Annotated in this window: 33 protein-coding genes, 1 tRNA gene and 1 riboswitch; of the genes, 13 read left to right on the top strand and 21 right to left on the bottom strand. The window is 42.9% G+C overall.

The genetic code is table 11. The features are described 5' to 3' along the window. Window positions 1–83: 83 nt before the first annotated feature. Window positions 84–554 carry an Lrp/AsnC family transcriptional regulator gene (locus DW862_RS23250; RefSeq protein ID WP_004315247.1) on the bottom strand — a complete coding sequence of 157 codons (471 nt, stop codon included), beginning with the start codon at window positions 552–554 and terminating at the stop codon, window positions 84–86. Between the two features lie 177 nt (window positions 555–731). Between DW862_RS23250 and DW862_RS23245 the strand changes: the two genes are divergently transcribed. After that, window positions 732–2,018, top strand: coding sequence for an O-acetylhomoserine aminocarboxypropyltransferase/cysteine synthase family protein (locus DW862_RS23245; RefSeq protein ID WP_008640740.1), 1,287 nt, complete (start codon window positions 732–734; stop codon window positions 2,016–2,018). A 68-nt stretch (window positions 2,019–2,086) separates the two neighbouring features. Further along, on the top strand, window positions 2,087–2,326 hold the full coding sequence (locus DW862_RS23240; protein WP_004306417.1) for a hypothetical protein: 240 nt from the start codon (window positions 2,087–2,089) through the stop codon (window positions 2,324–2,326). A 106-nt stretch (window positions 2,327–2,432) separates the two neighbouring features. On the opposite strand, the gene DW862_RS23235 is transcribed toward DW862_RS23240, so the two are convergent. Next, on the bottom strand, window positions 2,433–3,338 hold the full coding sequence (locus DW862_RS23235) for a mechanosensitive ion channel family protein (RefSeq protein ID WP_117684874.1): 906 nt from the start codon (window positions 3,336–3,338) through the stop codon (window positions 2,433–2,435). 129 nt (window positions 3,339–3,467) lie between these two features. Then, a riboswitch (TPP riboswitch) is annotated at window positions 3,468–3,564 on the top strand. Between DW862_RS23235 and DW862_RS23230 the strand changes: the two genes are divergently transcribed. The 3 genes from DW862_RS23230 to DW862_RS23220 are packed head-to-tail and all read left to right on the top strand — an operon-like array spanning window position 3,565 to window position 7,058. After that, the gene (locus DW862_RS23230; RefSeq protein WP_120070765.1) at window positions 3,565–5,814 is read left to right on the top strand and encodes a TonB-dependent receptor; all 2,250 of its coding nucleotides are present in this window, start codon (window positions 3,565–3,567) and stop codon (window positions 5,812–5,814) included. Window positions 5,815–5,826: 12 nt separating this feature from the next. Next, window positions 5,827–6,435, top strand: a complete 609-nt coding sequence (pnuC, locus tag DW862_RS23225; RefSeq protein WP_120070762.1) for a nicotinamide riboside transporter PnuC — start codon at window positions 5,827–5,829, stop codon at window positions 6,433–6,435. Continuing rightward, window positions 6,432–7,058 (top strand): thiamine diphosphokinase, encoded by a 627-nt coding sequence (locus DW862_RS23220; protein WP_120070758.1) that lies wholly within the window; start codon window positions 6,432–6,434, stop codon window positions 7,056–7,058. Before pnuC ends, DW862_RS23220 begins: the two co-directional genes overlap by 4 nt. Window positions 7,059–7,230: 172 nt before the next feature. Here the strand turns inward: DW862_RS23220 and thrC are convergent, their stop codons facing one another. The 3 genes from thrC to thrA all read right to left on the bottom strand — a co-directional run bounded on the left by thrC (window position 7,231) and on the right by thrA (window position 12,405). Next, entirely contained in the window at window positions 7,231–8,532 is a 1,302-nt protein-coding gene (thrC, locus tag DW862_RS23215) for a threonine synthase (protein WP_120070755.1), read from the bottom strand. A 127-nt stretch (window positions 8,533–8,659) separates the two neighbouring features. Continuing rightward, a complete protein-coding gene (locus DW862_RS23210; RefSeq protein WP_004315262.1) occupies window positions 8,660–9,868 on the bottom strand; it encodes a cofactor-independent phosphoglycerate mutase in 1,209 nt (402 codons plus the stop codon). A gap of 101 nt (window positions 9,869–9,969) precedes the next feature. Next, window positions 9,970–12,405, bottom strand: coding sequence for a bifunctional aspartate kinase/homoserine dehydrogenase I (gene thrA, locus DW862_RS23205; protein ID WP_004315263.1), 2,436 nt, complete (start codon window positions 12,403–12,405; stop codon window positions 9,970–9,972). A gap of 401 nt (window positions 12,406–12,806) precedes the next feature. On the opposite strand from thrA, the gene DW862_RS23195 reads away from it, so the two are divergent. From DW862_RS23195 to DW862_RS23165, 6 genes are all read left to right on the top strand, one after another. Beyond that, window positions 12,807–13,844, top strand: a complete 1,038-nt coding sequence (locus DW862_RS23195; RefSeq protein WP_008025258.1) for an asparaginase — start codon at window positions 12,807–12,809, stop codon at window positions 13,842–13,844. A 103-nt stretch (window positions 13,845–13,947) separates the two neighbouring features. Then, window positions 13,948–15,147, top strand: a complete 1,200-nt coding sequence (locus tag DW862_RS23190; RefSeq protein WP_004315265.1) for an ATP-binding protein — start codon at window positions 13,948–13,950, stop codon at window positions 15,145–15,147. 11 nt (window positions 15,148–15,158) lie between these two features. Next, on the top strand, window positions 15,159–16,526 hold the full coding sequence (gene radA / locus DW862_RS23185) for a DNA repair protein RadA (protein ID WP_015531323.1): 1,368 nt from the start codon (window positions 15,159–15,161) through the stop codon (window positions 16,524–16,526). Between the two features lie 66 nt (window positions 16,527–16,592). Then, window positions 16,593–18,242 carry an NAD(P)/FAD-dependent oxidoreductase gene (locus DW862_RS23180; protein ID WP_120070752.1) on the top strand — a complete coding sequence of 550 codons (1,650 nt, stop codon included), beginning with the start codon at window positions 16,593–16,595 and terminating at the stop codon, window positions 18,240–18,242. Window positions 18,243–18,258: 16 nt separating this feature from the next. Continuing rightward, on the top strand, window positions 18,259–18,861 hold the full coding sequence (locus DW862_RS23175; RefSeq protein WP_008640722.1) for a response regulator transcription factor: 603 nt from the start codon (window positions 18,259–18,261) through the stop codon (window positions 18,859–18,861). Between the two features lie 265 nt (window positions 18,862–19,126). Beyond that, on the top strand, window positions 19,127–21,592 hold the full coding sequence (locus DW862_RS23165) for a TonB-dependent receptor (RefSeq protein WP_165861968.1): 2,466 nt from the start codon (window positions 19,127–19,129) through the stop codon (window positions 21,590–21,592). A gap of 530 nt (window positions 21,593–22,122) precedes the next feature. Here the strand turns inward: DW862_RS23165 and DW862_RS23160 are convergent. The 4 genes from DW862_RS23160 to metA are packed head-to-tail and all read right to left on the bottom strand — an operon-like array spanning window position 22,123 to window position 26,584. Continuing rightward, window positions 22,123–22,641, bottom strand: coding sequence for a GNAT family N-acetyltransferase (locus DW862_RS23160; RefSeq protein ID WP_004314570.1), 519 nt, complete (start codon window positions 22,639–22,641; stop codon window positions 22,123–22,125). Window positions 22,642–22,677: 36 nt separating this feature from the next. Further along, window positions 22,678–23,844, bottom strand: coding sequence for a zinc ribbon domain-containing protein (locus tag DW862_RS23155; RefSeq protein ID WP_207895182.1), 1,167 nt, complete (start codon window positions 23,842–23,844; stop codon window positions 22,678–22,680). Continuing rightward, window positions 23,841–25,670 carry a U32 family peptidase gene (locus tag DW862_RS23150; protein WP_008025286.1) on the bottom strand — a complete coding sequence of 610 codons (1,830 nt, stop codon included), beginning with the start codon at window positions 25,668–25,670 and terminating at the stop codon, window positions 23,841–23,843. The genes DW862_RS23155 and DW862_RS23150 overlap by 4 nt, the downstream gene beginning before the upstream one ends. Then, window positions 25,667–26,584, bottom strand: a complete 918-nt coding sequence (gene metA / locus DW862_RS23145; protein ID WP_004314573.1) for a homoserine O-succinyltransferase — start codon at window positions 26,582–26,584, stop codon at window positions 25,667–25,669. The genes DW862_RS23150 and metA overlap by 4 nt, the downstream gene beginning before the upstream one ends. 180 nt (window positions 26,585–26,764) lie before the next feature. On the opposite strand from metA, the gene DW862_RS23140 reads away from it, so the two are divergent. Further along, on the top strand, window positions 26,765–26,935 hold the full coding sequence (locus DW862_RS23140) for a DUF362 domain-containing protein (RefSeq protein ID WP_002559159.1): 171 nt from the start codon (window positions 26,765–26,767) through the stop codon (window positions 26,933–26,935). A 236-nt stretch (window positions 26,936–27,171) separates the two neighbouring features. Here the strand turns inward: DW862_RS23140 and DW862_RS23135 are convergent, their stop codons facing one another. From DW862_RS23135 to DW862_RS23120, 4 genes are all read right to left on the bottom strand, one after another. Next, window positions 27,172–28,365 (bottom strand): pyridoxal phosphate-dependent aminotransferase, encoded by a 1,194-nt coding sequence (locus DW862_RS23135; RefSeq protein ID WP_004306402.1) that lies wholly within the window; start codon window positions 28,363–28,365, stop codon window positions 27,172–27,174. An 82-nt stretch (window positions 28,366–28,447) separates the two neighbouring features. Beyond that, complete coding sequence (locus DW862_RS23130) at window positions 28,448–29,665, bottom strand: bifunctional 3,4-dihydroxy-2-butanone-4-phosphate synthase/GTP cyclohydrolase II (protein WP_004309056.1); 1,218 nt, start codon at window positions 29,663–29,665, stop codon at window positions 28,448–28,450. Between the two features lie 5 nt (window positions 29,666–29,670). Further along, complete coding sequence (locus DW862_RS23125; protein WP_087319085.1) at window positions 29,671–31,569, bottom strand: LptF/LptG family permease; 1,899 nt, start codon at window positions 31,567–31,569, stop codon at window positions 29,671–29,673. Window positions 31,570–31,645: 76 nt separating this feature from the next. Next, window positions 31,646–32,032, bottom strand: a complete 387-nt coding sequence (locus DW862_RS23120; protein WP_004299081.1) for an START-like domain-containing protein — start codon at window positions 32,030–32,032, stop codon at window positions 31,646–31,648. Between the two features lie 224 nt (window positions 32,033–32,256). Between DW862_RS23120 and DW862_RS23115 the strand changes: the two genes are divergently transcribed. Beyond that, a tRNA-Met gene (locus DW862_RS23115) sits at window positions 32,257–32,330 on the top strand. Window positions 32,331–32,566: 236 nt separating this feature from the next. Here DW862_RS23115 and guaA read toward each other — a convergent pair. From guaA to DW862_RS26800, 8 genes are all read right to left on the bottom strand, one after another. Beyond that, window positions 32,567–33,874, bottom strand: coding sequence for a glutamine-hydrolyzing GMP synthase (guaA, locus tag DW862_RS23110; protein WP_004314576.1), 1,308 nt, complete (start codon window positions 33,872–33,874; stop codon window positions 32,567–32,569). Window positions 33,875–34,100: 226 nt separating this feature from the next. Then, a complete protein-coding gene (locus DW862_RS23105; protein ID WP_004312964.1) occupies window positions 34,101–35,540 on the bottom strand; it encodes an ATP-binding protein in 1,440 nt (479 codons plus the stop codon). A 19-nt stretch (window positions 35,541–35,559) separates the two neighbouring features. Continuing rightward, window positions 35,560–36,690, bottom strand: a complete 1,131-nt coding sequence (locus tag DW862_RS23100) for a sensor protein KdpD (protein ID WP_120070748.1) — start codon at window positions 36,688–36,690, stop codon at window positions 35,560–35,562. 83 nt (window positions 36,691–36,773) lie between these two features. Then, window positions 36,774–37,538, bottom strand: a complete 765-nt coding sequence (locus tag DW862_RS23095) for a hypothetical protein (protein WP_074705922.1) — start codon at window positions 37,536–37,538, stop codon at window positions 36,774–36,776. Between the two features lie 121 nt (window positions 37,539–37,659). After that, entirely contained in the window at window positions 37,660–38,232 is a 573-nt protein-coding gene (locus DW862_RS23090) for a K(+)-transporting ATPase subunit C (protein ID WP_004312961.1), read from the bottom strand. Window positions 38,233–38,248: 16 nt separating this feature from the next. Beyond that, a complete protein-coding gene (gene kdpB, locus DW862_RS23085; RefSeq protein WP_120070744.1) occupies window positions 38,249–40,282 on the bottom strand; it encodes a potassium-transporting ATPase subunit KdpB in 2,034 nt (677 codons plus the stop codon). An 18-nt stretch (window positions 40,283–40,300) separates the two neighbouring features. Further along, the gene (gene kdpA, locus DW862_RS23080; RefSeq protein ID WP_008025316.1) at window positions 40,301–42,007 is read right to left on the bottom strand and encodes a potassium-transporting ATPase subunit KdpA; all 1,707 of its coding nucleotides are present in this window, start codon (window positions 42,005–42,007) and stop codon (window positions 40,301–40,303) included. Between the two features lie 31 nt (window positions 42,008–42,038). Continuing rightward, a complete protein-coding gene (locus tag DW862_RS26800; RefSeq protein WP_073343870.1) occupies window positions 42,039–42,119 on the bottom strand; it encodes a potassium-transporting ATPase subunit F in 81 nt (26 codons plus the stop codon). Window positions 42,120–42,558: the final 439 nt, after the last annotated feature.

The following is a 42,558-nucleotide window of genomic DNA, read 5'->3' as shown; positions in this document are numbered from 1 at the left end:
CGTTTCCACTCACAAAGATAGTCGCGGTCTTGCTTTTCATAGAGGAAATATACAAGATAAATTTCAGACTATCACACAAAGGACTAAATATGTATCCCATATTGATGCTTCACTTCTGCCATCACAAATGTACTTTCCAGTGATCCCAAACTATCAATTGTCCCCAACACATTCAGAATAAACTCCTGATAGTATTTCATGTTGGGAGCATGAATCTTCAACAGGTAATCATAACTTCCTGATATGTTATAACATTCGGTTACTTCAGGAATATCCTGTATGATCCGTGTAAACTCTGCCGCTATATCCCTATTCAGACGTCTAAGCTTCACACTGCAGAACACGACAAATCCCTGATTCAGTTTTTCCGCATCCAATACGGCAATATACTTTTTTATATAGCCTCCATTCTCCAACCGTTTAAGACGTTCAAAAACAGGAGTTGAAGAAAGACTCACCCGCGCGGCCAACTCTTTCGTTGTCAATCGGGCATTCTCTTGCAAAGTACGGAGTATTTGCAAATCTACTTTATCCAACTTATCAAAAGTATCCATAAGAAAAATATTCTTCTAAAAGGTGATTTTCAGGAACAACGCAGTTACATTATTCCATATAAAGGCACAAAAATAGCATTATTTTCTATATTTCATCTATATCTTGTTCGATATATCTACATCTCATAACTTTGCAAGAAAATAAAGAAAGAATATAAACTTAAAAAACATACGATTATGGCAACAAAGAAATTACACTTCGAGACTTTACAGATTCATGTAGGACAAGAACAAGCAGACCCGGCAACAGATGCCCGCGCAGTACCTATTTACCAGACCACCTCTTATGTATTTCACAACTCCGCCCATGCAGCCGCACGCTTCGGCCTGCAGGACCCGGGAAACATCTACGGCCGTCTGACCAACTCCACTCAAGGAGTCTTTGAACAACGCGTAGCCGCTCTTGAAGGAGGAGTAGCAGGGCTGGCAGTCGCTTCGGGTGCCGCTGCCATCACTTATGCTTTTGAGAATATCACTCGTGCAGGCGATCATATTGTAGCAGCCAAAACCATTTACGGAGGAAGTTATAACCTACTGGCACATACCTTGCCCAGCTATGGTATCACAACAACATTCGTTGACCCAAGCGATTTGTCGAACTTTGAAAAGGCTATTCAGGAAAATACAAAAGCCGTATTTATCGAAACCCTGGGAAATCCGAATTCAAATATCATTGATATAGAAGCAGTGGCAGAAATAGCCCATCGCCACAAAATACCTTTGATTATTGATAACACATTCGGAACTCCGTATTTAATCCGCCCCATCGAACACGGAGCAGATATCGTAGTACATTCCGCAACAAAGTTCATTGGCGGACACGGTTCCTCATTGGGAGGAGTCATTGTAGATTCAGGCAAATTCGACTGGGTAGCTTCCGGCAAATTCCCACAACTGACCGAACCCGATCCATGCTATCATGGCGTACGCTTCGTCGATGCAGCCGGTCCGGCTGCCTATGCAATCCGCATCCGTGCCATTTTGCTGCGCGACACAGGAGCTACCATCAGCCCATTCAACGCTTTTATCCTGCTGCAAGGCCTGGAAACTCTTTCCTTACGTGTAGAGCGTCATGTAGAAAATGCATTGAAGGTAGTGAATTTCTTAAACAATCATCCAAAAGTGAAGAAAGTGAATCACCCGTCATTATCCAACCATCCCGACCATGCACTGTATCAACGTTATTTCCCGAACGGTGCCGGTTCTATCTTTACTTTCGAGGTAAAAGGCGGACAAGAAGAGGCACACCGTTTCATCGACAGTCTGGAGATTTTCTCCCTGCTAGCCAATGTGGCTGACGTGAAATCATTGGTGATCCACCCGGCGAGCACTACCCATTCGCAGCTCAATGCACAGGAGCTAGCCGAACAGGAAATTTATCCGGGCACCGTACGTCTATCCATTGGAACAGAACATATCGATGACCTAATTGCTGATTTGGATCAGGCACTTGCCAAAATCTAACATTCAATCATTGAACTTTCCATGACTGCAAGATGTTATACCTATATAACATTAAAAACATTGCAGTCATGGAAAAATATTTAATACACAGCAACGAACTGCATCTGATAGACGCAGAGAAAATCCATCAAGCTGTAGAAAAGATGGTGGAATCACTCGATTTAGCCGCTGGCTCAACTACGAACTTCGATCTCTATCAGGTTGTGGAAAACTACTTTAAAGATCTTGAGAAAAGAAGGAAAATCAATCATGTACTGGGGATCAAAGAAGATAGATATGAACTAGCCGAAGATTTCGGCATTAAATAAAAGAAAGAAATTTATTCAATCACACCAGACAAGTTTATCCAAAAACGAGGGAGTTACACTCAATGTGAAACTCCCTCGTTTTTTTGGAATAATCAGCGTATAATGATTAATTTCCCTGATGTACTGTAAGTTGCGGGAAAGGGAAGTTGATACCTTTTTCATTGAAGGTTTCATAAATCGCTTTATTTATATCGAAATAAACACCCCAGTAATCTCCGCTATTTACCCATACACGTGCCACTACATTCACACTGCTGGCGTCCAGCGCATGAAGAGCCACAAAGGGAGCAGGTTCTTTCAGGATACGTTGATCAGCAGCAAGAATATCATAAACGATTTTCTGCACTTTCTCATAATCTTCTCCATAATCTACCCCAACAATCCATTCCACGCGACGAGTCACCTGATTACTATAGTTAGTTACCACTCCACTACTCATTGCACCATTCGGCACGTAAATCACTTTATTATCTGCAGTAGTCAAAATAGTATGAAAAATCTGTATTTCTTTCACTGTACCAGAAACTCCCTGACTTTCTATCCAATCTCCCACTTTATATGGCTTAAACAACAATACAATCAAACCTCCCGCAAAATTCTGTAAATTACCGGATAAAGCCATACCGACAGCAACACCGGCAGAAGCCAACAAAGCAGCAAACGAAGTTGTTTCAACTCCAAGAGCACCTACTACAGAAATGATTAACAGTACAGTCAACGTAATATTCACCAAGCTTTTTACAAAAGTCTTGATACTTATATCTACTTTTCTTTTATCCATCAAACGCCCGACAAACTTATTAAGCATAGAGATAAGGAAACGTCCGACGATAAAGACAATGACCGCAATCAGTATACGTTCTCCGGCACGAATACCAAAGTCTATCAGTTGTTGAGTAATCAACGAGAGTTTGTCCAATCCGTCAGCATTGGCAATCGCTTCTTTCATTAATTCATCTGCGGCCACTTGCACAGAATCCGCAGCTTGTGTTGCTTGTAATAATAGTAGCATAATTAAAATGTATATTAAATGAGTAAACAGTTATATTGCTATTTTAACAAAATACAAAGTTATATTGTTTTTAGTGAATCTAAAAGTTTTTTTTGCTTTCCTCCTGCAAAAGCAGTATTTTTGTAACCGATTCACTGGTAGGGGTGCCTTAACATGACGGGCTGAGAACATACCCATAGAATCTGATCCGGGTAATGCCGGCGTAGAGAACTAATTAGTAAGCAAGATGAAAAAAATTGTATGGATGGCCATCGCCTTATCGGGCGTAGGCATCACTGTTCATGCACAGACGAGTGTAAAGGATAGTATGAGAGTAGTAAACCTGCAAGAAGTGCAGGTAGTATCCACGCGTGCCACCGCCAAAACTCCCGTGGCATTCACCAATATAGGCAAAGCGGAATTGAAGAAGGTTAACTTCGGACAGGACATCCCTTATCTGTTAAGCATGACTCCTTCTACGCTGACTACATCGGATGCAGGAGCAGGTATCGGCTACACGACTCTTCGCGTGCGCGGAACCGACGGTACACGTATCAACATCACGGTAAACGGCATACCGATGAACGATGCTGAAAGCCATAATCTGTTCTGGGTAAATATGCCCGACTTTTCTTCCTCCGTAAAAGATATGCAAGTGCAACGAGGCGCAGGTACGTCTACCAATGGGGCAGGTGCCTTCGGAGCCAGCGTTAATATGCAGACTGAAGGTGCATCCATGAAGCCGTATGCCGAATTCAACGGTTCATACGGTTCATTCAACACGCACAAAGAAACGGTAAAAGTGGGAACCGGTTTGCTCAATAATCATTGGACGTTTGACGCCCGCCTTTCCAATATCGGTACAGACGGATACATAGACCGCGCTTCGGTAGACCTGAATTCTTACTACCTGCAAGGAGGCTACTTTGCAGAAAACACTTCTGTGAAGCTGATTGCATTTGCCGGGAAAGAAAAGACATATCACGCCTGGGGATACGCAACCAAAAAGGAAATGGAGGACTTCGGCAGACGCTACAACCCCTGTGGCGAGATGTACACCGATGCCAACGGCAACAAGCATTTTTATGACGACCAAACGGATAATTATCTGCAAAAGAATTATCAACTTCTCTTCAATCATACTTTCTCAACAGCCTGGAATCTGAATGTTGCCTTGCATTATACCAAAGGCGACGGCTATTACGAAGAGTACAAAGACGGAAGATCCCTTATAGAATATGGCCTGAAACCATTCACAATTGATGGAACCGAAATAACCAAAAGTGATTTAGTCCGTCAGAAGAAGATGGACAACAAATTCGGTGGCGGCGTTTTTTCTCTCAATTATACGGTCAACAGGCTGAATGCGTCTCTAGGAGGTGGTTTGAATCAATACCGGGGCAATAACTTCGGAAGAGTTCCCTGGGTGAAGAATTATGTGGGCACTCTATCTCCCGACCATGAATATTACCGCAATAAATCCCAAAAGACCGATGGCAATATTTATCTGAAAGCAAACTACGATCTTACTAGAGGATTAAGCGCGTATGCCGATCTTCAGTATCGACACATCGACTATACCATCGACGGCAACAATGATAAATATGACTGGAGCAAGAATGCCCTGCGTCCACTGGCAGTAGACAAGAAGTTTGATTTCTTTAACCCGAAAGTCGGATTAAACTGGAACATCACGTCCAACCATCGCGTTTATGCCTCTTTCTCGGTTGCTCAAAAGGAACCGACCAGAAACAATTATACGGATGGCGATCCGGATTCGTATCCCAAAGCAGAAAAATTACTCGACTATGAAGCGGGATATACTTTCGCCAACCAATGGCTGACAGCAGGTGCAAACTTCTACTACATGGATTATACCGACCAACTGGTTCTGACCGGAGCTTTAAATGACATCGGTGAAGCACTGACCGAAAACGTGCCGGACAGTTATCGTATGGGAGTCGAGCTAATACTGGGAATCAAACCGTGTAAATGGTTTCAATGGGATATAAACGCTACATGGAGCAAAAACCGCATCCAGGATTTTGTAGAAAGCCTGCCGGGCTACCATTATAATGAAGACGGCAGTTCTACTTCCCTCCCGACTGTTCAGATCAAGCATAAAGACACTCACATCGCTTTCTCACCCGACTTTCTATTTAATAACCGCTTCTCATTCATTTATAAGGGATTTGAAGCAGCTCTGCAATCGCAGTTCGTAAGCAAACAGTATATGACAAATGCGGAAGTAGAAGAATTGACTCTTGATAAATATTTTGTCAGTAACCTCAATCTGGCATACTCTTTCCGTCCCAAGAAAGTGTTGAAAGAAGTCACGGTAGGGTTCACTGTGTACAATCTGTTTAATGAAAAATATGAGAACAACGGCTGGGCATCGAGCGACTACACCGATACGGTGGAGAATCGGGGAAACTATGCCGGATATGCAGCGCAGGCAGGAACAAACGTTATGGGACATGTTTCTTTCCGCTTTTAATACCACAGGGCTATGGAATTGAATTTTCTGGAAATATTCGGTACGATTGTCGGGCTAGTCTACCTTTGGTTGGAGTACCGGGCAAGTATCTACCTTTGGATAGCAGGTATCGTGATGCCTGCCATCTATATCTTCGTATATTACAAAGCAGGACTGTATGCCGATTTCGGTATCAATATCTACTATCTGATAGCCGCCATCTACGGTTGGTTCTTTTGGATGTGGGGACACAGAAAGAAGAAAGGTCAACAGTCGGCAGATGCTTCAACCGGTGACAAACCCAAAGATCTTCCTATCGTGCATACTCCATGGAAATGTTACTTACCTCTTTTTCTGGTATTTATTGTTGCATTCATCGGCATTGCGTGGATACTAATCGAATATACGGACAGCAACGTGCCCTGGCTGGATAGTTTTACCACGGCATTGAGCATTGTCGGCATGTGGATGCTGGCGCGTAAATATGTCGAGCAATGGTTTGCCTGGATTCTTGTGGATATTGTCTGCTGCGGACTTTATATCTATAAAGACCTTTATTTTACTTCTGCTTTATACGGACTTTACTCCATTATAGCTATCTTTGGCTACTTTAAATGGAAAAAATTAATGAGCATACAATGATAAACGAACACTATACTCCCGAAGCCGTGGTACTTGCCAACGGTGAATATCCTACGCATACGCTTCCCCTGAAAATGCTGGAAGAAGCTAAATTCGTGATTTGCTGCGACGGAGCAGCAAACGAATACATCTTACGCGGACATACTCCCGATATTATTATTGGCGACGGAGACTCTCTTTCGCCAGAAAACAAAACACATTTCTCGGACATTATTCACCATATAGCCGATCAGGAAACAAACGACCAAACCAAGGCTGTCCATTTTCTACAAGAAAAAGGCTACCGGAAAATAGCCATCGTCGGTGCTACCGGAAAACGGGAAGACCACACATTAGGAAATATCAGTTTATTGCTGGACTATATGAAAAGCGGTATGGAAGTACGAACTGTTACGGATTACGGGGTATTTATTCCCGCAAATGGCACGCAGACTTTCGTTTCCCACGCCGGGCAACAAGTATCCATTATCAATTTCGGAGCGAAAGGATTGAAAGGGGAAGGATTGGTTTATCCGCTTAGCGACTTTACGAATTGGTGGCAAGGAACTCTTAATGAAGCTACAAGCAATCGTTTTACCATTCAATGCACGGGAGAGTATTTAGTGTTTCTAGCTTCTATGTAAACCGATATTAATTCTCAAACATTCTCATCACTATGAGAAAAAATTCTCACTGCGATGAGAAAAAATACTCATAGTAATGAGAACTTTTTCTCATTGCGGTGAGAATCTTTCTTTCATTTCAATAGACTGACAACGCTTCATAGACCACTGTGTTACAGTCTATTAAGACTGACTATAATGAAAGTAAATAGCTCTTGAAATCTACAAATTCTTTCGTCATTTGCAGACTTTTCTTTTCGCCTTTCATAAATTCCTGCAATTTGGCAGGTATCTCTACTGATTCACCGATAATGCTTTCCACTGTTTCAAGGAACTTGGCCGGATGAGCCGTTTCAAGAAATACACCCGTTTCGCCTTCTTTCAAGCCTTCTACCAATGCACGGTATCCACAAGCTCCGTGAGGATCGAGGAGATAATGATGTTCTTTCCAAGTTTCTTTCACCATTTCACGGATCTGTTCATCGGTATAAGTTGTTCCTGAAATTTCGGCAGAGATAGCAGCGTGCGAACCATTATACAAATCAAGTACACGGGCAAAGTTGCTAGGATCTCCCACGTCCATAGCGTTAGCAATTGTTGCAATAGACGGACGGGGATTGTATTTACCTGTTTGCAGATATTGATAGAAAATATCGTTGCGGTTGTTGGCAGCAATGAAACGCTTCACAGGCAATCCCATTTTCTTTCCGAATAATCCTGCGGTGATATTTCCGAAGTTTCCGCTAGGTACGCAGATGACGGCGTTATCTGCTTTTCCGGCACGCTTCAGTTGAGCATATGCATAGAAATAATAAAATGCTTGCGGCAGGAAACGGGCTACATTGATGGAATTGGCAGAAGTCAATGATAGATGTTCATTCAGTTCCTTATCCATGAAAGCAGCTTTTACCAATGCCTGGCAATCATCAAACGTTCCGTCCACTTCGAGCGCAGTGATGTTCTGTCCCAGTGTAGTGAATTGCTTTTCCTGTATTTCGCTGACTTTTCCTTTCGGATAGAGCACATATACATGAATACCGTCCACACCCAGAAAACCGTTAGCCACAGCACTTCCCGTATCACCGGAAGTGGCTACCAGTACATTTACATTCTTTTGTCCTTCCTTCTTAATGAAGTATCCCAGCAGACGCGCCATGAAACGACCGCCTACATCTTTGAAGGCTAGTGTCGGTCCGTGGAAAAGTTCGAGCGAGTAGATGTTATCCGCTACTTTCACCAAAGGTACATCAAAACTTAAGGTATCATATACAATCTGTTTCAGGGTGTCGGCAGGAATATCCTCACCGAAGAAAGCATCGGCTACACGATAAGCTATTTCCTGAAAAGACAACGTATCAATTGTATCGTAAAACTCTTGTGGAAGAGGCTTGATAGACATAGGCATAAACAACCCTTTATCGGCTGCAAGACCTTTTACAACTGCTTCCTGTAAAGAAGCCACCGGCGCTTGTTTATTCGTACTATAATATTTCATGGAATGATATTTTTAGTGCTCACCACAGATTATACAGATTTACACAGATATTTTCTCTATTATTACATAATACAAAAGTCTCTTATCACTTTAAATCTGTGCGAATCTGTGTAATCTGTGGTGAACATTATTTCATAAATTCTTTAATAAACTCGTCTTCTTTCAACACACCATAACTACCATTGCAGGCAGATACTTCGTCGTAAGTTTGCACCTCGTCCGGCTCAATTCCCGGATACCAGATAAGGAACGGGATAGGATCGGAAGTGTGCGTACGAAGTTCGCAGGGAGTAGGATGGTCAGGCAATACGGCTATTGCTACCGGTTCATCCCAATCTTTCACTGCTTCGTAGATAGGTCCTACGGCACGTTTATCCAGATTCTCGATAGTGAGAAGTTTCAAGTCGATGTCTCCTTCGTGTCCGGCCTCATCGCTGGCTTCGATATGAAGATAGACAAAGTCATCGGTTTTCAAGGCTTCCAATGCAGCAGCCACTTTATTTTCATAATTCGTATTATACAGGCCGGTTGCCCCTTCTACCACAATACGACGTAATCCGGCATAATAACCGATTCCATTTATCAGATCGACAGCCGAAATCACCGCACCTTTTTTCACTTGCGGGAAAGTTTCGGAAAAAGTAGTCATCTGCGGACGATAACCGGGGCTCCAGGGCCAAATACTATTGGCGGGGTCTTTGCCTTCAGCTATACGTTTCAGGTTCAACGGATGATTCTTCAACAGTTCCTGTGATTTTAGAATCAGGTCGTTAATCAGGTCTGCCGTTTCTTGTGCTTCCGGGGTCAATGGTTTCACCATCAATGGGCGGAAAGGTTTCAAAGGAACATCGTGCGGAGGAGTACAGTCCAATTCTTTATTTCCTCCCTTGATAACCAACAGATGACGGTACTGGACTCCTGTGTGGAACCGTACGCGGTCATTGCCTAGTTTCTCTTGCAGGTATTGAATCAATACATCCGCTTCTTCTGTAGATATGTGTCCGGAGGAGTGATTCTTCAGAATTTCTCCTTCCACACAAATCAAGTTACAACGCATTGCCATCTCGCCCGGTTTCAGATCCACGCCGATACTGGCAGCTTCCAGCGGTCCACGACCTTCGTACACTTTCGGAAGATTATATCCCAACACAGACATGTTGGCTACTTCACTACCCGGATGAAAACCTTCCGCCACAGTAATCAGGCGGCCGTTACGTCCCATTCGGGCTAACTGATCCATATATGGCGTCTTTGCATATTGCAGGAGCGTCTTGTCCCCTAATGACTTCACTGGCCAGTCGGCCATTCCGTCTCCCAATATAATGATATGCTTCATTTCTTTTGAAAATTAAGAATGAAGAATGATGAATGAAGAATTGGCTGCACCATTACGCTGCATAGTAATTCTTCATTCTTCATTTTTAGTTCTTCATTTAATTAAACGTTTGCGATGCTCATGATGTCGGCAAATACTCCGGCAGCCGTTACTCCGGCGCCGGCGCCGTATCCCTGAATCATCATCGGATATTCTTTATAGCGTTCTGTAGTAAGCAGGATAATGTTGTTGCTGCCTTCCAAGCCGTAGAACGGGTGGTTGGCGCCTACTTCCTGTAAGCCGACAGAGGCTTTTCCGTTCTCCAGTTTGGCAACGAAACGCCAGTGTTTATTTTCTTTCTCCAATACTTGGCGGCGGGCTTCAAAGTCTGCATCGAGACTTGGAACACGTTTCCAGAAATCTTCCAGAGAACCTTCGAAGAAGTCATTGGGGACAAAGAGGTTCTTTTCAACATCTTCCTGTTCCAGACGGTATCCGGCTTCACGTGCCAGAATCACCAGTTTACGGATGACGTCTTTTCCACTCAAGTCGATACGCGGGTCCGGTTCGGAGTAGCGTTCTTCCTGTGCCATTTTGATGGTACGGCTGAAAGGAATATCGGCGCTGATCTTATTAAAGATGTAGTTCAGTGTGCCTGAAAGCACTGCTTCAATCTTCAGAATCTTGTCGCCGCTATGAATCAGGTCGTTGATCGTATTAATAATCGGAAGACCTGCACCTACGTTTGTTTCGAACAGATATTTCACACCACGTTGGCGGGCAATCGTTTTCAGTTCGCGATAGTTTTCGTAAGCGGAAGAAGCAGCAATCTTGTTGGCTGCTACCACAGAGATATTGTGTTGCAAGAAATCTTTGTAAAGCGATGCGATATCGGCGCTGGCCGTACAGTCTACAAAGACGGAATTAAAGATGTTCATTCCGATAATCTCGTCGCGGATGGTTTGCAGACTACTGTCTTTACCCTTTTCCAACAGTTCCTGACGGAAATTAGAAAGGTCGAAACCTTCACGGCTGAACATTGCTTTGGCAGCATCAATGATACCTACCACATGGAGTTTCAATCCGTTTTCCATCATGAGTTTCTGCTGTTGGCAACGAATCTGTTCTACGAGGCTGCCGCCTACTGTACCGACACCGCAGATAAAGAGGTTCAGTACCTGATATTCGGAGAGGAAGAAAGAGTCGTGAATAACGTTCAGGGATTTACGCAGAGATTTGGAATCGACCACAAAAGAGATGTTTGTTTCCGAAGCTCCCTGTGCACAGGCAATTACGTTGATACCGTTGCGTCCCAGCGTACCGAAAAGTTTACCGGCGATACCCGGGGTATGTTTCATATTCTCGCCTACGATAGCAACAGTAGCTAAATCTCTTTCCGCAAGAATCGGAGAAATCTCGCCCATCTCTATTTCTTTCGCAAATTCCTCGTTCAGCACTTCACAAGCCAGGTCGGCATCGGCATTACGCACACCGATAGAAGTACTGTTTTCCGATGAAGCCTGCGACACGAGGAATACGCTGATTCCGTTCTTAGCCAATGCTTTAAAGATGCGGTAGTTTACACCGATCACCCCTACCATACCGAGTCCCTGAACAGTTATCAGGCTGGTGTCGTTGATAGAGGAAATACCTTTGATAGCCTTGCTCTGCGGGTTGGAAACTTCTTGTTTGATAACCGTTCCCACCCCGTCCGGATTGAAGGTATTCTTTATTATAATAGGAATATTCTTGTGACATACGGGATAGATAGTCGGCGGATAAACCACCTTTGCACCGAAGTTACAAAGTTCGGTCGCTTCTACATAACTCAATTCCGTAATGGTATAAGCAGTTGAAATGACACGCGGGTCAGCCGTCATAAACCCGTCTACATCCGTCCAGATTTCCAGACTTGCCGCATCCAGAGCCGCAGCAATAATGGCAGCCGTATAGTCCGATCCACCACGTCCGAGGTTCGTCACATCTCCTGTTGTTTTATCCGAAGAGATGAATCCCGGCACCAGTGACACTTTAGGGATAGACTGGAAAGCCTCTTTCACCAACTTATTAGTCAGGTCGGTATCCAACGTGTGTTTACTATGTTTTCTTTCGGTCTTGATAAAAGTGCGCGAATCGAACCATTTTGCTCCGTCAATCAGTTCGGTAACGATGATGGATGAAAGGCGTTCACCATAGCTGACGATTGTATCCGAAGTCTTCGCGGAGAGGTCTCTAATCAGATAAATTCCCTGAAAGATGTCCTTCAACTCGTTCAGCAGTTCGCCAATCTGACGTTGCAACGACACTTGCTTTTCTCCGGCAGGAATCACCTCCTTAATCATCTCCACATGACGGTAAACGATTTCGCGGAACTCGCCCTCGTATGCTGAATCTCCTGCTGCCGCCATCTTTGATGTATTTATCAATTTGTCAGTGATGCCTCCCAATGCGGAAACAACTACAATTACCGGCTCACTTGCCGACTCTACAATTCTCTTTACGCTTAAAATGCTGTTCACGGAACCTACGGACGTCCCGCCGAATTTCATTACTTTCATGAAGATACTTATTTAAATGCAATGTCCTGCTGTTTACTTTTTACAGAACGATTGGTTGTTTACGAATAAAATTGAAATTGAATTTTGCCTGCTTATACAAGCGTGAATCACGTAGATACACAAAAACTATCCATTAACCCCTAAGGGTCATGGTACACATGGATGTGACTGTATGTGGATAGTACTTCATCATAGTCCTTGTTTCTACTCTTGTTTTTGATAAGTGTCGCAAAAGTAATAATAAAAACGTTCAATCTATCACTTTTTTCGGTTTTTTTCTGATAAAAAGAATCTTCCGTCTTCTATTCGTCCTGTCATCCGCCTTTACTTTTATGACATTTTGCTACTTATATATCAAATATATTATTATATTTGCGAAAACAATCGCACAAAATCAGCTTATGAATCCATTAAATACTTCCGTATTGCTAATATACACCGGTGGAACAATTGGCATGATCGAGAATGCCGCGACAGGTGCTCTGGAGAACTTTAACTTCGAGCAACTGCAAAAGTATATCCCCGAACTGCAAAAGTTCAACTTCCCGATTGACACCTATCAGTTTGATCCTCCAATGGATTCGTCGGACATGGAACCGGATATGTGGCGGAAGCTGGTACGCATCATTCATGAAAATTACGACCGCTACCACGGCTTCGTCATCCTGCACGGAACGGATACAATGGCTTACACTGCTTCCGCATTAAGTTTTATGCTCGAAGGACTCGATAAACCTGTTATCCTCACAGGTTCACAACTTCCCATAGGTGTACTCCGCACGGACGGAAAGGAAAATCTGATGACCAGCATCGAGATTGCCGTTGCACAAAACAAGGAAGGGAGGGCGCTCGTACCGGAAGTGTGCATCTTCTTTGAAAATCATCTGATGCGGGGAAACCGCACGACCAAGATGAATGCGGAAAACTTCAACGCGTTCCGTTCTTTCAATTACCCGGTATTGGCGGAAGCCGGAATCCATATCAAATATAATAATGTGCAGATTCACGTAAATGGTGAAGAGCGGGAATTGAAGCCTCATTATCTGCTAGATACCAATGTTGTGGTACTGAAACTCTTCCCGGGCATCCAGGAAAATGTGATTGCCGCCATTCTGGGGATTGACGGATTGAAGGCTGTCGTGCTCGAAACATACGGTTCGGGAAATGCTCCCCGGAAGGAATGGTTCATACGTCGGCTTTGTCAGGCCAGCGAACGTGGAATTGTGATTGTCAACGTAACACAATGCAGCGCAGGAATGGTAGAAATGGAACGTTACGAAACGGGATACCAGTTATTGCAGGCAGGCGTTGTCTCCGGATATGACAGTACGACGGAATCTGCTGTGACGAAATTAATGTTCTTACTGGGACATGGATATACAGCGGACGAGGTGCGCGACCGGATGAACCGTTCGATGGCAGGAGAGATAACTCTGTAAATTCCCTGTTTGTTTTACGCATTGAACAGATTTTATCTGAATTTGTTTTGCGCGTTGAACAAATTATGCCTATTTTTGTATTCCATAGAAAACAAATAAAGATATGGATACACTAATCAGAAGATACAAAAGGTTATTAACAGCTACTTCCACAACCTATATCAGAAGCCTGATGAATACAATCAATTGGGATAACCGTCTGATTGCTATTCGGGGAGCTCGCGGAGTTGGGAAAACAACTTTAATGCTTCAATACTTAAAACTTCATTATGCCAATGATAGCCAAAGTGCCTTATATACAAGTTTAGATAGTCTGTATTTCACACAGCATTCTCTTAGCGAACTCGCCGAACAGTTTTACCTGAAAGGAGGTAAATGCCTGTTTTTGGATGAAGTGCACAAATATCCGTCATGGAGCAAGGAAATTAAAAATATATATGATGAGTTTCCTGAACTGAAAATAGTATTCACCGGGTCATCCTTACTCCAACTGCTGAATGCAGAGGCCGACTTGTCTCGTCGATGCATATCATATAATATGCAAGGGCTATCCTACCGTGAATATCTGAATTTATACCATCAGATTGACATCCGCCCTTACACGCTGGAAGAGATATTGGACAAAAGTGATGGAATTTGTAATGAAGTGAATTCCCAATGCCGTCCCCTCGCCTATTTTGAAGACTATTTGAAACATGGATACTATCCTTTTTATTTGGAAGGAAATGCGGAATACTACACACGTATCGAAAATATAGCCAACCTGATACTCGAAATCGAACTTCCCCAGCAATGCGGAGTGGACATCAGTAACGTGCGAAAACTAAAAAGTCTGCTGGGAATCCTCTCCTCCGAAGTGCCTTTTATGGTGGACATCACTAAACTCTCTGCTATGGCAGAACTTTCACGTACTACTATTTTGGCCTATTTACAGTATCTGGACAGAGCTAAATTAATCCACCTTCTTTATTCGGATAATGACTCTATCAAAAAGTTACAAAAACCGGATAAGATTTATATGGAAAATACTAACCTGCTTTATGCATTGACCTTTAAAGATGTAAACAAAGGAACATTGAGAGAGGTGTTCATGGTAAACCAACTCGCCTATCAACATCGTGTGGAATATTGCACGCGTAGCGCAGACTATACGATAGACAGTAAATATACGATAGAAGTTGGCGGGAAAAGCAAAGACGGGAAACAGATAGCTAACAGTAAACAAGCATTTATTGCCGCAGATGATATTGAATATTCGGCCGGAAATAAGATTCCACTCTGGGCATTCGGATTTTTATATTAAAGAAAGAGAATATGGCAAAAGAGAAAACCGTATATGTATGCAGTAATTGCGGACAGGATTCACCAAAATGGGTGGGTAAATGTCCGTCGTGTGGAGAATGGAATACGTATGTTGAGGAAATCGTACGGAAAGAACCTACCAACCGCCGTCCGGTGTCGGGCATTGAGACACAGAAACCCAAACCACTGGCACTTAGCGATATTGAAGCGGACGACGAGCCACGCATCAATATGCACGATGATGAATTGAATCGCGTATTGGGTGGCGGACTTGTGCCGGGTTCTCTCGTCCTGATAGGCGGTGAGCCGGGAATCGGTAAATCCACGCTCGTCATGCAGACCGTACTGCACATGCCGGAAAAGAAAATCCTTTATGTGTCCGGTGAAGAAAGTGCACGACAGCTTAAACTCCGTGCCGACCGTCTCTCTGATACTTCCAGCGATTGCCTGATTGTTTGTGAGACTTCGCTCGAACAAATTTATGTGCATATCAAGAATACGAATCCTGATTTAGTGATTATTGACTCTATACAGACTATTTCCACCGAGAGTATCGAATCATCTCCTGGAAGTATTGCGCAAGTCAGAGAGTGTTCGGCATCTATTCTTCGTTTCGCGAAAGAAACGCATACTCCTGTGTTGCTGATCGGTCATATCAATAAGGAAGGAAGTATTGCAGGACCTAAAGTGCTGGAACATATCGTAGATACTGTTCTTCAATTTGAAGGCGACCAGCATTATATGTATCGTATTCTGCGCAGTATCAAGAATCGTTTCGGCAGTACGGCAGAGTTAGGGATTTATGAAATGCGTCAGGATGGGTTGCGCCAGGTGAATAATCCTTCCGAGCTTTTGCTTAGTCAGGATCATGAGGGAATGAGTGGAGTAGCTATTGCTTCCGCTATCGAAGGAATCCGCCCGTTCTTGATCGAGACACAGGCTTTAGTCAGCTCTGCTGTTTATGGAAATCCTCAACGTTCGGCAACCGGTTTCGATTTAAGAAGAATGAATATGCTGCTGGCTGTTCTCGAAAAGCGTGTCGGATTTAAGCTGGCACAGAAAGATGTGTTCCTGAATATTGCCGGAGGACTGAAGGTGAATGACCCGGCTATCGACTTGCCGGTTATCAGTGCCATCCTTTCGTCCAATATGGACGCAGCCATTGAGCCGGAAGTTTGCATGGCGGGAGAAATCGGATTGTCGGGAGAGATACGTCCTGTGAATCGAATTGAGCAACGTATCGGTGAAGCCGAGAAATTAGGTTTTAAACGGTTCTTGTTGCCAAAATACAATCTGCAAGGGATTGACACTACGAAACTGAAGATCGAATTAGTGCCGGTAAGAAAGGTGGAGGAAGCATTCAGGGCTCTATTCGGATAGGGCACTGATGCATACATTATCCGCTTTATCTATTTTATAATCGAAAACAATATCAATAATAACTAAATGACACAAGAATTCCAACTCCGCATACTTCCCGAAATCGCAGCAAACGAACAGAAGTTGAAAGAATATCTCTTCAAAGAAAAAGGCCTCAACCTGCGTGACATCACCGCTACCCGAATCTTGAAACGAAGCATCGATGCACGGCAGCGGACTATCTTCGTCAATCTGAAGGTACGAGCTTATATCCGTGAAATGCCTAAGGATGACGAATACGAACATACTATATATAATAAGGTAGAAGGAAAGCCGCAAGTAGTTGTCGTGGGCGCAGGTCCCGGCGGACTATTTGCAGCCCTGCGTCTCATCGAACTGGGGTTACGTCCCGTTGTTATCGAACGCGGAAAAGACGTGCGTGAGCGGAAAAAAGATTTAGCACAAATCAGTAGGGAACACACGGTTGACCCGGAATCGAATTACAGTTTTGGCGAAGGCGGTGCAGGAGCTTATTCGGATGGAAAACTCTATACCCGGAGCAAAAAGAGAGGGAATACAGAGAAGATATTGAATGTATTCTGCCAGCATGGGGCTTCTACGGCGATATTAGTAGACGCGCATCCGCATATCGGGACAGACAAGTTGCCACGTGTCATTGAAAATATGCGGAATACCATCATCGAGTGTGGCGGAGAAGTACATTTCCAGACACGAATGGAGGCACTGATTATCGAGAATGACGAAGTAAAGGGTATCGAAACAAATACAGGAAAGACTTTTCTCGGACCTGTGATACTGGCAACCGGACATTCGGCGAGAGATGTATATCGTTGGCTGGCTGCAAATCATGTGGCGATTGAAGCGAAAGGCATTGCAGTCGGTGTCCGTTTGGAGCATCCGGCAATGTTGATCGATCAGATACAATATCATAATAAGGAGGGGCGAGGCAAGTATCTGCCTGCCGCAGAATATAGCTTCGTCACACAGGTTGAAGGCAGAGGAGTGTATAGCTTCTGTATGTGCCCCGGCGGTTTCATTGTTCCTGCTGCCAGCGGACCGGAGCAAGTGGTAGTGAACGGAATGTCTCCTTCTAATCGTGGCTCGCGATGGAGCAATTCGGGCATGGTGGTGGAAGTGCAACCGGAAGATTTAATAAGTGGAGAGTGGAGAGTGGAGAATGGAGAGTTAGCTGCGCAACGAAATGAACAGCTACTGGCTCTTAACCCATCTCTAAACAACTCTCAACTCTCAACTCTCAATTCTCAACTTCTTCCCCTTTACTTTCAGGAAGAACAGGAACGTCAATGCTGGTTGCAAGGAGGCAGAAGGCAGACAGCACCGGCACAGCGTATGCTGGACTTTACCCGCAAGAAGTTGAGTTACGACTTACCCGAATCTTCTTACAGCCCGGGATTGATCTCTTCTCCGCTTCATTTCTGGATGCCGGAGTTTATCAGCAAAAGATTATCTCTCGGTTTTCAGCAATTCGGACGTTACAGTCATGGCTTCCTCACTAATGAAGCGGTGATGATCGGCGTAGAGACACGTACTTCTTCGCCTGTCCGCATCGTACGCGATAAAGAGACATTGCAACATACAACCGTTCGCGGATTATTCCCTTGCGGAGAAGGTGCAGGCTATGCCGGAGGGATTGTTTCTGCCGGAGTGGATGGAGAACGGTGTGCGGAAGCAGTAGCCAATTATTTCAATCGTTAACTAAAACTACATGAAAATGAATCATCAACCCGAAATAGCCATTGTAGAAGCAAACACCCTGACCAGTCTCGGCCTGAAAGGAATCCTGGAGGAAATGATTCCTATGGCAACCATACGTACCTTCCATCAATTCAGTGAACTGATGGACGATACGCCGGATATGTATGCCCATTATTTCATTTCCGCACAGATTTATGTGGAGCACAATGCTTTCTTTCTCCCCCGGAAACGAAAAACAATTGTATTGGCAAGCGACAGTCCGCAATTCCAACTGTCCGGCGTGCCTGTACTCAACATCCATGAATCCGAGGAAGAGTTGGTGAAAAACATATTGAAACTCCACCAACACGCCCACCACAACGGTTATCCGGTGAAAGACATGCCATCCATGCCTCCGGCGCAGCCTCATCAGGAGATTCTATCTTCCCGTGAAATAGAAGTGCTCGTACTGATAACCAAAGGATTAATCAACAAAGAGATAGCAGATAAACTGAATATCAGCCTGACCACCGTTATCACTCACCGGAAAAATATCACAGAGAAATTAGGCATCAAGTCCGTCTCCGGACTGACTATTTATGCGGTAATGAACGGGTATATAGAAGCGGACCGAATCTGATTCACCACAGAGGACGCAGAGGACACAGAGGATAAAAAGGATAAAGAAGGTAAAGAGAAAAACTTTCCACACTTTTTCCCAAAAACACTCAAACAGTCTGTATCAGAGAATGAGTGAAGATGTTACCTTCACTATACCCTCTGTGTCCTCTGCGTCCTCTGTGGTGAAAATTGTGATGAAAACTGTGGTGAAATAAATCCTAATAAATGAGGATTGACCATTGTCTATATTTGCCGTTACTTTGCAGCAGACAAATTAACAGCAGATGAAGACAAAGAATATTATGATTGCCCTTATGCTCCTGACGACAGGGACAGCATGGGCGGAAGATTTCCCGAAAGACTCACTAAAAATAGTAGACATCGAAGAAGTGGTAGTGATTGCCACTCCGAAAGAGAATCGTAAGTTGCGTGAATTACCGGTGGCAGCCACTGTTTTATCACAAGATAATATGCGTGCCAATCAGGTGAACTCTGTGAAAAACCTGACAGGCATCGTCCCTAATCTGTTTATCCCCGATTATGGTTCCAAACTGACCACTTCCATTTATATCCGTGGAATCGGCTCACGTATCAACACTCCGTCCGTAGGACTTTACGTAGACAACATCCCTTATATCGACAAATCCGCTTTCGACTTCAACTATGCTGATATCGAACGTATTGACATTCTCCGAGGACCACAAGGTACTCTCTACGGACGTAATACGATGGGAGGACTTATCAAAGTGCACACAAAATCGCCTTTCACTTATCAAGGTACTGATATCCGCATGGGAGCAGCGACCTACAATAATTATAATGTGTCACTCACCCACTATCACCGGACATCCGACCGCTTCGCCTTTTCTACCGGAGGTTTCTACGAACACACAGGTGGCTTCTTTGAAAATTCGGCAAGAAACAACGAAAAGGTAGACAAGAGCAATGCCGGTGGCGGACGTTTCCGTGGTATTTACCTGCCTACTTCGAACCTGAAAATAGATATGGCCCTTAGCTATGAATATAGCGATCAGGGCGGATATCCGTATTACTATACCGGGATTACCCCCAGTGCGATAGCTAAAGCGAAAGAAAATGGTAAGGAAATGACAGAAGACCGGGCAGATTATATCGGTAAGATTTCATATAACGACCGCAGCAGTTACCGCCGTGGATTGCTCAACTCCGGTGTTAACATCGAATATCAAGCCAACAACTTTATATTAAGTGCCGTGACAGGTTATCAGAACCTGAACGACCGCATGTTTCTCGATCAGGATTTCACAGAAAGAGATATTTTCAATATTGAGCAAAAGCAACGTGCAAACACCATTTCCGAAGAGATTGTGTTGAAAGCCAAACCCGGAAAAAGATGGCAGTGGGCTACGGGAGCTTTCGGATTCTATCAATGGCTGCATACTACAGGTCCTGTTCTGTTTAAAGAAGAAGGAGTGAAGTCGGTCATTGAAAACAACGCCAATGCAGCTTTTGAAGAAGTATCTGCCAAACCCGGAGCTCCCACCATGGGAATGACCGTACATAACCCGTCATTAAGCGTAGGAGGAACTTTCGATACCCCGACTCTTAGCGGTGCACTTTATCATCAGTCTACTTTCAACAACTTGTTCATAGAAGGACTGTCCGTTACAGCCGGCCTCCGGCTCGATTACGAGAAAATCAGTATGAAGTATAATTCTCTTAGCACTCCTATCGACTTTGGTTTTGATTTTCACTTAGCTATGGGACCCAACCAAATAAACTTGTCTGATCAGAATATGAAAGCCCCTGCCTCTTTCGTTGGCAAGCTCTCTACTGATTATGTACAGCTCCTACCCAAATTTGCTATTCAATATGAATGGAAGAATCAAAATAACGTTTATGCCACCGTCACCCGGGGATATCGTTCGGGAGGATATAACATCCAAATGTTCTCTGACTTATCACAAACAGAATTGAAAAATTCGATGATGAATGCCATCAAAGAAAGTCCGACAATAGGGCAAGATGCCACCTGGGGAAAAACCATCATTAATATGATGAACCAAATGGTACCTACAAAAGAGATTGATGTAAAAGCGTCCACCACTTACAAACCCGAATATTCGTGGAACTACGAAGTAGGTAGTCACCTTACTTTATGGGAAGGCAGACTTTGGGCTGACGTCGCAGCATTCTATATGGATACCCGCGACCAACAACTCTCCCAATTTGCAGAAAGTGGTCTGGGACGTATCACGATCAATGCAGGAAAAAGCCGTAGCTATGGTGCAGAAGCAGCCCTTCGTGCCAGTGTGACAAAAGAACTTAGCCTGAATGTCAGTTACGGATATACGTATGCCACCTTTACGGATTATGTAATCACCGAAGAGCAAAAAGACGGCACTTTTAAAGTAACCGCAGATTATAATGGCAAATATGTTCCCTTTGTCCCCAAACATACCTTAAATATCGGAGGAGAATACGCCATCACCTGCAGTCCGCGCTCTATCTTCGACCGGGTTGTATTCCAAGCTAATTATAACGCTGCCGGACGTATCTACTGGACTGAACAAAACGATGTCAGCCAATCTTTCTATGGCACACTCAACTGGAGAACGAATCTGGAAATCGGTGACGCAATGATTAGTTTCTGGGCACGCAACTTCTTGAATAAAGAATATGCCGCCTTCTATTTCGAAACAATGAACAAAGGTTTTATGCAAAAAGGACGCCCAATGCAATTTGGAGTAGATCTCCGCTGCCGGTTCTAATCATTTTCACTCATAGAGATATTATTTAGTCATTTTATTGTCAGCTAAAGATTTTATCCATATAAAACAATGATTATCAATCCATTGACACCTGACAATAAGTGCTGACAATAACCCAAAAACAGGCTGACAATAAAAGTCGGACTTTTATTGTCAGCCTGTCTCTTATAGATTGATGGCATGGAATACGTGATAGAAGAACGTATGCCTCTATGAAGTATGCATTATAAAGTCGTTATACTTAATTAATCCAATAGGCATTGTTCTCTTAACCCTACGCTATCTTTACCTTTCCATGGCTGTGGTAGCTTCTCTTCACGGCCGTGGAGAGATCTCGTCACGGCTGTGAGAAGAAGTCACCACGGCCGTGGGAAGGTAAAGATAGCGGTACCTTCACACAACTATACCGGCATCTTAACGGAACTATACCGGTGTCCTGGCATTACTTTACCTACAGTTTCCTATTGGTTTGCTTATATCTAAGATTATCTTGTCTACATCTAATACACTTCAACTACACTCCACCACGATTAAGCAAGTTTCTCTGTTCCATCAGACACACGCGTCATTTGATAAGCGATACGCTCTGTACCGTTCTTTACATAAATGATACCACAACGTTGAAAGCCATACTTCGTCAATATATGCTGCATGACTTTATTGTCCCGATGAGTATCTACCCGGAGATTGGGCCAACGTTCGAAACACCAGTTCAAGCAGGTTTCCGATACCCCCTTCTGTTTTCCGTTCGTTGCCAGCCGATGAATCACTCCATAAGGTTCATTATTGAGCCATGTTCCTTCATAAATCTGTTGATAAGTAGGGTCGTCTCCCAAGATAAAACAAAAAGTCCCCAAAATTTCTCCCTGTTCATCTATGCAGACAAAGCTATGTCCATCTTCAATTTCCTGACGAATCAATACTTCAGAAGGATAACCGTCAATCCATTGAGTAGTATTTCCGGTTGCACGCATAAAGGCACGGGCATAGTCATAAATCTCCATCACTAAAGGGAGATCTTTTATTTCGGTAGATCTGATTTCCATCATTTGAAAAGTTATTCAAGAATAAAACAGATAATAAAATTACTCATTGATAGCTCCACAATGGGGGCATACACCTTTTTGCTTCAACTTTTCCCCACAACGCCCACAACGATACTTATACCCAATGTTCCGATGGACTTTCTTCGCAAAAACCAGCATAAAAAAGGCAAGGAACAGATAACCGATATAAATATGTGTCATCAGGATAAAGAAGAAATAGCAGAAAATACAACAAGACATCAACCCCAGCAGATAAAAGATAGCTGCAGCGGGAGTCAACTGTCGGAACAAATCATCCAGCACCGCCAAAGCGACTATCAAAAACAGCCAAATACTCAACAAGAAGACAGAGAGAATAAAAGGAACTTTGAACGGCGACAAAGTAGGATTGAAATAAAAATGCTCCCACGTTTCCGGCACAAAGACCTGCATCGATTCGTAAATCGTTGCACTGAAAGCCATCAACAAACAGAGAAATAACGGATAAACACTATCTATATCATTAAAATAGACCATCTGCAACTGCTTTCGACGAAAAGCGCGAAACAGATATACACCGACGAATAAAGCGAAGATGATAATGAAATAAGAAGCATGCGTATCACTGAAAAGATGAATGGCCTGCGAAATACTATCAGTCGGCACAAATGACTTCTTGAGTTCTTTTTCACGTATCCAGCCCTGTTCATCCTGTGTGTGAGCCAGCTTCACCCAAACACTGTCTACACTATCGGCAGGGTGAACCGCAAACTCTGCCACCACTACCCTATCCCCTTTATTCAACTGAATAAAAGTATCTTTTATCGGAAGACATTCCAAAGAGATGGAATCATCGACTACTTCCAAGTTTGTATTCCATGTATAATGCCGTTCGTACAAGTAAGTCAACGAGTCTTTCGTCTTCTTCGACAGTTCTTCCGAATCCAAAGCCGGTGCTTTATAATAACAAGATGAGAGCAAAAGTAAACATAGTAGGAGGTTCATCACTGTTTTCATCACTATTTTCACCACAGAGGACGCAGAGGACACAGAGGATAAAAAGGATAAAGAGGGTAAAGAGAAAAACTTTCTACACTTTTTCCCAAAAACACTCAAACAGTCTGTATCAGAAGAATGAGTGAAGATGTCACCTCCACTATATCCTCTGTGTCCTCTGCGTCCTCTGTGGTGAAAACTGTGGTGAAAATTGTGAATAATGATTCTCATTGAGCCGCTTTTACTTTCATTTGACAATTCTTACAATCAAATTCCAGACGAAAACGTTTGCCGTCATTTGACACCAGGTAATAGGGTTCTTTATAAGGTGAACGTACCCGTTGATGGATGGGACACCATCCCATACTGTAACGTAAACAATGTTTGCAGAACATCAGTACCGCATCTTCCACCGCTTCTTTTTCGTAAGCCGCTGCTACCTGTTGAACCCCATGCTCCTGATAGAAAGAAGCTGCACGAGTATTCATGACATTCCCCAAATAGGTTAGCGTCGTTTGTGGAAAAGCATGATTGGTTGACTTCCATACCGACAATTCTTGACGGTAATTGATTCGACGGGCAGTTATTAACCGGTCGATTGCCTGCCGGCGGAAATCGGCTAATACCGAAGCCGGCAGAAACCAGTTGTCGGTAAAAGAGATTTCTATTTCTTTTGCTTCGAAAGGCGTATTCCCCAATTTAGACAGTTGCGTTTTCAGGTTGTCCGTCTGCGGAGTCCGGGCCGGCTCTTTTTCACGTGGAAGGGTGATTGTGACTCTATTATCATCTTCGTCAGTCAATGTCAAAGAGAAACCGGAATGATGGTCGGCAAGCAACATTCGCACTGCGATTTTCCTTTCGGCAGACTTACGGGAAAGCACTCGTTCAAATTCCTGGTCGAAATTACGATATAATGTGGTACGAGGCTTGATGCGAGGCATTTCCTGTGGATATAGTTTGTTGCTGTCCACCCGGTTGATGCGGAATCCCTGTAAACGTCCCTGTTCGTCGATATAACAAACACCGTCTCCATTGTTAAAGGATTTAAGTCCCGCAACCGTCAGATAATTGCCGCGAATCTCCTTCACAGTCCCCATCTCCTCGCCCAACGACTTGGGAGTGTCGAAAGAGAAAATCTCTTTGTCACGTCCATGCAGGAAATAATGTGTGAATCCACGGCTGAAACTCTTATCCAGTTGCGGCTTAAACTCGAAATTGCACGTACCCGAAGAAGCCCTTACATATTCCGGACGACGGGCAAAGATGGCATCCAGCTTTTGACGATAAGCGGCCGTTACATTCTTCACGTAAGAAACGTCTTTCAGCCGCCCTTCTATCTTGAACGAGGAAGCTCCGGCATCCAGCAATTGCTCCAGTTCGTCACTTTGATTCATATCTTTCAGGGAAAGCAGATGTTTGTCTTTGACAATCACTTTCCCGTCCGCGTCTACCAGACTAAAAGGTAACCGGCAGAATTGCGCACATTCTCCCCGGTTGGCACTACGACCGAAACAGGCTTGGCTGACATAGCACTGCCCGCTATAGCTGACACAAAGTGCCCCATGTACGAATACCTCTAAAGGCACTTCCGGACAATTTTCGTGTATCTTTTTTATTTCACGCAACGATAGTTCCCGCGCCAGGACTACTTGCCGGAAACCCGCCTTCCAAAGGAATTTTACTTTTTCCGGTGTACGGTTGTCCATTTGTGTACTGGCATGAAGCGGTATCGGAGGAAGATTCAACTTCGTGATCCCCATGTCCTGCACAATCAGCGCGTCTACGCCAATCCGATAAAGTGCATGAATCATCTCCTCTGTCTCTTTCAACTCTTCTTCTTTCAGAATCGTATTGACCGTGACATAAATACGTGCATGATACAAATGGGCATGCTGCACCAATGCTTCAATATCTTCCAATGAGTTCACAGCTGCCGCACGGGCACCGAACTTCGGAGCACCGATATATACTGCATCTGCCCCATGATTGATAGCTTCAATGCCACATTCCAGGTTTTTCGCCGGAGCGAGAAGTTCTATTTTACGCTGCTTTATCATTGAATATCGTTGATGTTGTAAGGTGTTTCCTGATAAACGAAGTAGTTCAGCCAATTGGAGAACAACAAATTAGCATGAGCACGCCAACGTACCAACGGGCCTTTTTCAGGATCATTGTCTATATAATAATTGCGGGGCATCTCTATCGGCAAGCCTTTATCGAGATCGCGACGGTATTCCGTGTCCAGTGTCAGCGGAGAATATTCGGAGTGTCCCGTGACAAAGAATTCACGACCGCCCCGTGCCATTGCCATATAGACACCGGCATCTTCCGATTCGGAAAGCAACGTCAATTCCGGAACTTTCAGAATGTCTTCCCTGCGTACTTCTGTATGACGGCTATGCGGCACATAGAAACAATCATCAAAACCACGGAAGATGGAGTGGAAAGGTTCCAATACCCGATGTTCAAAGATACCGAACATCTTCTCTTTCAACGGATATTTAGGAACTCCATAATGATGATACAATCCGGCCTGCGCAGCCCAGCATATATATAAGGTAGAAGTGACATGCGTACGTGCCCAATCAAAGATTTCCGTAATCTCATCCCAATAGGTCACCTCCTCGAAGTCCATCTGTTCTACAGGAGCTCCGGTGATAATCATACCATCATACTTCTCGTGACGCATCTGGTCGAAATCCGTATAGAACGTTTTCATGTGTTCTATCGGCGTATTCTTTGACGTGTGGCTCTTGATCTTCATAAATGAAATCTCCACCTGAAGAGGTGTATTGGAGAGTAAGCGCACCAAGTCTGTTTCCGTTGTAATTTTCAGCGGCATCAGATTCAGAATCACAATCCGTAGCGGACGAATATCCTGTTGCGTAGCGCGGGAAGTGTCGATCACAAAAATATTCTCTTCCTTCAAAAGCTCTATCGCAGGTAGTTTATCGGGTAAATTTAAAGGCATAATCGCTATATATTAGTAATTTGAGTGCAAAAATACGAAAAATATAGCAGATTATAGGGAGGTAGCTTATTTAGAAGACGTACAAATTAAGTCAATTTAAACATAGAAGCATAACAACCAATCAATAAAAGCCTTATTTTTGCCGGAGAAATTAGTACTAATAATTTAAATCTTAGAAAAATGGCATACGTAATTAGTGACGATTGTATTGCTTGCGGAACTTGCATTGACGAGTGTCCGGTAGAAGCTATCTCTGAAGGTGATATCTATTCTATCAACCCAGATGTATGTACTGACTGTGGTACTTGTGCAGACGTTTGTCCGTCTGAAGCAATTCACCCGGCTGAATAATACAAGTTACAAAAAGAGTATAGGCTGCTTTCTACGGAAGGCAGCCTTTTTTTATTGCTCTTTCTTCACCACAGATTACACAGATTAATTCACAATCAAACGGATAGAAAAATACAAAGAAGTTCCTTAAACAAAAAAATCACCCTTACTGCATACTGTAGTAAGGATGATTTTATTAATCTAATATTTTTCAGACAGACAATCTCTTTTCAATCTGTGTAATCTGTGGTGAACTCTTATTTCAACTTAGCCAATGCTTCTTTGATACGACGGATAGCCTCTACGATATTTTCATCGCTTGTAGCATAACTCATACGGATACATTCAGGAGCACCGAAAGAGGCACCACCTACACAAGCCACGTGAGCTTCTTCAAGCAAGTACATTGCCAAATCATCTGAATCTGCAATCTTACGTTCGCCATTGCTCTTTCCAAAGAAAGCATCGCATTTCGGGAACAGATAGAAAGCACCTTGCGGAACGTTTACCTCAAATCCCGGAACTTCCTTAGCCAACTTCACAATCAGGTCACGACGGCGTTGGAATGCTTTCTGCATTTCTTTTACCGGTTCTTGTGTTCCTGTATATGCCACTTCAGCAGCTTTTTGAGAAACAGAGCAAGGACCTGAAGTGTACTGACCTTGCAACTTGTTGCAAGCTTTTACAATCCATTCCGGACCGGCAATGAAACCGATTCTCCATCCTGTCATAGCGTAAGCCTTGGATACACCGTTTACAATCACTGTACGTTCCTTCATTTCTGGGAATTGAGCGATACTCTGATGCGCACCGATATAATTGATATGTTCGTAAATCTCGTCAGCGATTACTATCACCTGCGGATGTTTAGCCAATACTGCTGACAATCCGGCCAATTCTTCTTTTGTATATACAGAACCTGTCGGATTAGACGGAGAACAAAGAATCAATGCTTTCGTCTTCGGAGTGATGGCTGCTTCCAGCTGTTCCGGAGTAATCTTGAAATCTTGTTCGATACCTGCCGAAACAATTACGGGAGTACCTTCTGCCATTTTCACCATTTCCGGGTAGCTTACCCAGTAAGGAGCCGGCACAATGACTTCGTCACCCGGATTTACCAATACAAGGATGGTATTACAAACAGATTGTTTGGCACCATTGGCACACGAAATTTGAGCGGCTGTATATTCCAGACCGTTTTCTTTTTTCAGTTTCTCAACAATAGCATTGCGCAAAGCCGGATAACCCGGTACCGGAGAGTAACGAGAAAAGTTATCATCTATGGCTTTTTTCGCAGCTTCTTTGATGTGGTCAGGAGTATTAAAATCCGGTTCTCCTACACTTAAGTTAATAACATCAACACCCTGTGCCTTGAGCTCGTTGCTCTTTTGCGACATGGCAAGCGTCGCCGATGGCGACAAGCTGTTCAAACGATCTGATAATTGATTCATTTTGTATCTATTTTATTGTTGTTGAGTGAAAATCGTTGCAAAATAAGCGATAATATTTGATATATGAAAACAAATTGGCAATTTACTTATTAAAATGTAAAGTATGCCCCATTCTTTCTTTCTTTGTTCTCAAGTATCGTTCATTATACGGATTAGGAACTGTTTCAACAGGTACATTTTCTACTATCTCCAATCCGTATGCTTCCAAACCAACACGTTTCACCGGATTATTTGTCAAAAGTCTCATTTTGTGTACTCCCAGTTCACGAAGGATTTGTGCGCCTACTCCGTAATCACGCTCATCGGCAAGGTGTCCCAAACAAATATTCGCGTCAACGGTATCCATACCGTCTTCCTGCAACTTATATGCTTTCATCTTTTCCATCAGACCGATGCCACGTCCTTCCTGATTGAGGTAAACCACCACGCCTTTTCCTTCTTTTTCGATCATTTCCATCGCTTTATGCAGTTGCTCGCCACAGTCACAACGTTGTGAGCCAAGGATATCTCCAGTAGCGCAAGAGGAATGGACGCGTACCAAGATCGGTTCGTCTTCACTCCATGTTCCTTTAAATATAGCCATGTGCTCCAATCCGTTTGATTTCTGGCGGAAAGGAATCAGACGGAACTTTCCGTGTTCGGTAGGCATATTTACTTCTACTCCTTTTTCTACAATGGATTCCTGTTTCAGGCGATAAACGATCAGGTCATGGATAGAAATCAGCTTCAGTCCGTGTTCGTCTGCCATCTGACGGAGTTCGGGCAAACGTGCCATTGTTCCGTCTTCACTCATGATTTCCATCAAGGCACCTGCGGGGTAAAGTCCTGCCAGACGAGCCATATCAATCGTAGCTTCTGTATGTCCGGCACGGCGAAGTACTCCTTTTTCTTGCGCGTACAACGGATTGATGTGTCCGGGACGCCCGAAAGTAGCCGGTGTAGAAGTCGGATCGGCCAACGCCTGAATAGTAGCGGCACGGTCGGAAGCGGAAACACCTGTTGTACAGCCTTCCAATTTGTCAATAGTAACCGTAAAAGGAGTTCCCAACACGGAAGTATTATCACTTACCTGATGCGGTAAATCCAACTCCTTGCAACGAGACACTGTGACAGGTGCACAAAGTACGCCACGTGCATGTTTCAACATGAAATTTACTTTTTCGGGAGTTATCTTTTCAGCTGCAATAATCAAGTCGCCTTCGTTTTCGCGGTCTTCATCATCCACTACTATGACAAACTTGCCTTCTTTAAAGTCGGCAATCGCATCTTCTATTCTATCCATTTTAATAGTCTCTTTCATAACACTTATTTATTGATTTTCTGTATGATGAATTGAATTTGTTCATTGTTCTTTATAATCCGTTCCATATCCTTAGCCAGACGAACGCGGAACGCCCAGATGCGGAAATAGAAAAATAAACCGATAGGGAAAATGACTCCGGCCACCAGATTCAACCAATATATATGGAACGGGCGCACATGAGCAGAAACGGAAATAACCGGATAATTGTTTAATGCACCGATCAAAGTGGCAGATTTCGTATTGGACATTTCTTCAACCAACGCTTCCAGCTTTTCATTGATTGCCATCACCTCGTTATCATCCTCACTCGCCATCCACAACTTAAAGTAATTCGGTGCTTTTTCCAATCGTTTCCTGGCGGCATACGCTTTACACTCTGCCGAAAGTTGTTCCAAATCACCCGTCAGACGTGCGTAATCAGGATCATGAATAATCACTTCTTTCTTAAATATATGACGTACACTACGAATTCCCACAATCTTTTTAAACCAGTTGATATAAGCATCTGCATTAAGCACCACAGAGTCTTTATTCGATTTATAAGTAAGGAAGACTCCTAACGGGGCAAGGACTGCGCTACTTGTCCACATCCCCATCCAAACAATCCACTTACCGTCGCGGGCCATTTTATATCCTGTATTATCAATGATATAATAAATGATAAACACCAACACTGATACGATGACCGGCATTCCCAGACCTCCTTTGCGGATAATACCGCCCAACGGAGCTCCGATAAAGAAGAACAGCAGACAAGAAAGTGAAATTGTTATCTTCTTATGCCATTCCGTCTTATGTTTTCGAATACTATAATCATTGTTCTCCATCGTGAATTTCTTGAACCCAAGATCGTTAGCCACGTTCTCCGCACGACTGACAGCAGAAGAAATCACCTTCTGTTTCTGCGTTAAAGAGGCTACTTCGTAAAGACTATCTACATTATATTCATAAATATCCGCCTTTTCTATTTTGATCGTATCTTCTTTTGTCAATCCATAAGAAGGACGGAAATTTCCTTCTGCCACTTCCCTGTAATACTGTCGTCCGATACTATCTCCCACAACCGTCATCGAGTCAATGGAACTCTGCAACTGTGCCATGTCCTTAGCACTGGACTGCTTACCCATAATCTCACCATCAACCATATTGAAATCGGAATTAAACTCAATAATGGTATGTTTTTCCCTGAATTCCTCGCGTCGATAAGGTACATTCTCCGATTTCATACTTTGAGCTTTCAGATTCTCAAATAAATCTCCGCTATACAAATGCAGCCAAAGATGCTGTTTATCCGCGGTCATCTCCAAACGCCCGGAATCAGCATATATAATACGTGCTTTCTCAAAGCCATCTTTCATACTATAAATCAGCACATCATATAGCATACCGGTCTTCCGGTTCTTCTTAGCTACCTTTAAATTATAGTCCTTGATTTCAGAATAGAATACTCCTTCCGGAATGTCCAACTCCGGAGATTTTTGTTTCATCGAAAGGATCAGGGTTCCCAATTTAGCCTGGGCGATAGGACCTACTACATTTTGGAAATAGAATGAGACACCGACAAGTCCGCAAACGAAGAAAGCAAGCGGACGCATGATTTTAAGGAGAGAAATACCTGCGGCTTTCATCGCAAGCAATTCATAACGCTCGCCAAAGTTACCGAAAGTAATCAAAGAAGCCAGTAGCACTGCCAATGGCAACGATACCGGCACTAATGTTAACGCGGAATAAAAGAAGAATTGAGCCATTACGCTCATCTCCAATCCCTTTCCGACCAATTCGTCTACATATCTCCACAGGAACTGCATCATGAATATGAACAGACAGATGAAGAATGTACCAATAAAGAGCATCAAAAAACTCTTTACGATGAATATATCTAATTTCTTTATGCGTAGCATCTTAATAGGTTCGTGCAATTAGGATGCAAAATTAGCACAAAAAAAGGAGCATCGAAAATTTTTAGTTGAAAGTTAACTAAAAACCACAAGTTCTTCTTAATTTAGCTACTTGTGACTCCCACAATTCTTTCATATCATCCACTTCATCCGGCTCTGCGAAATCAGTAATTTCCAGCACATAATCACTAGTCAGCTCATTATAAGTCATCTTGATTTCAAAATAATCGCGTTCGTTTTCATCATCCTGCCAACGGAAGCGGATAAAAGAGAAAGAGCGAATGGCAATAATCTCTGCTTTCCTCTGTTCTGTCTTCCCCCAATGAAACTCTACTATTTTATCGTCAGAAATAACTTTGTCGGCAAACCAGTCCTCCAACCCGGTCGGTGTACTAATAGCTCCCCAAAGAATATTTTTAGACGTTGCATTCAACAAATACTCCAAATGAATCTTTTCCTTTTTCATAGCAATTTCGAATTGTTTTTACGTGTGCCAAGATAAATACTTTTTTCTAAATACATCGCATAAATCAGACACTTTATTTAATTATTCTTTCATTATCGGACCTCAAACTCCCTGTTTATAGGGAAAATCAAAACCCTTCTTAAAGAAAAAACACAAAAAAGTTATGAATTGTTTTGGAGATTATAAAAAATCATCTATCTTTGCACCCGCAATCGAGAAACGATGGCGGGATAGCTCAGCTGGTTAGAGCGCATGATTCATAATCATGAGGTCCCCGGTTCAATCCCGGGTCCCGCTACTTGATAAGAATAAGGCATTTGAGAGGCTTCCACTCTTGGGTGCCTTTTTCTTTTATACATCAATTGGTGCCGGTTTACACGGCTCAGTTTACACTATGGTTTACACCAACGCAAATCATATATCAATCAGATTAAACATCTGTCAAATTCAATGTGGCAAGGTTCAACATATTAAAAAAAATAGCCTCAACTTACAAAAAATTGAGGCTATCGAAATATCACTTAAAAAGTCTCTCTATTCCCATTCTATAGTCGCATTAGGTTTCGGAGACATATCATAACAAACGCGATTTACATTCTTCACTTCTTTCAGTATACGGTCTGTTATCTTCATCAGGATAGGCCATTCTATCGGTTCGATAGTAGCCGTCATAGCATCTACCGTGTTGACAGCGCGAATAATCACCGGCCAATCAAAAGAACGGGCATTATCACGTACACCAACAGATTTAAAATCGGGTACTACTGTAAAGTATTGCCATACCTTTTTATCCAATCCGGCAATCTGAAACTCTTCACGCAAAATAGCATCGGACTCACGTACAGCCTCCAAACGGTCACGCGTTATAGCACCTAAACAACGTACGCCCAAACCTGGACCAGGGAAAGGTTGACGGTAAACCATCTCATAAGGCAATCCCAACTCCAAGCCACAAGCACGAACTTCATCTTTAAATAATTGGCGCAACGGCTCCACAAGCTCGAACTTAAGGTCTTCAGGCAGCCCACCTACATTATGGTGAGACTTCACCATTTTAGCAGTTTTCGTTCCACTTTCCACAATATCCGGATAAATAGTCCCTTGCCCCAAGAAGTCAATACCATTCAGCTTACGTGCTTCTTCTTCGAACACACGAATAAACTCACCACCAATAATTTTACGTTTCTGTTCCGGATCTTCCACACCTGCCAGTTTATTCAAGAAACGATCGGTTACATCTACATAAATAAGATTTGCTTTCAACTGGTTGCTGAATACCTCAACCACATCTTCAGACTCTCCCTTACGCATCAAACCATGATTAACATGTACGCAAACCAGATTGTTACCAATTGCCTTCAGAAGTAAAGCTGCTACCACAGAGCTATCAACTCCACCCGACAGAGCCAACAATACTTTCTTATCGCCCACCTGACGCTTAATCAACTCTATCTGATCATTGACAAAGTTCTTCATGTTCCAGTTAGCTTCAGCTTTACAAACATCGAAAACAAATGATTTCACTGCCGCCTTTATAGCCTCAATATCATCCGCAAATTCTGCCAACTTCACTTCACAAGTTGCTTTATCGTGACCTGCAGCCATGACGGGAATCCCCAAAGTATAGATAGCTGGATTTACATCAATAGCAACGCCATCAATTACATTATTCGGTCCACCATTAATTATAATACCCTTTACATTGGGCAATGCTTTCAGTTCTTCCACTGTGATATCGTGAGGATAAATCTCACTATAAACTCCTAATGCACGGATGGCGCGAGCCAACACCGTATTCTCATGACTACCCAAGTCAAGGATAACAATCATATCCTGCTTCATCTGATTTTGGTTGTTTTTTAAGTTATTGTATTGTTTATTATTCACTATCGTTTCCAAACGGTCTGCAAATATAAAGATTTTTAGAGAGACTATAATACATTGATTCTCTAAAGTTTCAGAACAGAGTCGCGTTTTTTTGCTGTTATAGTATTCAATTCAACAAAGAATTAAAACAACATAGGAAGTAGATAGCAATAACCCAATTCTTTCATAGACTCCTTCAAAACTACGCCTTCAACCGCATCACAAACCGACTCCCCTTACCCAATTCGCTCTCTACCGTCAGCGTACCGCCATGAGCTTCCACAAAATCCTTGGAAATAGATAATCCCAAACCACTACCTTGCACTTTCGTTCCGGGTACACGGAAATAGCGGTCAAAGATACTTTTGTGATAACGCGGGTCAATGCCTTTGCCAAAGTCTTGGACATACAATTCAATCCAGTTTTCATCCTGTTTGGCACCAATAACCACATGCCCGTTTTCTTTTGAATAACGAATAGCGTTACTTAACAGATTCGTCAATACCCAAGCAATCTTCTCGCTGTCGACAAACAGTTTACCGATTTTCTCCTCCGGATACTCCACTTCTATCTGAATATTAAACTTATCCGCTTGCACCTGATTAGCTTTGATCGCATACTCAATCAATTCAATCGGTTTGGTGATCTTCGGCATCAACTGTAATTTACCAGCTTCCACCTGCGTCATGTTAAGCAATTCTCCGGTGATACTTAACAAACGTTCGCTATTCTCCTTGATACTCTTTGAAAGCTGTTCCTGCTCATCATTCAGCGCACCGACACGCTTATCCTCAAGCAGTTGTAGACTCATCATAATAGCAGCAATCGGAGTTTTCAATTCATGAGAGATCGTTGAAATAAATGTAGTCTTGGCAGAATCCAGTTCTTTGAATTCCGTGATATTCTTAAGTAAAATGACATCACCCAGTTTGCGAGGTTCCCCTTTTTCAGCCTCCGTATTAATGATCGGGACATAAGAGACCTTAAAATAACTTTCCTTATTATCCGCATAAATTTTTAAAGCCTCTTTCTGATCGCTTGGCGTCACCAACTCACGAATTAGTCGACGGAGCAGGTCATTCTTCAAAGAAAGTTCCTCTGCCGATTTACGAATCACATTCTCCCGTTTCATATTCAGAATACTTAAGGCTTCATCATTGATAAACAAAACCTCACGTTCTGTATTCAGACCGATAATCGGGTCGTTAATACTGTTAACAATAGCTTCTATAAACTTTTTAGCAGAAAGAATATCCGACAAAGTACTGGCACGATATTCAGTCAAACGCTCCGCCATCCGGTTGAAACTGTCAGCCACTTCACGGAACTCTTCATTGTCACTCATGTCGAGACGCTTCTCATAGTTATGATTGGCTATTTCAAGAATTCCTTCTTTCAGCTCCTTAATCGGCTTGCTGATAGAACGAGGCAACCAATAAAGCAATATCAGTCCGGTCAAGATACAGATTCCCCCTGTTATGGAGATCCATAGCAATGCACGTTCCAAGGCAGGCATAGCAGCAGGACTATCAGGCTCTGTCGCAGTCAGAGTTTGAAGATTCACTACTGAAAGTGTTACCAACAAAATAATCATTCCTGCCAACATCCCAATGCCAAGAATCAGTTTCGTTTTAATATTCATAACGTTCATACGATTAATATTATGCAAGTATAATCAAATCTACATTAGCTTGCGACAAATTATTTAAAAACTTTCTATATTCCAGTATAGAACAAATAGCGTACGGTAGCCTCAAATTAGGAGTTCCCATACACACTGTCGATATCTGTTTCTCTTTACAAACCTTGACGATGCTCCCCAAAATGTCTTTCGACTGCACCTGGACAACTTCTCCCCCAAGTTCCGCCACCAGTTTAAAATGATTCAACAAATACCGTTGACTGGCCAAATCAATTCGATCCATACTCTCTCTCGGAGTCTGAACATACAAAGCTATAAAAGTTGTATTATACCGGGTTGCCAACTTTGCCGCCTTTCTGATAATTCGCCGGGGTGTTTTCTCGTGACTACTGATACAAGCCATAAACTTCTCATGCCGAAGTCCGACGGCTACTCCCATCATCACTTCATTCTCCACCTTTTTTTCTACCCGCAACGCCACTTCCTTTAGAGCCAACTCACGCAATTGAAGAATATTCTCGGTTCTAAAGAAATTATCCAATGCTGTCTGAATCTTTTCCGGACGATAGATCTTTCCCGCTTTCAAACGGGCAATCAGTTCTTCTGCCGTCAAGTCAATATTCACCACCTCATCCGCTTCCTGAAGCACACTGTCGGGCACTCGTTCTTTCACTTCAATCCCCGTAATCTCCTGCACTTCTTCATTCACGCTTTCGATGTGCTGAATATTGATTGCCGAAATCACATTGATTCCTTCATCCAACAATGTCATTACATCTTGCCAACGTTTCTCATTCAGACTTCCTTCCACATTGGTATGTGCCAATTCATCCACTATCACAATTTCGGGATGAAGGCGAATAATAGAATCTAAATCCATTTCTTCCAATTCCTTTCCCTTATAGAAGATTTTACGTCGCGGAATGACAGGAAGTCCTTCTAGCATCCCTTCCGTCCCGACACGTCCATGAGTCTCGATATAGCCGATTTTCACGTCCACACCATTTTCCAACAGTTCATGTGCCTCCTGAAGCATACGATATGACTTTCCCACACCGGCTATCATACCGATATAGACCTTAAACTTACCTCGCTGAGATCTCTTTATCAGATCCAGAAAATGCTGTACACTTTGTTCTCTATCATCCATTATGTTGCTCTGTTATTTTAAACATCCTAACCCGTAGCAATCATCACGATCACCACGGGTTCACAAAAATTCATGAGTTTATTTTATGGCCTTAAAGTTACGCCAAATACTAGATGGGCATCCTCCAAACGCGGATTCCATATAGCTTGCACAAATATAGGCAATGAAAACTTATCATTAAAATTGATAGCTTTCGTTGCTTTCAAAGCAAGGTTCGTCACTGCAAAACCATTCACATTATACTGCGGAGTTTCATAAGGAACCACTCCACAGGTAGCATTCAAGTCTACCCCTTTTACGCTGAACGGATAATTCAGTTCTACGTAAGAAGAATATGCCTGTTTTTCTTCCCCCTTGTCAGTCATCTTTCTGTCAGCACCGGCAAACATGGTATACCATGCAATAGACAACGGGAATTTTTCAACAGGAAGCGTATAAGCTAATCCTGCTTCAAAATGATGTCCGGTGTCGCCACTCTTAAAATGGAAATAATCATTTGTTAGTTCTCCATTGGCTACATCAGCTTGTCCGTTCCACCAAAGACTGGCTACTGAAAGTGTCGGTCCTGCTTCACCAAACTTATAAGCTGCAGTGAGGTCAATTTCTTTATTACTCTCACTCAAACTGGTTGATCCCCATGCAGTAAGTGAGAAATTACCTACGCTAAATCCCAAAGTCGGTTGAAAAGAAGCGGCACCCCCCTGATAAATACCACGCCATACATACGAACTTACCAAATCACCTTGTATAGTAAACTCTTGTGCTTGTGCATTGCCAGTTCCCAACATACATACGGCCGCTACAGCCATTGTTCCTAAAATACTCTTTTTACTAAAAAAACTTTTCATACTTCTTATCTAATTCTATTTTATGTTCCTGTAAAAAAGCAGCGCCCCATCCCCCCCTGTTTATTTGAACCGCTGGTATCACCCAAACGATTCGGACAGGAACGCTGCTCCTGATCTTCATCTACTTATTACTTTCTTCAAGAGCTATATTCAATTTCAGCACATTCACCTTTTCTGTTCCCAACAATCCCAGGAACGGTTTTTCGATGCTTTTATCAACAATCGCTCTTACTTGTTCTTCTGTTAATCCGCGTGCTTGTGCCACTCTCTTCACTTGTACGTATGCACATTGGGGAGTAATATCAGGATCCAGCCCCGAAGCACTGGCTGTAACCATTTCGGCAGGCACATCCGCACGGTCTAAATAAGGATGATGTACAAGGAAAGTATCAATACGCGCTTTCACTTCATCCAGATATTCCTGATTCGTAGGACCTTTATTACTACCTGCAGAACTCGTAGCATCATATCCGTCACCGGCAGAAGACGGGCGTCCCCAGAAATAAATATCTTTTGTAAACATCTGACCCACATTGGCTGCCCCCACTACTTTTCCATCCAGCGTAGCTACCTCGGCATTTCCCTTATTAGGACCTGCAACCTGCGCAAACAACCACAAGATAAGGATATAGAACACGGAGAAAAAGACACAAAAAGCAAGTGTTATTTTTAATGACTTCAATAAAGTTTTCATTGCTATTGTTTTTTAATTAAAAGAATAAACCTACCAATAAATCTATCAACTTGATTCCCACAAAAGGAACAATCACACCACCCAAACCATAGATCAACAGATTACGGCGAAGTAAAGCACTCGCACCTATCGGTTTGTATTGCACGCCACGCAAAGCCAGCGGAATCAGAATCGGAATAATAATCGCATTAAAAATGACCGCTGAAAGAATGGCGCTTTCAGGACTATGCAGATGCATGATATTCAGAGCTGCCAATTCGGGAATAGCGACCATAAACAAGGCAGGAACAATTGCGAAATATTTTGCAACGTCATTGGCGATAGAGAAAGTGGTCAGTGTACCGCGTGTCATCAGCAATTGTTTACCGATTTCCACAATCTCGATCAGTTTCGTCGGATCGTTATCCAGATCGACCATATTACCGGCTTCCTTCGCAGCCTGTGTACCACTATTCATGGCTACACCTACATTAGCTTGTGCCAGAGCAGGAGCATCGTTCGTTCCGTCTCCCATCATTGCAACCAATTTACCAGCCTGCTGTTCCTTCTTGATATATTCCATCTTATCTTCCGGTTTAGCTTCAGCGATAAAATCATCCACACCGGCTTTTTCGGCAATATATTTTGCAGTTAACGGGTTATCTCCTGTCACCATGACCGTCTTCACTCCCATCTTACGCAGACGTTCGAAACGTTCCTGAATACCTGGTTTGATAATATCCTGTAACTCAATGACACCGGTCACTTTCTTGTTTACACATACTACCAACGGCGTACCACCATTACTGGAGATAGAAGAGATGACCTCTTCCACTTCTTTCGGGAATTCATTTCCTGCACCTTCCACCATCTTACGGATAGCGTCGAAAGCACCTTTACGAATTTGCGTTCCATCTGCCAGGTCTACTCCCGAACATTTGGTTTCAGCCGTAAATTTAATCATACGCGCTCCTGTTGTATTCAGGTTACGCATACGGATGCCCGACTCGCGTCCCAGTTCTACGATAGATTTACCTTCCGGCGTTTCATCGGACAAGGAAGACAACAGACAAGTCTCTACAAAATCGTGCAAATTGACACCCGGAGCCGTATGGAAATGAGTTGCTTTACGGTTACCGATGGTGATAGTACCTGTTTTATCCAGCAACAACGTATCAATATCACCGGCAGTCTCTACCGCTTTACCAGATTTAGTAATCACGTTGGCACGGAGCGCGCGGTCCATACCGGCAATACCGATAGCAGAAAGAAGTCCACCGATAGTTGTCGGAATCAGACACACAAACAAAGAAATAAGCGAAGCAATAGTGATGACCGTATTACTATAGTCGGCAAACGGTTTCAAGGTAACACACACAATGACAAAAACAAGCGTAAAACCTGCCAACAGAATAGTCAACGCAATCTCGTTCGGGGTTTTCTGACGGGAAGCACCTTCCACCAATGCAATCATCTTATCAAGAAAACTTTCTCCCGGTTGAGTAGTCACCATTACTTTTATATGATCGGACAATACCTTCGTGCCACCCGTTACGGAACTCTTGTCGCCACCTGCCTCACGAATAACCGGAGCAGACTCGCCGGTGATAGCACTTTCATCAATAGAAGCCAAGCCTTCAATAATCTCACCATCGGAAGGAATCACGTCTCCCGCCTCACAAACAAACACATCTCCTTTCTTCAACTGCGAAGAACTGACGGTAACAATTTTATTGCCTTCCACTTTCTTTGCCGGTGTCTCTTCACGAGTCTTACGCAAGCTGTCGGCCTGTGCTTTACCACGTGCTTCGGCAATAGCTTCGGCAAAATTGGCAAACAACAAGGTTACAAACAGAATGATAAACACGGCAATATTGTAAGCAAACGAACCTTGTGAAGAATTTACAATAGAGTAGAGCGTTACGAGTAGCATGACCACTGTAGCCACTTCTACTGTAAACATAATCGGGTTCTTTATCATCATCCGCGGGTTCAGTTTCACGAATGACTGTTTCAAACTTTCTATAACTTGCTCCTTTGGAAACAAAGAAGCTGATTTATTATCTTTCATATCTTCTCTAATTCAGTATTACAAACTTAAATGTTCAGCAATTGTACTCAATGCATGTACCGGGAAGAACGACAGCGCAGCAATAATGAAGATAACCACAAATGTCATGACTCCGAAAGTCAATGTATCGGTCTTCAATGTGCCGGCACTTTCCGGAATGAATTTCTTCTGTGCCAGTAATCCGGCAATGGCAACCTGCCCGATGATAGGAATAAAACGGCTCAAAATCAGAACAATACCACACGTATAATTCCAGAAATAAGTATTATCTCCCAAACCTTCAAAACCGGAACCGTTATTGGCGGCACAAGAAGTGTACTCATAAAGTTGCTCACTTAAACCGTGGAATCCCAAGTTGTTCAACCATCCACCTTCACTTTCCACAAAATCAGGATGGTACACATAAATATAACTTGAGAGTGCTGTAAATACCAAAATGACAAACGGATGAAGCAGAGCTACAATCGTAGCGATTTTCATTTCGCGGGCTTCCACTTTCTTGCCGAGAAATTCCGGCGTACGTCCTACCATCAAACCGCTGATAAACACTGTAATGATAATAAATGTATAGTAATTCATCCATCCTACACCTACACCGCCAAACCAAGTGTTAATCTGCATATTCAGCATCTCCATCATTCCGGACAGCGGCATAGTAGAATCATGCATACCATTCACAGAACCATTAGAGGTTACAGTAGTTACAATACTCCATAATGCTGTTGCTCCGGCTCCCAAACGAACCTCTTTACCTTCCATCGCACCATTATCCTGCGCAATTCCCAATTCATCAATGCGTGGATTACCGCCCATTTCCTGACTGACATTAATACATACGCCTACTAGAAAAGCGAAAAGCATTACTCCGAATATACTGTAAGCCAACTTCTTTCTGCGAGTATAGAAACCCAGCGCAAGTACCATCGCCATCGGGATAATCAGGATAGACCAACATTCTACCATATTAGTAAGATAAGTCGGGTTTTCCAACGGATGAGAAGAGTTTACACCAAAGTAACCACCACCATTTGTACCCAATTGTTTGATAGGAACAATCGCAGCCGTAGGACCTTGAGAAACCATTTGTTCCTGGCCTTCCATCGTAGTTACCTTCATCTTACCGTCAAATCCCATCGGAGTTCCCTGGAGAATCAGGATAAAACCTACAATCAGAGAAAGAGGCAATAAAATACGTGTACAGCTTATTACCAGAAATTGCCAGAAGTTACCAATTGTTTTGGTTGTTTTTGCAGCAATACTCTTCATAATACCTGCCATAGCAGCCATACCTGTTGCTGCGGTAATAAACTGGAAAAGCATGATGACGAACAGTTGAGTAAAATAAGTCAGTCCGCTTTCACCGCTATAGTGCTGCAAGTTACAGTTCACCATAAAACTGATACAGGTATTGAATGCCTGATCCGGAGTCTGCGGTCCGTTGCCGTCCGGATTTAAGGGCAACCATCCTTGTGAAACCAAGAGTACCATTCCCCAGAAAAACCAGAAAGCATTCAAAATCAACAATGCTTTCAGGAATTGTTTCCAGTTCATTTCTTCATTGGGGTCGATTCCACAAACTTTATAAATGACTCTTTCGATAGGAGCCATAAAATCAGACCAGGTCTTTTCTCCTCTGTAGACCTTGGCAATGTATTTTCCCAGTGGATAAGCCAGAATCACCATCAAGGCTATCTGAACAACCACGCCTAAAATTTCTATATTCATATACTTTTTACCTTAAACTGTGTGTGTTACTTTAAAACTTTTCGGGTTTGACGAGCACGTACATCAAATAACCGAAGATCGCAATACCTAATACGAATAATGCTGTGTACATAATCAATTCTCCTTTTTCTTTAAATATTCTCAAACCAGTCTACACATTTCCAAAATAGCCAGAAACAAGCGAAACCGCTTAACAAGCAGAAAATAAATGATAGTGTTATTCCCATGTTTTTACCTTTTAAATGATTAATAATCCTAATTATTTGCCATAAGTAATGCTAAAGGTATGCCAGAAAAAGAGAAAAGTAAGTAAGCTATTGATTTTCAAAACAATAAAAAAGAACTAAAAAGAATAACAAACGGAAAACACCCTACCATTTTGAAATGGATTATGCTATTATGAAAAACAATATAATAGAGAGGTGAAAATAAAAAAGAGTAGTAAAAGAGGAAATACAAGTATACCAAAATACCATTGATAAATCAAAAAAACAGAAATTTTGCAAAGTACCAAACAACAGAAAGCCCCTTGATTCGTTGCTGAATCAAGG

Source organism: Bacteroides sp. AM37-9, assembly GCF_003603455.1.
Lineage (GTDB): Bacteria > Bacteroidota > Bacteroidia > Bacteroidales > Bacteroidaceae > Bacteroides > Bacteroides xylanisolvens.
Note: the sequence above shows the minus strand (reverse complement) of the source record. Positions and strands in the feature narration are given on the sequence as shown.

Excerpts from the sequence above, each read along its gene's own strand:
- DW862_RS23250 (WP_004315247.1), bottom strand. The coding sequence starts at position 554 with ATGGATACTTTTGATAAGTTGGATAAAGTAGATTTGCAAATACTCCGT.
- DW862_RS23245 (WP_008640740.1), top strand. The coding sequence starts at position 732 with ATGGCAACAAAGAAATTACACTTCGAGACTTTACAGATTCATGTAGGA.
- DW862_RS23240 (WP_004306417.1), top strand. The coding sequence starts at position 2,087 with ATGGAAAAATATTTAATACACAGCAACGAACTGCATCTGATAGACGCA.
- DW862_RS23235 (WP_117684874.1), bottom strand. The coding sequence starts at position 3,338 with ATGCTACTATTATTACAAGCAACACAAGCTGCGGATTCTGTGCAAGTG.
- DW862_RS23230 (WP_120070765.1), top strand. The coding sequence starts at position 3,565 with ATGAAAAAAATTGTATGGATGGCCATCGCCTTATCGGGCGTAGGCATC.
- pnuC (WP_120070762.1), top strand. The coding sequence starts at position 5,827 with ATGGAATTGAATTTTCTGGAAATATTCGGTACGATTGTCGGGCTAGTC.
- DW862_RS23220 (WP_120070758.1), top strand. The coding sequence starts at position 6,432 with ATGATAAACGAACACTATACTCCCGAAGCCGTGGTACTTGCCAACGGT.
- thrC (WP_120070755.1), bottom strand. The coding sequence starts at position 8,532 with ATGAAATATTATAGTACGAATAAACAAGCGCCGGTGGCTTCTTTACAG.
- DW862_RS23210 (WP_004315262.1), bottom strand. The coding sequence starts at position 9,868 with ATGAAGCATATCATTATATTGGGAGACGGAATGGCCGACTGGCCAGTG.
- thrA (WP_004315263.1), bottom strand. The coding sequence starts at position 12,405 with ATGAAAGTAATGAAATTCGGCGGGACGTCCGTAGGTTCCGTGAACAGC.
- DW862_RS23195 (WP_008025258.1), top strand. The coding sequence starts at position 12,807 with ATGAATCCATTAAATACTTCCGTATTGCTAATATACACCGGTGGAACA.
- DW862_RS23190 (WP_004315265.1), top strand. The coding sequence starts at position 13,948 with ATGGATACACTAATCAGAAGATACAAAAGGTTATTAACAGCTACTTCC.
- radA (WP_015531323.1), top strand. The coding sequence starts at position 15,159 with ATGGCAAAAGAGAAAACCGTATATGTATGCAGTAATTGCGGACAGGAT.
- DW862_RS23180 (WP_120070752.1), top strand. The coding sequence starts at position 16,593 with ATGACACAAGAATTCCAACTCCGCATACTTCCCGAAATCGCAGCAAAC.
- DW862_RS23175 (WP_008640722.1), top strand. The coding sequence starts at position 18,259 with ATGAATCATCAACCCGAAATAGCCATTGTAGAAGCAAACACCCTGACC.
- DW862_RS23165 (WP_165861968.1), top strand. The coding sequence starts at position 19,127 with ATGAAGACAAAGAATATTATGATTGCCCTTATGCTCCTGACGACAGGG.
- DW862_RS23160 (WP_004314570.1), bottom strand. The coding sequence starts at position 22,641 with ATGATGGAAATCAGATCTACCGAAATAAAAGATCTCCCTTTAGTGATG.
- DW862_RS23155 (WP_207895182.1), bottom strand. The coding sequence starts at position 23,844 with ATGAGAATCATTATTCACAATTTTCACCACAGTTTTCACCACAGAGGA.
- DW862_RS23150 (WP_008025286.1), bottom strand. The coding sequence starts at position 25,670 with ATGATAAAGCAGCGTAAAATAGAACTTCTCGCTCCGGCGAAAAACCTG.
- metA (WP_004314573.1), bottom strand. The coding sequence starts at position 26,584 with ATGCCTTTAAATTTACCCGATAAACTACCTGCGATAGAGCTTTTGAAG.
- DW862_RS23140 (WP_002559159.1), top strand. The coding sequence starts at position 26,765 with ATGGCATACGTAATTAGTGACGATTGTATTGCTTGCGGAACTTGCATT.
- DW862_RS23135 (WP_004306402.1), bottom strand. The coding sequence starts at position 28,365 with ATGAATCAATTATCAGATCGTTTGAACAGCTTGTCGCCATCGGCGACG.
- DW862_RS23130 (WP_004309056.1), bottom strand. The coding sequence starts at position 29,665 with ATGAAAGAGACTATTAAAATGGATAGAATAGAAGATGCGATTGCCGAC.
- DW862_RS23125 (WP_087319085.1), bottom strand. The coding sequence starts at position 31,569 with ATGCTACGCATAAAGAAATTAGATATATTCATCGTAAAGAGTTTTTTG.
- DW862_RS23120 (WP_004299081.1), bottom strand. The coding sequence starts at position 32,032 with ATGAAAAAGGAAAAGATTCATTTGGAGTATTTGTTGAATGCAACGTCT.
- guaA (WP_004314576.1), bottom strand. The coding sequence starts at position 33,874 with ATGAAGCAGGATATGATTGTTATCCTTGACTTGGGTAGTCATGAGAAT.
- DW862_RS23105 (WP_004312964.1), bottom strand. The coding sequence starts at position 35,540 with ATGAATATTAAAACGAAACTGATTCTTGGCATTGGGATGTTGGCAGGA.
- DW862_RS23100 (WP_120070748.1), bottom strand. The coding sequence starts at position 36,690 with ATGGATGATAGAGAACAAAGTGTACAGCATTTTCTGGATCTGATAAAG.
- DW862_RS23095 (WP_074705922.1), bottom strand. The coding sequence starts at position 37,538 with ATGAAAAGTTTTTTTAGTAAAAAGAGTATTTTAGGAACAATGGCTGTA.
- DW862_RS23090 (WP_004312961.1), bottom strand. The coding sequence starts at position 38,232 with ATGAAAACTTTATTGAAGTCATTAAAAATAACACTTGCTTTTTGTGTC.
- kdpB (WP_120070744.1), bottom strand. The coding sequence starts at position 40,282 with ATGAAAGATAATAAATCAGCTTCTTTGTTTCCAAAGGAGCAAGTTATA.
- kdpA (WP_008025316.1), bottom strand. The coding sequence starts at position 42,007 with ATGAATATAGAAATTTTAGGCGTGGTTGTTCAGATAGCCTTGATGGTG.
- DW862_RS26800 (WP_073343870.1), bottom strand. The coding sequence starts at position 42,119 with ATGTACACAGCATTATTCGTATTAGGTATTGCGATCTTCGGTTATTTG.